Consider the following 54,487-nt stretch of genomic DNA (forward strand, 5'->3'; position numbering starts at 1 on the left):
AACAACGCCGGAATCGTCGGTGCGGCGATGATCGCCGTCAACGGCGGGCAGGCGAAGGTCAAGCGCGTTCGGTCCGAAAAGATGTGATGAGGACAGGCCACCGATACGCCGGGTTCTGTCGACGAGTCGGTCACCCTTCTCGCCTGACGGCCATCTATCTGGGACCGATGTTGCCACCGGCCTCAAGCAATCCACCCGACAGCTCGGCGAGCCGCCTCGAACGCTGTCTGTCTGATCTTGCTCCGGATGGGGTTTACCCAGCAGCGTCGGTCACCCGACACTCTGGTGGTCTCTTACACCACCGTTTCACCCTTACCCAGTCGGAACTGGGCGGTCTGCTTTCTGTTGCACTGGCCCGCGGGTTGCCCCGGGTGGGTGTTACCCACCATCCCTGCTCTGGGGAGCCCGGACGTTCCTCAGCCCTCTGACGAGAGCCGCGGCCGTCTGGTGACCTGTCCTCAAGCAACCCAGTCTAGCGTCTTCGACGGACTCCGTCGCACAGCGTCTCTCCCACCTCCCCCGGGTCGAGGCGAACGTGACGAAGCTCATCCGATACCGCCTGCGATCGTGTCCGCTGGTGCTCCTACGATGGAAGGGTGAAGATCCTCCTGCCGCCCTCCGAGGGCAAGACGCCGGCCGCCTCCGGACCGACTCTCGACCTCGACGGTCTCTCGGCTCCGGACCTCACCAGCAAGCGCAAGCGCGTGCTCTCCGCGCTGCAGAAGACGTCGAAGAGCCGGGATGCACTCGAGCGCCTCGGCGTCGGCAGATCCCTGGCCGCAGATGTCGAACGCAATACGGTTCTCGACTCGATCCCGTGTGCCCCGGCCCTGCTCACCTACTCTGGTGTCCTCTATGAGGCGATGGGCTCGGACGAGTTGGTGGCCGCGGCCGAGGACGACGAGACCCTGCGTGAACGTCTGCGCCACGTCCAGGTCTTCTCCGCCCTCTTCGGCCGGGTTCACGGCCTCGATGTCATCCCGGCCTACCGGCTGGCGATGAAGACCGAGCTGGGAACGCTGGGTCGGCTGACCTCGTACTGGAAGCCGATCCTTGCGAAGTCCTGTGCCCTCGAACCCGACGAGGTGGCCCTCGACTGCCGTTCGAGCGATTATCGGGCCGCGTGGCCCGGGCCCCATGACCGGGTCGTGCTCATGGGGGCGGTGACCGACAGCGACGGCAGACGTCGTGTCGTCTCCCACTGGGCGAAGTTCTATCGCGGGCAGTTCGCCGGCCGTCTCCTCGCCGACGAGCGCCCGCTGCCGCAGACGATCGAGGAGCTGGTGGCCCGTGCCGAAGAGTTCTACGAGGTCGAGTTCACTGCGCACACTGCGTCGAAGCCCGCGGCTCTGACAATCGTTCTGCGTGACTGAATCGCTCTGAGCGTGCAGCCCCGGGGCCGTGTGCAATGGCGCGGCAGCGGTCAGCTGCGCCGCAGCAGCACCGCTTCGCACTCCTCGCATGCGTAGGTTTCGTTCACATCGGCGCCGAGCATCGCGTTCCACGCGGCTCCACCGATCTCCTGCCCGCAGGCCTGACAGTTCGGCCCCGTGAGCAGTGCGGCTCCGGGGCCGCCCTGGCGCACATTCGCCTCGAAGGCCGTCACCACCTGCTGCGGAAGCTCACGTCGAGGCTGTTCGGATTCCGCTTCATTGACTGTGAGAAGTTCGCTCAGCTCGGCCTGCCGATTCTTGACGGCCGTCTGCACTTCGCGTCCGGCCGCCGTGACCTCGGCAAGCCTGTCATCGATGGCGGCGAGTCCCGCCTCGGCGGCTTCGAGCCGTTCCATCTCCTCGAGTTCGGACTCCTCGAGTTCGCCCACGCGCTGTTCATGCCCGGCGATCTCGTCCTGCAGATTCACCAGGTCCCGGCTGGTCAGTCCTGTGCCGTCGTTGAGTTCGACGCTCTTCTTCTCGATCTTCGCCCGCTGGGCCTCGATGAGCGCATTCGTCTCGGCGATCGCAGCACGGTGGGTTTCGACGACTTCGTTCGCTTGGGCCCGCTCATCGCCGAGTTCCTTGTGCTTGCGCACGAGCTCCTGCAGTTCCCCGGCTCGTTTCGGGTTCTCATGTTCGTAGCGCAGGGCGCGGCCCTGGGCAGTGAGTTCGATGAGGGTCGTCAGCGCGGCGCGCTGAGCATCGGTGATGAGCATCAAGTGTCTCCTCGTCAGTAGCGTTCGACCCAGGGGTCGGTGTTGACGGCCGAATGCTGCAGGGAGACGGTGAAGCCACGGGCGGCGAACTCCGCTTCGAGTGCTTCGGCCGCGGCGTTGAGCCAGACGGTCTCGGACGCCCAGTGGGAGACGTCGATGATTTCGAGTCCGCCTTCGCGCCGGTTTGAGGTGTCGAGCGCTTCGGTTGCCGGGTGGTGGCGCAGGTCAGCGGTGACGTAGACCTCGGCGCCATGGGCGCGAACCTCGTCGAAGAGGGAATCTCCGGCACCCCCGCAGACGGCGACTCGAGTCACTGTCGCAGCGGGATCTCCGGCGATGCGCACTCCTGTGGTGGTGCGCGGAAGCTGCGCTGCCAGACGTCTGGCAAGCTCTCTCACCGGGGTCGGCTGAGGCAGGTCACCGACACGTCCGATGCCCGTAGCAGGAAGCTCAGGCTCGGCGGAGGCGGCGATCCCAGCGGTGTGCGGTGTCAGGGGTTCGGCGTCGGTGATGCCGAGCAGAGAGATGAGGACATCGGAGACACCGCCGCGAGCGGAATCGGCATTCGTGTGCGCATTGAACAGTGCGATGTCGTTGCTGATGAGCGTGTGCACGGCCCCGCCCTTGAGCGTGGCGGCGTTCACAGATTTCACCGGTTTGAGCATGAGCGGGTGGTGGTTGAACACGAGATCGGCTCCGAGCACCACAGCCTCGGCGATGACCGCGTCCATCGGGTCGAGCGCCAGGAGGATCGAACGCACCTCGGAGTCGGGATCCCCGACCGCCAGGCCCACCGAATCCCAGGACTCGGCCAGGGCCGGCGGCCACAGCGCATCGAAGACGTCGACGCAGTCACTCACCTTCGGATGTCTCATGGCTCCACACTATTACATTCCCCGAGCGGGAACCTTCCGAGCTGGGGGCCCGGCAATGAGATCAACTTCACACATCGTCGAATTCGCCCATATATTGGAACCATGTCAGTTTCAGATACCGCAGCCGCCTCTCCGACCTCCAGCAACACTTCGACGATCTCCGATCTCATCCGTCGCAGCGCCGGCCGCTTCTCCGCGGCCACGGCGATCGAATTCTCGGATCGGAGGTGGACATACGCTCAGCTCGACGAAGCTGTCACGGCCGTCGCCCGGGAGCTTGTGCGCCTGGGCGTGACGAAGGGCGACCGAGTGGCCGCCTATGGCAAGAACTCGGATCTCTACGTCTTCCTCTACCTCGCCTGTGCCCGCAAGGGTGCCATCCACGTGCCGGTGAACTATCAGCTGAAGAACGACGAGCTCGACTACATCCTCGACAACGCCGGAGCGAAGATCGTCTTCGCCGACGGCGACCTGCTCGACACCGTCACGGCCACTCCGACGGGTGGGAGCGCTCAGGTCATCGACTTCTCGACTCTCGTGCCTGTCGCCACCGCAGGTGACATCGCCCCGGTCGGCGCAGGTGAGTTCTCGGTCACCGATGCCGATGTCGCACAGCTGCTCTACACCTCCGGCACCACCTCGGCGCCGAAGGGAGCAGTCATGACACACCGCGCACTGATCCACGAATACCTCTCGGCGCTGCTGTCGCTCGACTTCACCGCGGATGATCGCTGCGTCCATGCGCTCCCGCTCTACCACTCCGCGCAGATGCACGTCTTCCTCATCCCGCTGCTGTCCGTCGGCGCCCACAACATCATCGTCCCCGCACCGGTTCCCGATGAGCTGCTGGCGATCTTCGAAGAACGCGAGATCAGCACATTCTTTGCCGCGCCCACGGTCTGGGTGGCACTGGCGAACAGTCCCGAGCTCGAGACCCGCAATCTCGACAGCCTCCGCAAGGCCTACTACGGCGCCTCGATCATGCCCGGACCAATCCTCGACCGACTCCGGGCACGCTTGCCTGAACTCGGGTTCTACAACTGCTTCGGGCAGTCCGAGCTCGGCCCCCTGTGCACGGTGCTGCGCCCGGAGGAGCACGACGATCATCCGGGCTCCGCCGGACGCCCCGTCATGTTCGTCGAGACCCGCGTCGTCGACTCGGCCGGCAACAACGTCGCCCCGGGCACTGAAGGCGAGGTCCTCTACCGCTCACCGCAGCTGTGCGAAGGCTATTGGAATCGTCCCGACGCCACCGCCGAGGCATTCGACGATGGCTGGTTCCACTCCGGCGACCTCGTCAAGGTCGATGAGGAGGGCTTCATCGAAGTCGTCGACCGTGTCAAGGACGTCATCAACACCGGCGGAGTCCTTGTCGCCAGCCGGCAGGTCGAAGACGCGATCTTCGAGCTGGCTCCGGTCGCCGAGGTGGCAGTGGTCGGCGTCGCCGATGAGAAGTGGATCGAAGCGATCACGGCCTTCGTCGTCCTCAGATCGGGACAGCCGGAACTGAGCGCTGACGAGGTCATCGCCCACGTCAAGAACCGTCTGGCGGGCTTCAAGGTGCCCAAACGAGTGGAATTCGTGGCCGAACTTCCGAAGAACTCTGCCGGCAAGATCCTCAAGCGCAGCCTGCGCGACGTCTGAGGACGTCTGCCGGTCGAGCCCACACGGCTCCGATTCGACGCAGACGGATTCGGCCTCGGAAAAGAGGGACGATCCTCAGACGTTCGCACCCTGAGCCGTGCCGGCCCCGCGCCTGCGGATGACTGGATCGCTGCGATCGGCACCCGCGGCGATGTCCGTGCCTGCATCGCCCTGCTGGTCCGCGGTGTCGTCCTGGCCGAGGACCGTGAAGCCGTTGTCACGGATCATCGCGAGGTCGTCGGCGGCGGCCTGCCCCTCGGCGGTGAGATAGTCGCCGAGGAAGATCGAGTTCGCCAGGTGCAGTGCCATCGGCTGGAGAGATTTGAGGTGGATCTCGCGCCCGCCGGCGAGACGGATCTCGCGATCGGGGCAGACGAAGCGTGCCGTTGCGACGATCTTCATGCACTGTGTCGGGGTGAGGTTCCATTGGCCTTCGAGCGGGGTGCCGTCGAAAGGCACGAGGAAGTTGATCGGAATGGAATCGGAATCGAGGTTCTTCAACGCGAAGAGAGCTTCGATGATCTGTTCGTCGCTCTCGCCGAGGCCGACGATGAGTCCGCTGCACGGCGAGAGTCCGGCGGATTTGGCGAGCTCGACGGTGTTCGTCCGGTCTTCGTAGGTGTGGGTCTTGACGATGTTGTCGTGGAAGGACTCGGCTGTGTTGATGTTGTGGTTGTAGGCATCGGCACCGGCATCTCTCAGTGCCTCGGCCTGCCCTTCGCGAAGGATGCCCAGACACGCGCAGACCTCGACGTCGGGGTTCTCGCCCTTGAGCCGTTCGACGATCTCGCCGACGCGGCCGACATCGCGGCGGCTGGGCCCGCGACCGCTGGCGACGAGACAGACACGTGCGGCTCCCCCGCCGATTCCCATGTTCGCCTGGTCCATCGCCTCCTCGGTGCTCAGCCACGAGTATTTGAGGATCTCGGCCGTCGATCCCAGCGACTGCGAGCAGTACGCGCAGGACTCCGGGCACATCCCCGATTTGAGATTGACGAGGTAGTTGAGCTTGATCGTCATCGCGAAGTACCGGCGGCGCAGCCGGGATCCGGCGGATACGAGTTCGAGGAGGTCTGCATCGGGCGTGGCCAGGAGGGCGAGTGCTTCAGACTCGGTGATCTGTCCTCCGTCCAGAATGGAATCGGCAAGTCGGTGGGGAGTCATGGTCATCATCGAATGGTCCTTTGCCTGACTGGAAGAAATCCTGGTTTGAAATCTGCCCAGGTCAACAGTCCTGAACAGTGTTCAATACGATAGCAGAGATGCCCTTCCTGCCACGTCTCCGGCCACTCACCCCCGGCGCCCGGACACCCCAATTGTCAGTGAGCGCATAGAATTCTTCCGGCGGCTGAGGCCACCTCCCGGACTCGGCGATGAATACGGAACAAGGAGCGCAATGACGGACTCGGAGCAGACGGGCACTCGGCAGCAGCCCGGAAGACAGCGCGGTTGGCGGCTGCACGGCGACGGGCGGACCATCCGCCCGGGAGAGCGTGTGCTGCCCGAAGAGCGTCTGAGCTGGCCGCGGACGATCAGCGTCGGTGCCCAGCATGTCGTCGCGATGTTCGGTGCGACGTTCCTCGTCCCGCTGCTCACCGGCTTCCCGCCGTCGACGACTCTGTTCTTCACCGCGATCGGCACCCTGCTCTTCCTGCTCATCACCAAGGGGATGATGCCGTCCTACCTCGGGTCCTCGTTCGGCCTGCTGGCACCGATCGGTGCGGTCACCGGGTTCTCGGCGACCGCCGGCGAGGACCTCGAACCGCACGCCATGGCCTTGGCGCAGGGAGGAATCATCTCTGTGGGAGTCACCTTGGCGCTCGTCGGGCTCGTCGTCCATTTCGTCGGGGTGCGGTGGATCGAACTGACGATGCCACCTGTCGTGACCGGTGCCATCGTCGCCCTCATCGGGCTCAACCTCGCACCGGCCGCGTGGGATTGGGTGCAGGAGGCACCTCTGACAGCAGTCATCACCATCGTGGCCATTCTGCTGGTCACCGTGGCGTTCCGGGGCATGTTCGGGCGACTGTCGATCCTCATCGGGGTGCTCATCGGCTACGCGGCGGCGTGGCTGCAGGGCGAGATCGACTTCACGACCGTCGACCAGGCCGACTGGGTCGGACTGCCCGCGTTCCATGCTCCGGCATTCGATCTCGGATACCTCGGCCTCTTCCTGCCCGTCGTCCTCGTTCTCATCGCCGAGAACATCGGGCACGTGAAGTCGGTGGCGGCCATGACGGGACGAGATCTGGACAAGCTGACGGGACGCACACTCTTCGCCGACGGATTCTCCACGATCCTCGCCGGCTCCGGAGGCGGTTCGGGAACGACGACCTATGCGGAGAATATCGGCGTCATGGCCGCTACTCGCATCTTCTCCACCGCGGCCTACCTGTGCGCTGCGGTCATCGCACTCATCCTCAGCCTGCTGCCGAAATTCGGCGAGATCATCGCCACCATTCCCCCGGGCGTCCTCGGCGGTGCGGCAACCGTCCTCTACGGGATGATCGGCATGCTCGGTGTGCGGATCTGGGTGGAGAACAGGGTCGACTTCGCCAATCCGATCAATCTCAACACCGCCGCGGTGTCCCTCATCGTCGCGATTGCGAATTTCACCTGGACTCCCGGCGGTCTCCAGTTCGAAGGAATCGCACTGGGCTCCGCCTCGGCGATCATCGTCTACCAGGTGATGAAGGCGATCGCCCGGTGGCGCGGAACGGATCCCGATGCCCTCGTCGAGACCTTCGCCGAGGCCGAACCGAGCGCGCAACCATCAGCGGACTCGGACCCAAGCTCGGGGGACGGTTCGTCAGCGGGCTCGGATCCGAGTTCGGGAGCTGCTCCATCGTCGGGCGTGGAGGCGAGCGATGAGCGGGAGTAGAGGCCCTCGAGCCGCTTTTCGTGCACTCCGCCATCAGGTTTCGTACCAGCCATCGGTTCGCAACCCGATGGCTGGTACGAAAAGTGATGATCACCACTTCCGGCTGCCGGAGACGACCTGCGGCACTGTGTCGAGCTGGAGATGCAGAAAGTGCCGCAACCTCGCCTGAGCGATGCTGCGGCACTTTCCCGTGGTCGGGATAGCGGGATTCGAACCCACGACCTCCTCGTCCCGAACGAGGCGCGCTACCAAGCTGCGCTATATCCCGTGACCAGGAACTACTATAGCGAGGGGAACGCGATCTGAAAAATCGGGACGAGCCCCAGACGAAGAATGAAAGGTATGTCTCATTGGCACTGACCGCCGAAAGCATCACGCACACCGCTTTGGACATCCTTTCGCGCTACGGTCTCGGCGACCTGTCCATGCGCCGACTGGCCCGTGAACTCGGGGTTCAGCCCTCTGCTCTCTACTGGCACGTCAAGGACAAACAGTCTCTTCTCGTCCTCATCTCGAAGAGCCTCAAAGCCGAGGTCGATGCCCGTTGCCCTGTCACGGCCGACCCTCTGGCCGCGGCACTGTCCATGCGCGAGATCCTGCTGAAGTATCGCGACGGTGCCGAGATCGTCCTGCTCGGCTATTCGATCGCCGCCGAGGATGTCGCTCCGCAGGCGCTCAACGCCCAGCGGCTGGGACCCGACGTCTCCCAAGGGGTCCTGACCCTGACTCTGGGTGCAGTGGCCGTCGAACAGAGTCGCGCACTGTTCGATATCGACCCTGCCGACGTGGCAGAGAATTTCGCGGCGAATGTCGCTCAGATCCTTCAAGGTTCGCCACCACGTCCCTGAATGCCGATCCTGCTGCCGAGACGACCGCGCCCCTGATGAGCCGCGGTTGCGATTCGTCGGAGCCCCACGGGTGTGGCATACTGATCAGGCGTTCTCGGAGTCTCCGATGACGCAGTGGGGCCTATAGCTCAGTTGGCTAGAGCATCTCGTTTACACCGAGAGGGTCGGGGGTTCGAGTCCCTCTGGGCCCACCCAAGGCACAAGGCTCGAACCCTTGCCCAACGAATCGTTGGCAAGGATTCGGGCCTTCTTGCTGTCCTGTGCCCAGTTGAGGGCGTTGCCGTTGATCTTGGGGTCCAGCAGCATCTCGTACGGGCGCTGGTACTCGACGCGGAGTTCGTCGTCTTCCTCGACGTAGACCTTGGTGAAGAAGGCCTGGTTGCACAGGCGACGGTTGGTGTCGTCGCAGCGGGCGTAGATGTCGGCGCAGTTGGCCAGCAGGTTGAGCGCGTCTTCGAGGTGGGCGCGGGCGTCGGCGTACTCGCCGTGGTGGGCGTCGATACGGCGGGTCACCTGGTCGAGCTCTCCGAGGATGCGGTCCTGCTCCCGTTTGAGCAGAGCGAGCGGGATCGCGTCGGCGTAGTGCGCTTGGAGGAGTCGTTCCTGCTCGCCTTGCAGCCGGTCGCGATTCGCGGTGAGCTGGCCCAGTTCGTCGGTCTCCTCGGCCATGAGCCGGTCGAACTCGTGGTGCAGCATCCCGCCGAGCGCTTCGCGGTGCGCGGGCGTGATCTGAACGCGCTCGTAGTACCGCTCGATCATCTGCTCGACGTCCTCGATGAGGATCGCGCCGCGGGTGCAGTTGGTGCGCTTGGAGTGCCGGCCGGAGCAGACGAAGTAGGGGTAGACGTTGCCGTGACGGTTCTTCGCGTTCGAGACCATCAGCCGTGACCCGCAGGCACCGCAGAACACGGTGCCTTTCAGGTAGTGGTCGTGGAGCTGGGTGGCTTCGGCGGCAGACTTGTGCGCGGTGAGCACCGACTGCACTTGGTACCAGACCTCGGGCGGTACGAGTGGTTCGTGGCTGCCGGCGTAGCGGGTGCCGCGGTAGATCACGTCGCCCTTGTAGTAGGGGTTGATCAGCATCCGGTGCACCGAGGACACCGCGAGGGGCTTGCCGGGCCGCTTCGGTGTGGGCACGCTGGTCAGCCCGCGGGAGGTGAGCTCGTCGTGGAGCTGGCTGACGGTCCAGTTGCCGGAGGCATAGGCCTTGAACGCCCACTGGATCATCGGGGCACGTTCGGGGTCGAGTTCGACGGTGCGCGCTTCGCGACCGAGCTCGTCGGTGGTGCGGATGTTGAGGTACCCGATGGGGGCCTTGCCGACGGTGCCGCCGCCGATGGCTTTCTGGGTCATGCCTTTGGTGACCTCGGTGGCGAGGTTGCGGGAGTAGAACTCCGCGATGGAGGACATGATGCCGTGCAGCAGCATCCCCGAGGGCGTCTGATCGATGTTCTCGGTGGCGGAGACGAGCATGACCCCGGCCTGTTGGAGGGCCAGGTGGATCGCGACGTCATCGCTGCGGTTGCGGGCGAGCCGGTCGACCTTGTGGACGATGCAGTAGGCGACCTTGTTGGCTTTGACGTACTGGATCATCCGCATCAGGTCGGGCCGGTCGGCGGACTTCGCGGACGCTCCGGCGTCGATGAACTCCTCGACGATGACCGCTCCGAGCTGTTCGGCCTTGCGGTTGTTCGCCTCCCGCTGGGCGGGGATGGAGAACCCCTCGTCGGTTCCTCCGCGTTCGGCCTGTTCGCGGGTGGATACGCGCAGGTAGGACACGGCCAGGGCACCGTCGGCGGGTGGGTCAACGAGGCTGCGCACCGGGTCGGTGCGCGGGGATGTGGCGTTCATGGGGTCCTTCTCTCACGATGGATCGGACCTCGCGCCCAGACGGATTGGGGCCGTCTGGCGGGTGCTGATCGTGAGAGGAACCCCGCTGCGGGGGTTCTAGGACTCGGCCGACAGGTCGACCACGTAACGCTTGCCCCGCCCGATCCGGGGTGGGGGTTTGGGACCACAGCACGCCACGCTGCACGCGAGGCTTGCCAGACTCATTCTACCGTTTCGCCGCTGGCCGGTCGATGGCCGTCGGCGCCGGGTGCGGCCACGGCGGCGTCGCGGTAGGTGTCGGGCGGTTCGGCGGCGCGCCGGTCGATGCGGGACTGTCCGGTTTCCTGCATGGTCAGTCGGATCAGCACTTCGCAGAGCTTGTGCAGGTCGGGGGCGTCGCGGTGAACGGGGCGCACTGAGAACGACCGGTCCTCGTAACGGCGCCGGTTGGTCTTCTTCACATAGCTGCCCATCAGTCGAGCACCTCCCCGGTGGCGGGGTCGGCGCCGGCGAAGAACGCGTCCTCGGCGGCACGGCGCTCGGCGACCTGTGCGGCGACGTAGTCCACGAAGTCGCGATCGCGGTCGGCGACGAACACGTCCTCGACCGGGTCGGCGGGGTCTTCGCCAGGCCAGGTGGTCTGCCGGGTGGGCCGGTCGCGATCCAGACGGGTGCCGGAGGCGGCGACCCATTCGCGCAGCCGCTGGCGGGCGTCGGCGAAGTCGCGGTGCCACCCGAACGGTGCGGACCCGTCTTGTTCGGGGTGGTAGGCGCACAGCCAGTGCACATGCAGGCTGGAGAGTTCCCAGACCAGTTCGTCGTGGCGGTGCCAGAACGGCGGGATCACCGATGCGGGCAGCCCGTATGTGCGGCGCAGCGTCTCGACCCACCGATTGAGTTCGTACCACTCCTCTTCGAGCGCGTCGGCGCTCAGCAGGTACCAGTTCACCGGATGCGGCGGGCCAGCATCCTGCTCATCCTCGTTCTCGGTGTCGTAGTCGTCGTCGCTCAGGTCGATGTCGTCGGGAAAGTCCTCGGGCTGGGGCTCGTCGGGACCGGGTGCGGCGGGAGTCTGATCAGTCATGGTGGTCCTCCTGCCTCACATGCCCATCGCCGGCGCGGAACGGGCCTGCTGAGGTTCGGCGGGCTCGAATCCGGGCGCTTGACGCTCAGTGGTCGGACGCTCTGCCGCGGTGCGGCGAGGGGTGCGGTCGACCTCGTAGCGGGTGCGGGCGGTGTCGTGCCCGATCCGCTTGGCGATGAACTCCTCTTCCCCGGCGACCATCGCTCCGTCGCGCTCGTACTCCGGTGTGCGGGTGTAGCCCTCGGCGATGAACTTGTCACCCTTGGCGAACCGCTCGTGCGCGCGCTGCGCCGACCGGCCGAACATCACCATGTTGTGGTACGTCGTCTCCAACTGCGTGAACGACCCATCGGCCTCGCGACGGTAGTGCTCCTGCCCGAACCGGGCATAGAACCGGGAGTCACCCTTGGCGGTCTGACTCAGCTGCGGATCGGAGGCGATGAACCCCGAGGCCGAGGTCTGGGTATGCATGGACATGACTGGCTCCTGTGCTCAGGCAGCCCCTACTCGTTGGTGGCCGCTGTGGCAGGCAGGTGCACCCCAGCCGCCCTGGGCTACCGAGAACCAGCGGGGCGTTGGAGCAGGTTCTCGATCTCGCCGCGATCCGCCTTCAGCTGGGTCCCGTCGGCGCGGGCGGGCCAGGGCTGGAGGTCGGTGACGATGGGCGGGGCGGCACGCAGCAAGGTGACGGCGGTGCCGAACGGGAGGGTCCGCAGCCGGTCGGGCGGGAAGATCGCCACCCGCCGCACCGAGCGTTGATTGCTCCTGGTGCCGTGGTCACCGAGCGTGATCGCATCGGTGTATTCATCCCGTTCGCCGATCAGGGTGGACAGATCTTGGAGGTCCTTGCTGTTGGAGGCGCCGCCGAGGATGATCTTCACGATCGAGGCGTCCCAGATCGCGTTCGCCTGGTTCTCCGACCACTTGTCACGGGCCTGGGCGAGGGATTGCAGGACCGGCAGGCAGGTGATGCCGGTGCCGCCACCTTCGGCCATCAGCACCGGCAGCGACGGCAGGGGCGCGAGGTTGGCGATCTCATCGAGCGCGAGCAGCACCGGCGGATCGAGCCGGGCTCCCGGCGAGCGGGCGGCGATCCGGCGGGCAGTCTCCACGAGGTCTTCGACCAGGGCCGCCACCAACGCCGCCGATGCCCCAGCCCCTGCGCCGGTGGCCAGCAGGAACAGGGTGCCCTTGTCCCGGACGAACGCTTCGGGGTCGAAGTCCTCACCGGGGCCGGGGCTGACGGCATCGAGCACCCGCGGGTCAGCCAGGGCGCCGAGCGCGAGCGAGACGCCCTGCCAGATCGAATCCCTGGTGCGGGGGTCGGCGTCGATCATGGATTCCAGCGAGTCCGCCCACCCGGTCGCCGCGCCCGGGTTGTTGGTGAGGATCGCGACTGCCTCCGCCGCCGCCGCAGGGTCGAGCGTCCACCGGAACAGCTCTTCCGGGGAACGGTGGTCAAGGGCTGCGGCGTGCAGCAGGGCCTGGAGCGCGGTCCTTGTTTTGCCTTCCCAGAACCCGCCGGACTCGACCCCGCCCGCGGACAATCCGGTGGCCGAGGCGAGGCCGGTGGAGCGGATCATCGCGGTCAGCGGATCGGCGCAACCGCGGATGGGTGACCAGCGCATCCCCGCCGGCACCCCCTCGGCCAGGCGTTGCGGGTCGAACACCGCGACCGGGCCGACGCGTTTCCGCGCCCGCAGGCAGGCGGTGAGGTTGTCGGGTCGGGTGCTGGTCGCGATGACCGCTCCGGGGGCGTCGAGGATCGCCGGGATGACCACGTGCAGACCCTTGCCGGAGCGAGGCGGTCCGATGAGCAGGATCGAGTCCTCTACCGATGCCCAGACCTCCCGGCCCCGACTCGTGCCGATTCGGTACCCCACGTCCGCCGGCACCGGCTTCTCTACCGAGGGGCGCAGATTCCCGGCGCGCTTCAGCAGCGCCGACGGCGAGGCCGTAGTCGCCACTTCGTGGCGGGTCGCGATTCCGGCGGTGGTGTGCGGGTCGGTGGCGACCTTGCGGGAATGCCGTCGCAACCGCCCCCACACCCAGCAGCCCCCGGCGACGAGCGCGGCGAGCATCACCGCCGCGACAGCCCAGTAGGCGAACGGATGGAGCCCGGCCGCGTCGAGCGCGGCGGCGGGGTCGCCGGGACGGAACAGCACGCCCACCCCGGCGGCGGGACCGGCCTCGGGCTGGGTGGTGCCGGTGAGGAATGCGGCGACGCTGCCGGCGGCGCGCAGGATCAGTGCGAGGCCGAACAGTCCGACCAACCCGATCATGGCCGCGTTGGTCAGCTCGTCGCCGAAGCTGCCGGTCTGCCGTCCCTGCGGTGCGGTGCTCACCGCAGGCTCCGGGTCACGACGGTGCCGGAGGTGCGCCCGAGGAGCATCACCTCACCCGCACCAGTGACCTGCGCTGGGTCGAGCAGGGCGCGGGCGGTGCCGTCTCCGGTGGCGTCGGTGTGGGAGACGATCAGGCAGCAGGCCACGTCCTCACCGGGCACGAACCCGTCGCCGGTAACCTCGACCAGCGCCGGCGGGGCCGGCTTCTCCTTTCTCCGCTTCGGCGCCGACTCGGGGGCGACGGGCCTGCGAGGCGGCCTGGCGGGCAGGAGTTCGGTGAAGCTGGTGCCGTCGGCCTCGTGCACCTCGACCCGCACGGGCACCGCACGGTCGTCGCTGGCGTGGTCGATGATCTGCGGGAATGACGCCCGCGACCACGACCCCTCTGTTGGCGGGTGCGGGGTGCCGTCGATGGTCACGCTCATCGACCCATCGGCATGGATGTCGAGGATCACGGTGCGCACCTGCACCGGCACAGGCTCAGACAGGGGCGAGATGGTGTGTCGTCTCATGCCGCCCAGGTGCACCCGATACCCCCGGACGTGCCCCCGGGTTTCGCCGTGGCTGACGAACGTTCGACCTCAGTGACGAACCGTCAGAAATCCTGAATATGCGAACTTCTAGACGTTTATCTCCATGCACTCAAGTTCCTCTTGACGCCCTGGCCGTCTGAGCGGCGTGCTTTGGCCCAGGAGGTGACGACCGGCGCGAGGAAGTACCTGCCGGCAGCCCGCGATTACTTCGCCGCGTCGCTGTGGCGGCGGATGGGGCTGCGGATCAACAAGTCGGTGATGCTCGACATCCGGGACGGGCGACCCGATCTGGGCGAGTTCGGCAAGCTGCATGTGCGCTTCGGGAAAGGTTCGAGCCGCGACTGGTGCCAGCGATCAACGGCGCCGACCAGCTCATCGACTGGTGGCTGGCCGACGTCCGGCACCAGTTTGGCGACGACTGGCAGAACCCCGACGCGCCGCTGATGCCGTCTGAGCGGTTCGATGACGAACTCGGCCGGTGCGGGCGGATTGGTCACAACTCGCTGCGACGGGCGCTGAGGAGCCAGACCGAACGATGCCTGCCTGCGTGGGCGGACCGGCTGACGACGCATGTGCTGCGGCACTACTGCGCTACGTCGCCGTATGGGGCCGGGATGGACTTGAAAGCGCTCCAAGAGCTGCTGGGTCATCAGTGGCTGGCGGCGACATCGGGCTATGTCCATGTGTGCCACAAGCATGCGAAGTCCCGTGGCGCAACGCGAATCAGCGGGTCGAGGCCCGCCTTACAGGGGAAGGGTGAGAAGCCCGTGAAGTGGAACTTGCGGATGAGAGCCGCCGAACGGGGCATCTTGCCGGTCCTACTGGTTGAGTGCTGCGTCTAGCGCGTTGGGCAGGTCCTCGGGGCTGGTGAGTTCGAGCTGTTCCCCGTCGAGGAAGAAGGTTGGGGTGCCCGAGACGTTCAGTGCGCGACCGGCGTTGAAGTCTTCTTCGACGCGTTCCTGCGTGGCTGGGTCCGCGACCGCTTGGTCGTAGGCGGTCATGTCGAGGCCGAGGGTTTCGGCGTAGCCTCGGAACCGTTCCGCTTCGGAGGTTTGCCCTTCGCCCCACTCGGCCTGCGTTTCGAACATCATCCGGTACATGCCCTCGAACTGGTCCTGCTGGGCGGCGGCCTCGACTGCGATGGCAGCGTTCATCGAGTTGAAGTGCCCCTGGAGGGGGAAGTAGCGCACGACGTAGTTGATCTGCCCGTCGTACTGCTCGCGGATCTGTTCCATGTACGGGTAGAACGCGCCGCACGCCTCGCACTCGAAGTCCAGGAACTCCACCAGCGTCGGCGCATCCGCTCCGACCTCGTCGAGGTAGTGCGCGTTCTCCGAGAGCGTGCGCGCCGCCCCTGCACCTTCGGGCAATGCGACCGGCTCGGGCCGGTTCACGACCACAATGACGATCGCGACGGCGACCAGTGCGATGACCACCGCGATCGAGATGAGCATCGCCTTCATCGACGTGCTCAGTCGTCGCCACCAGGACGTGGACGGGGCAGCGGGCGCGGGCAGAGTCATTCGGGGCTCCTTGTGGCGGGGTGGGATGGACGGGAGGCGGGCACTACTGCGGCTGTGCCGAGCGGGCACGGATCGCGCTGGCAAGTTGCGCTCGACTCGGGTATCCAGCGACGCCGGTCTCGGTGCGATAGATGCGGCAGGCGAGAGTGCCGGTCGGCACGGTCCCCGGGACCACATCGACACCGTCGATGAGCACGGTCGGCGAGCCGGCGAACGCGGTCGCCGCGGCATCCGCGGGTGACGTCACGCGGCGCTCGATGACCGGGACCGCCGCAAACCCGAGAGACGCCAGGGCGGCTTCGGCCTCATCGATGGCGATCCGCGAGTTCGGGCAGTCATCGATGCTCAACACTTCAATACGCACAGCGTTCCTTTCACCCGGATTCACCTCTTCCACTATACGTCACCACTTGCTGACCAGTCACCGAGGGATGTATGGTCAGCGCATGCTGACTCTTGCTTCTCGTGTGGACGTGATGAACCGTCTCGGGCGGGCGATGGCCGACCCCACTCGCTCTCGTATCCTGCTGTCGCTGCTGACCGGACCGGGGTATCCGGCGAAACTCGCCCGGGAGCTGGAGCTGTCCCGTACGAATGTGTCGAACCATCTGGCGTGTCTGCGCGGGTGCGGGATCGTGGTCGCCGAGCCCGAGGGGCGACAGACCAGGTATGAGATCGCGGACCCGCATCTCGCGGCGGCGTTGACCGCGCTGGTGGATGTGACGCTCGCAGTCGACGAGCAGGTCCCGTGCCTCGACCCCGCCTGTTCGGTGCCCGGCTGCTGCGACACCGCCGCCATCGGCGTGGAGGGTGCCTCGTGAGCGACGACTGCTGCGCCCACGACGCCGCGCCTGCCGCATCTATCGGGGAGGAGGCAGACGAGCCGTCGCGGGCGTGGTGGCAAGACCCGGGCATCCTGATCCCGATCTTCTCCGGTGTCGCGTTCCTCACCGGCCTGATCCTGGAATGGACGGGACAGGACACCGCGGCGCTGGTCGTGTTCTGGGCGGGTCTGCTCCTGGGCGCGTACACCTTCGTGCCCGGCGCGATCCGCGGCCTGGTGATGCGGCGGAAGGTCGGGATCGCGCTGCTGATGACGATCAGCGCGATCGGCGCGATCATCCTCGGCTACGTGGAAGAAGCCGCCGCGCTCGCATTCCTGTACTCGATCGCCGAAGCCCTGGAAGACAAGGCGATGGATCGTGCCCGCAGCGGCCTGCGCGCCCTGCTGAAACTTGTACCCGACACGGCGACCATCCGCCGCGACGATGCGACGGTGGAGATCCCAGCGACCGAGCTGACCGCCGGGATGATCCTCGTCGTCAAACCGGGTGAACGGGTCGCGACCGACGGCATCGTGCAGACGGGCCGGTCGAGCCTGGACACCTCCGCGATCACCGGCGAGTCGATCCCTGTCGAAGTCGCCCCCGGCGACGCGGTGCCTGCTGGGGCGATCAACACCGCCGGCGCGCTCGAAGTGCGCACCACGGCAGGCGGGGCGGATAACTCGCTGACCACGATCGTCGAACTCGTCGAGCAAGCTCAAGCCGAGAAAGGCGAACGGGCACGCCTGGCCGATCGCATCGCGAAACCCCTCGTGCCTGGTGTCATCATCCTCGCCGTCCTCGTCGGCGTCCTCGGCTCCCTCCTGGGCGACCCGGAGACATGGATCACCCGCGCCCTCGTGGTCCTGGTCGCGGCGAGCCCGTGCGCGCTGGCGATCGCGGTGCCCGTCACCGTGGTCTCCGCGATCGGCGCGGCGAGCCGGTTCGGTGTCGTCATCAAGAGCGGTGCCGCGTTCGAACGCCTCGGCACGATCCGCCACCTCGCCGTCGACAAGACCGGCACCCTCACCCGCAACCAACCCACCGTCACCGCCGTCGTCACCACCCCAGACGCAGATGCGAGCGAGGACGAGGTGCTCGGGCTGGCCGCGGCGATCGAGCAGCACTCCACCCACCCCCTCGCGACCGCGATCACCACAGCCGCATCCCAGATCCCGGCTGCGACCGATGTGATCGAGGAAGCCGGACACGGCATCTCCGGCATCATCAACGGCCACCGGATCACGGTCGGCAGCCCTCGCTGGATCGCCGCCGGTCCACTCGCCGCCGACGTGGAGGCGATGGAGGCCGCTGGGCAGACCTGTGTCCTCGTCACCCGCGACGACACGCTCATCGGCGCGATCGGGGTGCGCGACGAACTCCGCCCCGAAGTCCCCGACGTCATCCAGGCCCTGACCGGGCAGCAGGTGGCGGTGTCGATGCTCACCGGCGATAACACCCGCACCGCCGATGCTCTCGCCGCCCAGGCCGGGATCACCGACGTGCACGCCGAACTTCGCCCCGAGGACAAAGCCCGCCTCGTCGCAGCATTCGCTGCGGAACGGCCGACGGCAATGATCGGCGACGGCATCAACGACGCCCCGGCCCTCGCCGGTGCGACCGTCGGGATCGCGATGGGAGCCACCGGCTCCGATGCGGCGATCGAGTCCGCCGACGTCGCGTTCACCGGTCACGACCTGCGCCTCATCCCGCAAGCCCTGCATCACGCCAAGCGCGGACGGGCGATCATCAACCAGAACATCGTCCTGTCCCTCTTGATCATCATCGTGCTGCTCCCGCTCGCGATCACCGGCACGCTCGGTCTCGCCGCGGTCGTCCTGGTCCACGAAGTCGCCGAGGTCATCGTGATCGGCAACGGTCTCCGCGCCGCTCGCACACGCCGCACCACACTCCCCGGTCAAGCGACCGCCCGGGAACCAGTCAGCGCGACTGCCACCCGGTAACTCCCCGGAACGAGACGAGCGTGCCCGCGCTCCAACACGCATCGGGTCTGGGTGCCGGCCCTCGCCCGGCATCGAGCGATCCGGTTCCGCGAACCCGAACCACGAGATAGCCTGAACGGGCATCAAGTACTCAAGTTCCCGCGAAAACCTTCAATATTCTGACGAACTTTTAAGCTTTTCAGCCCATGCGGGCGGTGGTGTCGAACAAGTCGTACTCGTCCGGGTGGAGCTGATGCTGGACCACGAAGGAGCGGTCCTTGATTCGCCACAGCCCCTGCCCGGTACCGAGGGTCGGCAGGAGTTCGCGTTCGGTGCCGGTTAGCCCGAGCGTCTTGGCGGTGCTGCCGAGCTGGTCGGATTCTTGCCGGTAGATGATCCGCGATTCTGCGTTCGCCAGCAGACTGTTCGCGAGCGAGCGCATCGCAGACCCTTGGTCCCCGACGTTCTCCAGGTCGGTCAGTTTGTGGAAGATGAGCATGTTGCTGATGCCGTAGGCGCGGGCGAGCCGCCAGTGCGCATCCATCCGTTTGAGCAGCGCCGGCTCCGACATCAGCCGCCAGGCCTCGTCGTAGATGACCCAGCGCTGCCCGCCGTTGGGGTCGAGCAGCGCCGACTCCATCCACGCGCTGGAGCAGGTCATCAGCACCGACACCAGGGTGGCGTTCTCGGTCACCCTGGACAGGTCCAACGACACCATCGGCAACGTCGGATCGAACTGTTCCGTCGACGGCCCGTCGAACAGGCCGGACAGATCACCGGCGACGAGGCGGCGCAGCGCGTGCCCGACCATCCGCCCGTCCTCGGCGAGCCGCCCGTCAGGATCATCCGAGGGGCTGAGGAGGTGGTCGACGATCATCGGCAGGATCGGCACCTCGTTCTCCCGCACCGTCTGTGCCAGCGCCGCATCGATCGCGGTGTGCTCCAACGGCGACATCGGCCGGGTCAGCACCGTCTCCGTCAGCGCCCCGATCAGGTCACGACGCCGCGACGCCACCGTGCTCGCCCATTCGGCGTCGCTCAGCCCACTCGGCCGGTATCCCTCATCGAGGGGGTTCAGGCGGGTGTGGAGGCCGTGGCCGAGCTGGATCGCCCGGCCCCCGACCGCCCGCGCGATCTCCGTATGCTCCCCCTTCGGGTCACCCGGCACGTAGACCCGGCGTCCGAACGGCAGCGACCGCGTGTACAGCGACTTCGCCAGCGACGACTTGCCACTACCGACGATCCCCGCCAGTACGACATTCGGTGCGGTGATGATCCCGGCCTGATACAGCACCCACGGGTCGTACACGAACGACGCCCCGGAGTAGAGGTCTTGCCCGACGAACACCCCCTGGGAGCCGAGGCCCCCTTCGGCGAGGAACGGGTACTGCGCCGCCAGCGTCGCCGAGGTGTCCTGATGGCGCGGTAGCCGGAACCGGCCCGGCGACCGCAGCGCCGCCGGCCCAGGCTCACCGGCGGCGGGCAGGTACTGGGTGGCTCTGCGCTCGGCACGCTCCGCGGCGGCTTTCGCTTTCGCGGCGGCGATTTCCTGTCGGCGCTGTTCGGCCTGCAGCCGGGCGGCCGCGTGGCGGCGCTGTGCGCGCAGCCGGCGCCGCTCCGCGGCCGGGGCGATGAGCACCGCGGTGTGCAGGCGTTCCTTCTCCCTCACAGTCCCCGCCCCCGCCCACGATCGGCACCGGAACGGGGAGCGGGAGGGGCGAACCACGAGCGATCCGGCCCGGATGCTCTCGCCCGCTGGGCCTGTTCCCGTCGGGAGCGGCGGGTCGGCCGCTTGTGCGGCGCCGGCTCAGCCGCCTCGGTTGCGGCAGGCACCGGCGCCGTTATCGCGAACCGATCCGGGGCCGCGGCCACCCTTGCGGCCCGTGCCGCGCGGGTCAGCCCGGTAGCGACCGCATCCAGAGCGGTGCCGGCCTGGTGGAGGTCATCGGCGGCAGCGAGAGCAGCAGGATCGCCGCGTCCCGCCTGTGCGGCGGTGAGCTGGTCGAGCACCTGCCGCATCGCCGTCGCCACCTCGCGCAGGTCGGCGATCACCGGGCCGGTGGCGGGCAGGTCCTCGGCCGCGGCGAGTGCGCGCAGATTCCGGGCGGCCTCGGCGGCGTAAGCGGCGGGATAGTAGGAGATCGTGGGCATGAGCAGCCTCCCAAGAAGCAGCGGCGGACAGGGATGTGGCTCAGGTGCACCCGCCCCGCCCCGGGGGCACGCAGTGGTGCCGCCGCCCGATGCCCGGGGCGGCGGCACCAACCATGCGCAAGACTCCCGGGGGTCAGAGGCCGAGTCCGCGGTCGCGGCGGACGGCCGCGACACCGGGATGGGTGAACCAGGACCCGTCGGTCGCCGAGGCCGCCGCGCTGCGCTCGGACACCTTCCCGGTCTCCTTCCGCCCGCGGGCTGCGCTGCTTCCGGAGGCACGCGCTGACCGCGCCGACCCACGCCCCGCTGCGGCGCTGGCCCCGCCTGCCGCGGTCGCGGCCCCTGCCGCACCACCCGCGCTCGGGATAGTCGGAGCGGTCGGTGCCTCGGGTGCGGGTGTGTCAAGGCGGTCTTCGGGCGGGATCGGGTGCTGACGGTAGAGGCCGACATGCCCGAGGTCGTGGTTGTAGGTCAGCACATAGTCGCTGTTGCTGGCCTGCCTGTCCGCGGCCCCAACGGGCACGGTGTCGTAGACGTAGCCGTTCTCCATCGCCGCCGCGGTCGTCTCCTCGCCGAAGTCCCAGCTGGCGAGGTACTCGATGGCGGCCTCGGGGCCGTCGCGGTCGATCAGCCACAGCACCGTGTCGGCCTCGCCGCCTTGAACGAAGACGATATTGACCCACCGCGACTCCCGCGACTCGGCCCCTGCCGCGTCTGGTTGGACGGTCTCTGCTTCCACGGCATTGGTGGTGGGTGCGGGGTGCCAGGCGATCCGTCCGGCAGCCTGCATGGCGGCGTTGAGCTGATCCTCGACGGCATCGAGGGAGGCAGCCGCGCTGGCGAGCTGATCGGCCGTCACCTGGGCATCGCGGATGCCGGCGGCCGGGTCGCCGGCCTCATCGAGGGCGCGGCCCTCGTGACGGCGATGCCGCTGCGCGAGCTGCTCGATGGATTGCTGCATGGAACGCACCCCGGCGAGCAGGTCGCCGATCACCCCGTAGGCATCCTCGGGATGCTCGAAGTGGCGGCTGGCATGCGCCAGGCCCCGCAGGGCCTGCGAGGCCTCTTCGGCGTCGGCGACGGGATCGTAGAACGTGGGCATGAGCGTCCTCCCCAGACGATGGATGGATGATCGGTTGCTCCCCAGGTACGCGCTCTGCCGTCCGCACCCGGAGAGAGCAGCTGTCAGATGTGGCGGGCCAGAGGCAGGGCGGCGGCGGTGAACGCCTGCGCTTGCTGCCCGACCAGGCGGCGGGTTTCGCAGGAGGCTTGGATCGCGGCCTGCTCGATCGCCGAGACCGCCGCGTCCAGCTCCTCGCTGCTCGGTGCCGAGACGGCGATCAGCCCGGTCACGCGCAGCACCCCGTGCCCGGCAGTCAGGTCGGCCTCCTGCTGGAGCACGTCCTCGTACTCGGCGGTCTGGGCGGCGTCCTCGATCTGCCCGATCCGCCGCCGCTGCGCCGCGTCAGAGATGTGCTCGACTTTCTTCTTGCGAATGTCGCGGGCGGCCTGGTCGGTGCGCAGCGGCGTGTAGAGCAGCGACAACGCCCGCCCGATCCCGGAGGAGAGCACCATGGGGGCGAGGAACCCCGGATACACCATCGACCGCGGCCACTCCGATATCCATAGGACCGTGTGGTGGGCGGAGTCGGTGCGAAGGTTCGTCCATGTCTCGGTCACCGCGACTGGCCCCGCCGTCGCCAGCGACTGCCCGAGCTCCCCGTGACGCTCCAAGGTCGCCGCGACCGCCGGGTCGTACGCCGAGCGGAGGATCACGGCGACCTGCCCCGGGGTCAGCCATCCGGTCGAGGTGAGGTCGGCGGCACGCAGCGCCGCGGTGAGAGTGCTCATCTCTTGCCGTAGTACCGCGGCGGCCCCGCGCAGGCTGTCGCCGGCGGTCCGGATCTGGCGGGCGGCAGCCTTCATGTCCAGGCTGAGGCTGATGGTGGTGGCGTGGCGTTCGCCGGCAGGGCCGGCGCGGTCGATGAGTTCTTGGTAGGTGGTCGACGCCCAGGAGTCGTCCTGGGTGCCGTGGGCGGCCCACCATTCCGCCAGGCCCGTGCCGGAGTCCGGCAGGGTGCGCTCCAGCACCTGGAGGGTCGCGATCCGCCCGGAGCGGCACACGGTCGCGAGCACCCGCCCCCAGGAGGTGACTCGGCGGTGCTGTTCGGCAGGGTCGAGGAGCACGAACGCGGGATGCCGGATCTCACACACCACCGTCAGCGTGCCCTGGTGGGGGTCGTGGATCATGCCGGCCCCGGTCTCGGGGTCGATGTGCTCACGCAGGCGTGCCATGTCGCCGGGCAGGGCGAGGGTGCCGGCGGGGCGGGGTGCGACGATCCGCCGCCGGTAGAGCAGTTGTCCGCCGGTGGTGCGCCAGAGCCACCAGCCGGCCACGGGTATCCATTCCACGGCCGGGCGGCCTGCGATGGGCATCCAGGTCAGCACCGCCGAGAGCGCCCAGACCGGGGCGGTGTAGGCGATGAGCATCCCGCCGCCGGCGTAGAACGCGCCCACCAGTGCGAGCACCCCGATGCCGAGGGTCACGAGCTGGGAGGCGGACAGGCCGAGCAGGATGCCGCGGCGGGTCAGCCGGGAGAACTTCACCGGCACCAGCTCGGTCCCCGGGCCGGTGTTCTCGGCGTGGTGTTTCGTGCTCACGGTCTCACTCCTTTCCGCCCGCCGGCGGCCTCGTGCCGCCGTCGCTGGCCGAGGGCTTCGGCCCGGATGGGGCGTTCGGCTGGGGATTGCGATGTGGCGGTGCCTGCGATGCCGGCCCACCGCTGCCATTGCTGGTGGTGTTGGCGCTGTTCTGGTTCGCGCCATCGGCGGCGGTCTCGGCCTGCCCGCCGACCTGCCTACCGGCCTCCGGGCCTGCGGTGGCGGCCTTCTTCGCGACCTGCGCGCCGATGACCACGGCCGCGGCCGGACCCGCAGCAGCCCCCGCGCCCGCCGCACCTCCGCTGCCCGCGCCAGCCCCGGCACCAGCGCCTCCGCCGGGCGGGGGCGGTGGCGGGTTCCCACCACCTCCGCCACCTCCTCCGCCGCCAGGGGGTGGTGGCGGATTCCCACCGCCTCCGCCACCGCCGCCTCCGCCACTTCCTCCGCCGCCTCCGTCGTCGAGGACTTTCTTCGGGCCGTCGCCCTGCGGTTTGGTCGGGACCGGGACGGGGCGGTTCATCGCGTTCTTGGCCTCTTGTTCGGCGCCCATGGTGTTGTAGAGGTCGAAGCCGAGGAACGCGATGACGCGGTAGACCATGTACGGGGCGAACGCGGCGATGGCGAGCATGACGATCCCGGTGATCGGCTCGGTGATCGCCGTCAGATCGGCCTCGATCGGGGTCGCCATCTGCGTGATCGCGATCAGGAACACCACCACCAGCACCAACTTGCTGATGATCAGGGCGAGGACGAACGCCGCCCATTTCCCGATCCAGGAGCGGCTGGCATCCCATGCCGCCCCGGCGAACGCCAAGGGTGCGAGGACGATCGCGATCAGCAGCAGCGCCTTGCGGATCAACAGGCTGAACCAGACGATCGCAACGGCGGCGACCATCAGGCCACCGAGGAAGATCGTCACGATTGCGCCGACACCGGGCGCGGCGACGTTGATGCCGACCAGTCCGGCCGAGAGCAGGATGATCTTGTCGCCCATCGTCTCGGTGGTCTCGCCGGCGGCCTGGATGATCCCGATGGTGAGCTGGTCGGTGATCTCCAACGCCAGCGCCGTCAGGGTGAGCACCACAAAGCTGCCGAGCACCGCTTTCCCGGCGCCGAGCGCGGCACGGGACAAGGCGGTGGGGTCACGGCGGATCAGGCCGAGGATGAGCTGGAAGCAGAAGAAGATCAGCACGATGAACACGCCGATCCCGAACAGCAGGTTGTAGACGGAGACGTAGCCGTCTTGGGTGACATCGACCAGCGTCGTGGTGTCGAACACCGCCCACATCGCTTCCAGCAGCCAGCCGGCCGCTCCGCCGACGGCTTGGGCGAACCAGTCGAACGGAGCCGAGATCAGCGACGCGGCCGCTTCACCTGCGGAGTCGCAGACGTTGGAGATGACGGGCAGATCGCACAGCGCCATCACACACCTCCCTCACGGGTTACGGGATGGATGGCGGTCAGACGGCTTGGCCGACGTCCCAGAAGAAATTGATCAAGGTGACGCTGGCGCCGCAGATCACCGCGGCACCGCAGGAGATGAGGACGCCGATCTTGCCGCGGCCGGAGAGGTGCGGGTTGCTGCTGTTGGAGCCGAAACCCCACACGATCGCCGAGACGATCAGGGCGAGCACGGACAGGATGAGGCCTACGGTCATCACGGCGCCGACGATGTCGCGGAGTTGCTCGATGCCCGGAAGACCGGACGAGTTGGGGTCGATGTCGATCACGGCTAAACTCCTCTGGAAGAGAACGGATACGGTTCTGCCACCAGGTGCACCACCACCCGCCAGCGCACGAGAAAGGGCCCGCCCCGGGCCGAACAGCCAGGACGGGCGCAACGCGTGCGGGGTGGGGTCAGAGTTGTTGGCCGATGCCGATGAGCCAGTTCATCCAGGCCACCCCGGAGCCTGCGAGGATCGCCGCACCGAGGGCGACGAGCACACCGGTGCGGGCCTTGCCGGCCGCGTGGTAGTTGCCCGTCGAGGACGCGATCGCCCAGATGATGCCGGAGACGATGAGCATCAGCACCGCGATCACCAGCACGAACATCAACAGCGCGCCGATCACGCTCTCCAGGTCACCGATCCCGCCCAGTCCCTCGAAATCCGGGAACACCTCCATCACGCACCCCCGACCGAATCGGCGACGGTCACATGCGAGTGATCGAAATGTCCGCCGGTAATGGAGCCGGGGTCGTGCATGCCGCCGCCGTCGTAATCACGCCACCCCTCGTCGTCGCGGGAGAGCGACCAGATCTTCCCATCCCAGATGAGGTACTCCACCCCGAGGACTTCGGCGTGGGTCTTCATCCAGTTCGTGACCTCCCACCCCTGCTCGCGCTGCGCCGGGGTGGGCATCTGCCCGATGGCATTGCCGAATGCGATGTCGCAGGCCCGCCCGAGCGGATGTTCCGAGACCGAGCCGGGGCGAGGTGAGTAGCAGGCCCAGGTCGTCTCCGGGAACGCCGCGGAGGTCTGCTGATACAGGTGCAGGGTGCGGCGGGTGATCTGCCCATCGGTGGTCGGGTCGTCCACCAGCTCGTCCGGGTTGTCGCCGGTGAACGGGTCCGGCTCCCCACCCGGCCCGCTGCCGGTCTCGGGGTCGCAGTCGCCGCCGGGTGGGCCGGTCTCGGCTTCGGGCAGATCGGCGGCATCGTGCTGATTGAGCCAGGCGGCAGGGTCGATGTACTCCCCATCGGTGCCACCGTCACGGACCTCGAAATGCAGATGCGGGCCGGTCGACATGCCGGAGCTGCCGACATCGGCGATGTGCTGCCCCGCGGTCACCGTGTCTCCGGCGGCCACGTGAATGCCGTCCTCCCAGGAGTGCGCATACGCGGTCGCCACCGTGGCCCCGCCGATGGTGTGCTCGATGACGACCAGACCACCGTATCCGCCGGAGAACTCCGCCACCGTGACGGTGCCGTCGGCGGCGGCGAGGATCGGCGTGCCATCGGCGGCGGAGAAATCCGATCCGGTGTGGAAGGACTCTTCCCCAGTGATCGGGTGGACGCGCGGCCCGAACGGCGACGTTGCCGTCCAAGTGCCCTCCGGCAGCGGGAACACCACTCGCGATGACTCCGCCAAGGCCGGGGCGATCGTCGGGCTGCCGTCTGTGCTACCTGCTGCGGTCGTGCCGGTGGTCGGGCCGATCAGGGCGTCGAGGATCGCGACGGCGACCGGGCTGTAGTTCTCATACCGCTCCGGGTGGGCCGAGACTTCGACAGCTTGGGCGGCCTCGCCTTTGCCCATCTGCTCCCAGCCGGGAATGTCCAACAGTCCGCGCGGCGATCCGCCGTTGGGTCCGTCGGGTCCGCCGAAGAACGCCTCGGCCTGGTAGGTGGTGTCCATGAGTTCGGCGACGGTGCCCCACCCCGACTGCGAACGCATCTGAAACAGCCCCAGCGAGTCGTTGTCGCTGCCGTCGCCGTCGTTCGGGTAGTCCGCGGATTCCGGGTAGGCGCTGGTGTTGGCGAGCTGGCGCAGCGTCGATTCGGTCAGGGCCGCCATCAGCGCGATCTGGAGCCCGTCGCGGTTCACGCCGTCGATGCCGGAGCCGGTCTCGATGATCGTGGCCGCGTGGGTGAGCTGCGTCTTGTTCAGCGTGAACTGTTCGCCGTCGCGGGTCTGCACGGCGAGCTCGTCGGGGACCTCGCCGACGGTGAAGCTCCCGCCGGAGACCGTGCAGGCCGCGGTGAGGGCGGGGTTCATCAGCAGCCCGATCCCCACCATGGACAGCAACGGCGCTGCCAGCACCAGGGCGAGCAGGCCGATGGCGAGCTTCTTCAACACCACAACACCTCCTGATCTCTCTCGTGGCCAAGTCAGCGCAGCGGGTTGTCGAGCTCGGACAGACGCAGCAAGTGGCAGGTGTCGTAGGCGGGCTTGCAGATCACGAACACGGTGAACGCCACCTCGTGCGCGCTCGTGACGGGTTCGTCGTTCCAGAACCCTGCGCGGTGGCGGATGCCTTCGATCGTGATCGCCGTCGTGCCCGGCGTGAGTTGCCCCGGCCGCGCCTGCTCCTCGGCCTGTGCCCAGGCGTCCGGCACGAACGTGTCGGTGATCTCCAGGTGCTGGGTGGTGGCGTACGGGCGCAACTCGACCCACGCCTGGCGAGTGGGCAGGTAGGCGGCGATATCCGATGCGAGGCCTGCTTGCTCGGTGCCGGTGGGATCGGCGACCTCCATCAACACCGCCGTGTAGTCCAGCGGCATGAACCCGGCCCCGGTATCCCACGCGAACACCGAGGTCGCCACGTTGCGGGCGAAGGTCTCCGGGTCACTGCTGGGGACCACCGGCGCGATCCGGTCCGGGAGCGCCGGTCCGTCCTCCGACGGAGCGGACGGTGCCGGACGGTCGTCGTCGTTGTCGTTGGGTGGTCCGGTGCGGGGGCCTTGGATCAGTCCGTAGATCCCGACCCCGGCGAGGATCAGGACGGTCAGGCCCGCGGCGAGCAGGACGATCAGGCGCTTGCGGGGAGGGGTGTCGGCAGAAGTCTTCATGCCGCCCAGGTGCACGAGCCCCGCCCCACACGGCGGGTCCGGGCTCGCGACTCGTGGTTACAGCGCGCGCAGGTGCCGCCGCGCCGTCCCCGTATCGCCGTCGGCCGCGGTCTGCGCGGTCATCTCGCCGCCGGCATCATCACCATGGCCGGGGTGATCGCCGGTCTCGGCGGGGTCGATGCTGAGGAGGGGGCGCAGGTGATCGGCGAACGCTACGGTGCCCTCGACGACGGTCAGGAAGATGGTGGCCTGTTCGCCGGTGAGCTCAGTTGCGAGCTCGGCGGGGTCGTAGTGGGTCCACCAGTCGGTCAGCGAGGTCCAGGTCTGCACGAATGCCGCCACCGGCCACCGACCCGGCACCTGCGCCGGCGCGGACTCGGCGGTCGTGTCCTTGCGCTTCTTGGTATGGCCCGGGCCGGTGACGCGGGCGACGGCTTCCTCGGCCAGCGCGTGCAGTTCGGCCTGCCGGGCCTGCTCGGCCTCTGCGGCCGCGGCGCGTACGCGCTGGTAGGCCGGGTCGACCGGTCCACCCGCCTCGATTCCCGCCAGCTCCGTCGCGGCCAGCACACGCAAAGACTCCGGGGTGCCGGGGTCGTCGGCGACCCGTTGGACCTGGTTGATCTTCTCCAACGTCGTGTGCGAAGCGCCGCCGGGGATCATCGCCGCGGCTTGCTCGCGGGTCTTGCCGACCGGCCCCAGCGACGGGGGTGCAAATTTTGCACCCCCGTCGCTTCCGGGTTGATTCTCGCTGGAGAACCGGGTCGCGGCATCACGTCGTTCGGCGTCCTCGGCCATGAGCTGTTTGAGTTCGCGGTAGAGGGCGGCGGCTTCGAGCTGGGTGAGCGGCTTGCGGTGGACGTTCTCGTCCTGTTCGGCCAGCAGGTGCCCGAGTCGATCCGAGACACCCCGGCGGACCCAGACGCTGACCGTGCGCCAGCGCAACAGTCTGATCGCTGCGAGTCGGCGCCGCCCGCACACCAGCACCCCGTCGGTGGTGACGGTGATCGGCTGCAACAGGCCGTGCTGGCGGATCGACTTGGCCAGCGCCTCGATATCGCCCAGATCGGTGCGGTGGCGGGTGCCGACCTGGATCGAATCGACCGTGCGCTCCAATTCGATCCCCATCGCCACTCACCTCCTTCCGATCCGCGTGTTGTCTGCCTACTTGCGGCCCCGGTCGGGAGCGGCCAGGCACACGGTGAGCACGAGGTCGTCATCGCGCAGCAGCACGGGGAGGGTCTCGCCGATCACCAGCCGCAGCAGCACGCCCCGCCCGGCGCTGGTCGCCGCCAGGCTCGGGTGTGGGTTGCCGAGCAGCGCTTTCAGCAGGGCCGTCCAGGACCGGGCGGGCAGATCGAGCAGCGCACGGGCGTACTGGTCACGGCGCAGGTTCTCGTAGGCGGTATGCCGCGCCTCGGCCTTGGCCAACGCGCCGCAGATGTGCTCCACGGACGCCCGCGCGGTCGCCGGCTCCCAGCCGAGCATCGTCACGAGCGCGATCGCGTCCTCCAGTGCCGAGGACGCCGACATCGACGCCTGCGCCCCGCCACCGCCGCCGCTTCCGTTGCCGGCGTCACCGCCTGCGGGGTCGGGTTCGGGGTCGGTGACCTGGAACGCCGGGTGATACTCCGACAGCGGTGTCTCACGGTCGGAGATGCGCTCGGCGTCGTGGAACGCGGAGATGTGCGGACGGCGGGCCTGGTGGGTCGAGCACAGCAACCCTTGGGCGCGTTCCTCGGCGATGCAGGTGATCCGCACCGCGTGGGTGACCACGCCCCACGGATCGTGTGCCTCGCGAGCCGAGCGGGTGCGCATCACATCGAACGCCGCGCTGGCCGCCTCCCACGGGTCCAGCCCGTGCTTGCGCGCCAGCGCGGCGTACTTCTCCGCGGCGAAGCGCATCAGTTCGGCGGCGACCGGATCAGCCGCCCACGCTCGCTCGCCGGCCTCGTGCAGCCGCCTCAGCAGGGCGCGCAGCCCGGCGCTGGTCGTGTAGTCCTCGTGCGGGACGTTCGTGGCGTTGGTTGTGGTCATGGTTTCGGCTCCTCCTGGCGAGCAGGTGCACGCAGCCACTCCTGTGCCTGGAGCGCGGCGTTCGGTGTCGTCGTTGACGATGGTCATGGCCGGTCACCTCAGCTCATCCCGACCGGGCCACGCCCGGCACCCTCGCGGCTCTTGCCGCGTCCGAACGCCGACAGCGGTGGCAGCTCCCGCGCCCGCTCACCCAGTCGCTCCGCCCCGCGGGCGAGCGGGTCATGCGCCTTCTGTGCCAGGTGGGTCTCGAAGTCGATGGCCCGGCGGGAGGCGATCCCGCTGCCGCGGGCCAGCAGGTCCGACGAGCGCACCCAGTCGACCCCGCGGGCCCGCCGCTTCGGGTCAGCGCCCTCGGCGTTCGGGTTCTTGCGGTCGACGTCGGCGGCCTGGATCGCCTCCGGTGCGCCCGTCACCTCCACCGGTTCAGGACGTGCCGTCTTCGGCGTCTCGTGCCGGGCAGCGTGGTCGTGTTCATGCTCGTTGGGGTTCATGCTCGGGCTCCTTCTCCTTGTCTTCTTTCATCTCGGTCTCTGATTCGCTGCTGGGGGTGCGGGGGAACCAGCGGCCCACCGTCGAGGCGTGCACCCCGAGTTCGCGGGCGATCGCCTTGTTCGACCAGCCCGCTTCCCGCAGCGCCACGGCCCGCTCACGCCGACCCGGCACGCCAGCCGACTCCGGCTCGGGTAGTGCGGGCTCGGTGAGATCGGAGCCGGGCGACGGCTTTGGCGTGGGCTCGCCCTGGGGCTTGCTCTGGGGCTCCGGCCGTGATGTCGGAAACGGTGCGCCGGACGGTAGTGCCGGCGGTGGTGCCTCCGGGTCGCCGGCGGCAGCCGACTCAGGGTGCTCGGGCAGCTCGGGCAGCTCGGGCGGCGAAGCCTGAGCGTCGTCCTTCTCCCTGCCCGTGCTCACGGTGCCGGTCAGCGCCGGTCCAGTAACGCGAGGCTCAACGACGGGAGGCTCAGTGGCGGGAGATTCGATGGTCGTCTTGGTGGAGCGGGTGAGGACGACGGTCAGGTGCGTGGACGCCAGCAGCACCAACGGCGGCACCGCGGCGACGATCGCGGCCAGCAGGGCCGGCACCGACGCGGTCGCGGCGACGATCGCGTGGGCGGCGTTCGCGGTCACCGACATTCCCGCGCCGGCGATCAGCAGCGCCCACGGGTACCAGGCCGAGCGGTGCCCGTCGAGGGCGACGACCGCGACGGTGGCGACCACGATCAGCCCGTCCACCAGCAGCGGCCAGATCCACGCCTGCCGGGCGTCGATGCCCGAGCGCACCGCGAGATCGGCCAACGCGACAAAGCTCAGCCAGAACGCGCCACCGCCGATCAGCACCGTGCCCGACGCCGCGGCGACCACCGCCCACCGGCGCCCCGACCCGGCCGTCATGACAACCCCCGGGTCGGTTCCGCCCGCACAGCAGGACGCGCGAGCCCGAACGGCGACCCGGCACCCCGCTCGGCCCCAGAGGCAGCAGGGGTGGTGGTGGTGGTGGTGGCGACGGCGCGGTAGGCGGAGTGGACGGTCGTCGTGATCTCGCGTTCGGCCAGCCCGGCCTGCGAGGCCGCGGCGCACAGTACCTCGAACGCGTCGTCTCTGGGCATGCCGTTCTCGGCGAGCTTGCACGCGGCCCAGAAGAGCCCGGCGTTGCGCTCGCCCTCCTGCCGACGCGCCACCCACGATGCCAGCCGGCCCACCATCGCCTCCGAGCTCGCGACCGGCCCCTCCCAACGGGGCCGAGGCGGCGGCTTCGGATCGAGGAAGTCGCGCAGCCGGCCCGCGTCCAGCGGCCGGCCGTCGGGCGGCGCGAACCTGGTGGGGCGATAGAGCACGCTGTCGCCGCCGATGAGGCGGCGGGAGGGCGGGACGATGATGTAGCCGCGGTCCCCGCGGAAGTCGATCCCCGCACGCCCGGCCTGCCACGACGTCTGCTCACCGTCCCCAGCCGGGTAATAGATGTGCAGGCCGCCGGTCGGTGAGCGCACCAGCGCCTCCCACCCGTTCACCAGCCCCGCCCGGCGCGCGCGGCGAAAAGCCGCGTAGCCGTTGACTCCGTGCACATCGACGTCCACGACCACCACACCGGAGGCGGCACCGGTGGGCATCCCGATGTTCGCGGCCGGGAACCGCGACCACCACACCTGCACCTGGGTCAGGTCGGTGGTCGCGTCTTGGAACCCGCGCCGGGTGATCGGCTGCTTACCGTTCGGCGCGCACGGAAACACCGGCACCCCCGCCCTCGCGAACGCCGCCGCGGCATCCGGCAGCGGCCAGGACGCATCCATCCGCCGCACCGCGTCGGTGAACCCGCTCCGGCGGCTCATCACAGCCCCCGCCCCTCAGTACCCACCCGCTCACGGGCGCGCTCGGGCTCCTGGAACGGCTTGACCCGCCGACCCGGCGTCTCACGCTCGGAGGGCTTGCGCTCCGGCGTCTTCCGGGTCGGACCATCACGGTCAATGCCCGGCGGGGTGCCGTCGGACACCTGGGCAGTGTCGAGCTGGTCGAGAACCCCGGCGGCGGTCTTCCGCACCCGCTCGCCGGTGGCTTTGACGACCTCGACGGGTTCCTTCCCGTCGACGTTCGCCGCCCACCCGGCCACGTACGGGATCGTGTACCCAGTGGTGTCCATTCCGTGGGCGGCGCCGATCATGAGCGCGACGGACTCGGCTTCGACCTCGCCGATCCCGCGATGCAGACGTGCGTCTTCCTGGTCGGGATCGTGCATCAGCACATGTGCGAGCTCGTGGGCGAGGGTTTTGACCTGGGCGGCGGTGTCCATGTTCTCCCGCACCGCGACCGTCTTGGTGTCGAAGTTCGTGAGTCCGTTGGCCCCGTGGATCATGCCCTCGTGCGGCACCGACATCACGGTGAACCCGGTCGCCCGCACCTGCTGCGCGAGGCCGTCCCAGAGCCCGTCGGGTGCTTCACCCTCCAACAAGGTCGGCGACGGTGCCTCCGAGATCGGATCGCCGCCGGTCTGGGAGACATCCCAGACGTAGGCGGGGCGCACGCCGACCATCCGCGAGCGCACCACCTCGCCCGGCTTCGGCTTCTCACCCCGATTCAAGCGATACCAGGACGCCGGATCTGAGGGGTTCGCGGACGCGAACCTCCCCGTGACGGGTGCGAGGATCTGATACCCGGACTGGCCCTTCGCGACCTGCCGACCCAGCTGCTGCCACTGCTTGTACCCGGCGACATAGGTCGGGAACGGCTCGGGAACCTGTCCCTGCTCGAACGCCGCCTGATGCTGTTCCCAGATCAGCAGAACATTGTTGAACGAGCGAGACCGGAACCGGGCTGCGAAACGCAACGCGTCAGCCCAGTCCTCGCCCGTGACGAGCTGCTCGACCGCACCGGTCAGCTTCTCGTGGAGCTCATCGAGCTTCTCGTCCCGCTTCTGACGGGCCTCTTCCCTCGTCGCCATTGTTCGGCCTCCTCCCGGTAGACCAGCCACCAGGGGGTGATGGCGGCTGGTCTTGCACCTGCGAGGTGAGCCAGGTGTATCCGGAGAGTCGAGACGGTCAGCGAACGAATAGAGCGGTAAGTTGGCCGTCAGGAACGCGGAGGCACCTGACGCTTGGACAGTCCGGCCTACCAGCACCGACAGTGCCGTGGCATCGACCGCCTGGCATGGGGTCGTTTAGGTGGGCACCGACGTCCCGTTCGTGGGCACCCCACCGCTCGTGGAGCGCATCGCCCGATACCGGCTTGGGGTGATCCCGACGCACTCCCGGAACGCCGCCGACGCACGGTTCCGGGAGCGCCACCCGACCCGCCGCCCGGCCTGCTCAATCGTCAGTTCCGTCTCGCGCAGCAAGCGGGCCATCTCCTCGACCCGCAGCATCGTCAGATACGTCAACGGCGTCTTCCCGTACGCATCCACGAACACCCGCGAGAGCTGCTTCGAGGACAGATGCACCATCGCTGCCAGCTCCGACAGCTCCCAACCCCGAGCGATGTCACTGTGCAGAGCATCGCGAACCTGCCTGGCTTCGGCCCGCAGCGGCCTGAAACGGCGATCCCTGGGCAAGGTAGGTCGGACCCGTGCACGCTGGTGCGGCGAAGTCCGGTACGGAGTGATGCGAATGAATGGAGCCACCTGGTCGATAACCGCGTGCCACAACGCCTGCATCCGATGGAACCGCTCCCGGTAGGCGCCATCGACGCTGAGCGCGACGAGTTCATCCAACCAGGGCATCAACATTCCCGAGCGGCCCTCACCGAGGTGGAGCACCTGCGCCGGTTCGGTGTAGTTCGTATCGGCGAAACCTTGCGCGTCGAGGCGGTCGCGGAGCACGTCGGCGTGCTGCCAGAACAGCTGATCGAGCAGGAAGTCAGTGTCGGCGTAGATCGTGGTGACCGTGACGTGTCCTTCCGGTTCCGACCCGCAGAGCACATTGGCCCCGAGCAGCACTACGTCACCGGGGCTGACTGGTCGTTCCCCGAACTCGCTGAACAGGATCGCCGACCCCGACCGGATCACGATGAGCTTCACGCAGTCGTAGGCGACGGGACCCATCGGGCGATGGATCGTACGTGTCCGAGCGATCAAGGGGTCGTAAGGCGTCATGTCGGCCCCCAGCGCTTTCGTGATGCCGGGAACGGAAACAGGTCGACGTTATCGGCGACTGTTACGCGTCGTCGTCGATGCGGTGATGACCCATTTCACGGCGTCGCAGCAGCGACTTACCGAGACGCTAATCTGTCCTGTGTCGAGTGTGGATCGCAGCGCGCGGCCGATGATGCCCATGACGTTCCTCCTCAGGATTTGACGAGTCTGGCAATGGCGTCGGAGGCTTCCTTGAGCTTTACCTCGACCTCGGCGCCGTCGTGCTGGATGGCTCCGGCGACGCAGTGTTTGAGGTGGTCATCGAGCAGGCCGAGAGCGACGTTCTCCAGTGCTGAGGTGATCGCGCTGATCTGGGTGAGAATGTCGATGCAGTACGCATCCTCGTTGACCATTCGGTGGATGCCGCGGGCCTGGCCTTCGATGCGTTTGAGCCTCGCGAGGTAGCGATCCTTCTCGGTGATGTAACCGTGAGTGACCTGAGCGGCTGTGTCAGTCAAGATGTCCATGTCAGGTGTCCTCCTAACGGATGGGCGGATAGATGACCGCTCACGCGGAGTGGTCAAGGATTCTGGACGTGCTGGCTTGCGGGGTGAGGTCGAGTCGGCGCAGCAGTTGAGCGTTGAGGGCGACGACGACAGTGGAGACGGACATGAGGATCGCGCCGATGCTCATCGGCAGCACGAACCCGATCGGTGCGAGGACGCCCGCGGCCAGCGGGACGGAGATGAGGTTGTAGCCGGCCGCCCACCACAGGTTTTGCTTCATCTTCCGGAAGGTCGCTCGGGAGAGCTCGATGACGGAGAGCACGGAGCGTGGATCGGAGGAGGCGAGGATGACGCCGGCCGATCCGATCGCCACGTCGGTGCCCGCGCCGATGGCGATGCCGACGTCGGCTTGGGCGAGCGCGGGGGCATCGTTGACGCCGTCGCCGACCATCGCGACTTTTCTGCCCTCGTTTTGGAGTTCGGCGACCTTGGCGGCCTTGTCTTCCGGGCGGACCCCGGCGAAGACGCGGTCGATGCCGAGATCCTTCGCGACGGTGTCGGCGACGGCCTGGGCGTCGCCGGTGATCATCACGACCTGCACCCCGGCAGCGTGTAGTGCATCGACGGCCTCTCGGGACTCGGGCCTGATCTCGTCGGCCAGCCGCAGAGCGCCGATGACCTCGCCGTCGGAGATCACGTGCAGGATGATCGCGCCCTCATTGCGCCAGGTGTCGGCGATGGGGAGTTCGTCTTGCTGGTGCTGGTCGAGCAGGTAGGGGCCACCGACCTCGATGACGGTTCCGCCGACGGTGGCTTTGACGCCGACTGCCGGGGAGGAGGAGAAGTCCGAGGCTGCGGGCACGTCGAGTTCTCGGGTGCGGGCGGCTGTGACGATGGCGCGAGCGAGCGGGTGTTCACTGTCGGCCTCGGCTGCGGCAGCCAGCGCCAGCACCTCGTCTTCGGTTCGGTCGCCTGCGGGGTCGATGGCGGTGACGGTGGGCTCGCCCTTGGTCAGGGTGCCGGTCTTGTCGAACAGCACCGCGTCCACGGTGCGCATGGACTCCAACGCGAGGCGGTCCTTGATGAGCACCCCGCCGCGGGCGGCGCGCTCGGTCGCGATCGACACCACCAGCGGGATCGCGAGTCCGAGCGCGTGGGGGCAGGCGATGACGAGCACGGTGATCGTGCGGACCACGGCAGTGTCCGGCAATCCGACCAGTGACCAGATGACAGCGGTGATCACCGCTGCTCCCAGGGCGAACCAGAACAGCCACGCGGCCGCGGTGTCGGCGATCCGTTGCGCGCGGGAGGACGATGCTTGGGCATCGGTGACGAGCTTCTGAATACCGGCAAGGGCGGTGTCATCGCCAGTGGCGGTGACCTCGACGCGCAGCCCGGAATCGGTGGCGACGGTGCCGGCGACCACCCGGTCACCGGTCTCCCGGCGCACGGTCTTGGATTCGCCGGTGACCATCGACTCGTCCATCGACGCCGACCCGTCGACGATCCGCCCATCGGCGGGCACCGAGGAACCGGGCCGGACGATCACCACGTCGCCGACAGTGAGATCGGCGGGGGCGACCTTGACCACGTCGTCGCCGTCGATCTTCTCGGCCTCGTCGGGCAGCAGCGCGGCCAAGGAATCCAGCGCCGAGGTGGTCTGCGCGAGGGAGCGCATCTCGATCCAGTGACCCAGCAGCATGATGACCACCAGCAGCGCCAGTTCCCACCAGAAGTTCAGTTCGTGGTCGAGGATGTGCAGGCTCGCGCCCCAGGAGGCGAGGAACGCGACGGTGATCGCCAGGGCGATGAGGAGCATCATGCCGGGCTTGCGAGAGCGGATCTCGCTCAGCCCGCCGGTGAGGAACGGCCAGCCGCCCCAGAAGTAGATGACGGTGCCGAGGATCGGTGAGATCCACCAGACCCATTCCGCTTCGGGCAGGTGGTAGCCGATGAGGTGGGCGAACATGTCGTTGAACGCCACGACCGGGACCGCGAGGACGAGCATGATCCAGAACAGGCGGCGGAACTGCCCGACGTGGTCTCCGTGCCCGGCATGCCCATGCTCGTGCCCGCCGTGGTCGGCATGGCCCGCGTGGGCATCATGATCGTCGTGGGGGTCAGGAGCCTCGCCATGACCCGGGTGGTGATCGTGGTGGCCGGCGTGCGTGTCCGGCTCGTCGTGGTGCGCGTGCTGAGCGCCCACGTGCCCAGCGTGCTGGTGCGATTGTGTCGAGGGATCGTTGCTCATGGGTCTCGTCTCTTTCATTCATCGCCTCTGTCCCCAGGTTGGCGACCGGGGCGAAGGTTCCGCGCTCCCGTGCGCGCCTGCTCGATGGGAGCGCGGAACCAGATGCCGTTAGGCGGCGTTCGCGTAGCGGTCGGGATCGGCGTCGAACAGGGGGCCGCAGGCGGCGCAGCAGAACCAGTACCGCTGGCCCTGGTAGTCGCGGTAGAGGCCGGCTTCCTCCGCCTGCGCCTTGACGACCGGGGTGCCGGCCATCACCTTGCATTCGGTCATCTCATCGGCCGGGGTGTGTGCGATGGCCTCCGCACTGGGCGTGTGGCCGCAGCAGCTCCCGCCGCTGGAGGAGGTGTCGGTCAGGTTCAGGTTCTCGTGTGCAGTCATCGTGTTTCCTTTCGTGTTGTGTCGATGACGGATGGGTCAGGCGTTCACCGGCTCGCGGGCCGGTGCCGGTCCGGCGGGTGCCGGAGCGCTGGTGTCGTCCGCGCGGGCCTTGAACGTGCGTAGCCGCAGGCTGTTGGAGACGACGAACACGCTGGACAGGGCCATGGCCGCGCCGGCGAGCATCGGGTTGAGGAGTCCGAAGGCGGCGAGTGGGATCGCGGCGGTGTTGTAGGCGAAGGCCCAGAACAGGTTCGTTTTGATCGTCCGCAAAGTGCGCCGGGCGAGCCGGATCGCGTCGGCTGCGGCGCGCAGGTCGCCGCGCACGAGGGTGATGTCGGCGGCCTCGATCGCCACGTCGGTGCCGGTGCCCATGGCCAGGCCGAGGTCGGCCTGTGCGAGGGCGGGGGCGTCGTTGACGCCGTCGCCGACCATCGCCACGACCTTGCCCTCGCCCTGGAGACGGGCGACGACGTCGACCTTGTCCTTGGGCATGACCTCGGCGATCACTTGGTCGATACCGACCTCGGCGGCGACCTGCTCGGCAACGGCCTGGTTGTCACCGGTCAGTAGCACCGGGGTTAGGCCTAGCTCCTTGAACTGGGCGATGGCCTGCGCGCTGGTGGGCTTGATCTGATCGGAGACGACCAGGACGCCACGCGCCTGTCCGTCCCAGCCGACTGCGATGGCGGTCTTGCCCTCGGCCTCGGCCGTCTGCTTCGCGGTCCGGAGGTGCGCATCGAGGTGGATCGACCAGTCCGCCAGCAGTGATTCGCGTCCGGCGACGACGGCGTGGCCGTCGATGATTCCCTGCACGCCCTTGCCCTCGATGTTCTCGAACGACTCGGGGGCGGGCAGGTCTCCGACCTCGGAGGTGGCTCCGGCGGCGATGGCCTGGGCGATGGGGTGCTCGGAGTAGTCCTCCAGCCCGCCCGCGATGCGCAGCAGCTCGGTCCGATCCACGCCGCCTGCGGTGATGACGTCGGTGAGGGTCATCTTTCCGGTGGTGACGGTGCCGGTCTTGTCCAGCACGATCGTGTCGACCTTGCGGGTCGATTCCAGGGTCTCGGGGCCCTTGATGAGCACGCCCATCTGCGCACCCCGTCCGGTGCCGACCAGCAGCGCGGTGGGCGTCGCGAGGCCGAGGGCACACGGGCATGCGATGATGAGTACCGCGACCGCCGCGGTGAACCCCGCCGAGAGTGGGAACCCGGCCCCGATCCAGGCACCGAGGGCCGCGACGGCGACGGCGATTGCGATGGGCACGAAGACGCCGGAGACCCGGTCGGCGAGGCGTTGGATCTCGGCCTTGCCCGACTGCGCGTCTTCGACCATCTTGGCCATCTGGGCCAGCTGGGTGTCCGAGCCGACGCGGGTGGCCTTCACGACCAGGCGGCCGCCAGCGTTGACGGTTGCGCCGGTGACGTTGTCGCCCTCGGAGACCTCGACGGGCACGGATTCGCCGGTGAGCATGGAGGCGTCGATCGCGGAGTTGCCGGAAGTGATCGTGCCATCGGTAGCGATCTTCTCGCCGGGCCGGACGACGAACTCATCACCCACGGTCAGCTCGTCGATGGAGACTCGTTCTTCCTGCCCGTTCCGGAGCACGGAGACTTCCTTCGCGCCAAGCTCCAGCAGTGCGCGCAGGGCTGCGCCGGCGCGGCGTTTGGAGCGCTTCTCGAAGTAGCGGCCGAGCAGGATGAAGGTGATCACCCCGGCGGCGACTTCGAGATAGATGTGCCCGAGCCCGTCGGAGCGCGAGATGGTGAGCTCGAACGGATGGACCACTCCGCGATCGCCCGCGGTGCCGAAGAACAGGGCGACGATCGACCAGATCATCGCCGCCGTGGTGCCGACCGAGATGAGCGTGTCCATTGTCGCTGCCCCGTGACGGAGGTTCATCCACGCGGCCTTGTGGAACGGCCAGCCTGCCCACACCACCACGGGGGCAGCCAGCGCCAGGGAGGCGAAGCCCCAGTAGTCGAACTGCAAGGCGGGGATCATCGCCATCGCGATGACCGGAACCGCCAGCACCGCGGAGCCGATGAGTCGCTGTCGCAGCGTGCGCAGCTCGGCGTCCTCGGCGGATTCGCCCTCGTCGCCCTCTGCCGAGGCCGAGCCCTTGGGCGGCTTCGGGAGGGCGGCGGTGTAGCCGGTCTTCTCGACCTCGGCGATCAGCGCGGCCGCGTCGAGGTCGGTGCCGGTGACGCTGGCCTTCTCGGTCGCGTAATTCACCGACGCGGTGACGCCGTCGAGCTTGTTGAGCTTCTTCTCGATTCGGTTCGCGCACGAGGCGCAGGTCATGCCGCCGATCTGCAACTCGATCCCCGCCGCGCTGCTGGCGTTGCCGGTGGTCTGGTCAGTGGCCATGGTCTGCTCCTTCCTCATGCTTATCGCCGGTGTCCGGCTCGGTATCGGAGTGCTCGCCGCCGGAGTGGCCGCCGTTATCACCCGCGCCGGTGGTGTCGATCACCAGAGGCGCGGTGTGAACCTGTCCGTCGATCTGGAAGTCCAGGTACAGCAGGTATCGGCCCTCGGTCGGTGCGGTGGCCTCGAACACGATCTCCGGGCCGGAGGTCTCGCCGGCCTGTGGTGCATCGCCGTGCGGGTGGACGTGCAGGTAGGCGAGGTCGCCGTCGCGCAGGGCGACGAGGTGGCCGAAGGCGCCCAGGTAAGGCTCCAGTGTGGTGACCGGCTCGCCGTCACGGGTGATGGTCATGGTCAGCTCCGATGTGGAGCCGGCGACGAGGTCACCTTCGACACTGACGTCGAAACCGTTCACGCTGGTTGTCGCAGCGGGTTCGGCCGGTACGGGATCGTAGTCGCCCGCCACCTGCACCGAGGTCGAGAGCGTGATACCCTCCCCGGTCTCGGCGGGCACGAAGTCCGCGAAGACGCGATACGACCCGGCGGCTTCCCACTGCCAGGGGATGGACCAGGTGCCGTCATCGTTCATCTGCGGGTGGACGTGGCGGAAATGCTGCCCGTCGGCGCGGACGGCGATCAGGTGCAGCTCCTTCTCGTGCTCCAGCTCGAAGTCGGTGACCGGGTTCCCGTCCGGGCCGGTGACCGTCAGCAACAGCTCGCCTTCGGTGCCGGTAGCAGTCGGTGCGCTCACCGCGGTGAGCTGGTAGCCGTCCTGTGCGAGGCCCAGGCCCAGCGACGATGCGCCGGCGTTATGTCCTTCATGCTCGTCGCCGTTCATGGCGTCTCCTTCCTCATGGTGCGTGTTGTCTGCGGTGTCTTCTGCCCAGCTCTGCACGGTTTCCTCGGGGATGACCGCGTTCGCCGTGAATCCAGCCACGGCGAACACGGCCACGAGGACCAGCCCGTACAGGCTCAGCCGTGCAGGCGCCTTCATCTCAGCTCCTCACCGCGGCATAGCCGGCCTCGTCGACGGCCGCGATCACCGCGGCGTCGTCCACGGACTGTTCGGCGGTGACTGCCAGGCGGCCCGTCTGGGCGCTGACGTCGATGCCGGTCACGCCGGGGATCTCGGAGACCTCGGCGCGGATCGCGGTCTCGCAGTGCCCGCAGCTCATCCCGGTCACCTGGTACTCGGTCTTCGTGCTCATGATCCACACTCCTTCACTCGTGTATGACTTCATCAACGCAATACCCCACGGGGGTATTCCTAGTTGCTGTGGACTTCTTCGGTGGGCTGCTGCGCTTCGCCGGTCGGGCGGATGTGGCGCAGGCGGGTCGCGGCGATGATCGCTGCCACTCCAGCGATGACAGCCGAGACGACCGCGGCCATGTTCAGTCCGCCCGCGAAGGCTGCCTGTGCGGCACTCACCAGCTGCTCGCCCAGTGCGCCGGGCAGCTCCGCGGCCGCCGCGAGCGCGCCGTCGATGCTGTCCGAGGCGGCGGCAGTCGCCTCCGGGGAGAGTCCTTCGGGCAGGTTGCCGTCGATGTGGCTGCGGTAGGTGGCGAGGCCGACGCTGCCGATGACGGCGACACCGAGCGAGATGCCCAGGTCGTTGGCGGTGGTCGCGAGCCCCGAGGCCCCACCGGTCTTCTCCGGTGGCACCGAGCTCACTACGAGGTCGGTCGTCAGTGCCATCGATGGCGCGACGCCGGGGTAGGTGATGACGAAGCTCGCGATCACCAGCGCGAGGCCGGTTCCGGCGTCGAGCTGGGTGAACAGGATGTAGCCGACGACCTGTGTGAGCAGGCCGATCGCGATCACGTTCCCCGGACGGAACTTTCGTGCGAGCACCGGGGAGAGCGTGGAGACGACGATTAGCACTGCGGCGGCGGGCAGGATCGCCAGCCCGGCCTGAAGTGGCGAGAGGCCCTGCACGTGCTGGAGGTACTGGGTGAACAGCGAGTACACGCCGCCCAGTGCTGCCGCCGAGAGCAGGAACACGGCGAGCGCACCGGAGACGGTGCGGTTGGCGAACAGGCGCACATCCAACAGCGGCTTCTCGGCTCGCAGCTGCCGGATCACGAACCACAGCCCGATCAACGCGCCGACCGCGAGCAGGCCGATCGAGGGCAATGCGGGCTCCTGGGCGGCAAAGCGCTTGATGCCGTAGATGATCGCGAGCAGGCCACCGACCAGCAACAGGGCGCTGAACAGGTCGATCTTTGCCGACGGGTCACGGTGCTCGGGCACCAGCAGTGGCGCACCGATCGCGACGATCGCCATGATCGGCACCGCCACCAGGAAGGTGGCTTGCCAGCCGAAGCTCTCCAGGAGCAGGCCGCTGAGCAGCGGGCCGAGGGCCACGCCGGCGGAGATGCCGCCGGCCCAGACGCCAATCGCGACTCCGCGCTGCTTCGCATCGGCAAAGAGCACGAAGATCAGGCCGATCGTCGCCGGCACCATCATCGCCGCGGCCAGTCCGAGAACGGCTCGCCAGACGATCATCAGCTCGGGGATCGTGGTCAGGGAGGCGGCGATGGAGACCGCGGCGAACAGGATCGCGCCGATCACCATCAGTAGGCGCTTGCCCACCCGGTCGCCGAGCACGCCCATCGCGACCAGGAACCCGGCCATGACGAAGCCGTAGATGTCGAGGATCCACAGCAGCTGGGTGCTCGTCGGGTTCAGGTCCGCGGCGAGGTTCGGGGCGGCCAGGAACAGGATCGTCAGCATCATGAACAGCAGGGTCGAAGGGATCACCAGGATCGCCAGGCCCCACCACTGCTTCGCCCCTGCCTTGGGGGCAGGAGTGCTCGTGTCGCTCATGTCGCACCCCCTGTGATCGCGTGTGTCGTACTCATGGCCGTGTCGCTCCTCTCCTCAGTTCCGCCGCCAGTTGGGTGGCGGCACCGTAAGTCGGTCATCGGTGTACAGGTTGTAACGGCTACACTATCTCATACATTCCCGTACGAGTTGAGAGGTGGAGCATGCCGACGAAGAAAGCCCAGGCGACCGGCGGCGACCGGCGTGGCCCGGCGACAGCGAACCGGGCGGCCAACCAACGCGCCGACGCCCAGCGCAACCGGGCGAAGATGCTGGCCGCGACGGTCACGGCGATCCGCAAGAACCCCGACGCCTCGGTCGCCGACATCGCCGCCGAGGCCGGCGTGGGCCGAGTGACGCTGTACGGGCACTTCCACACCCGCGCCGAGCTCATCGAGGCCGCCCTGGTGGACAGCCTGGAACGCGGCGAAGAGGTACTGCGCGAAGTGCCCCTCGACGGCGATGCCCGCGAGGCGTTCGGACGGCTCGTCGCCTCCAGCTGGGTCCTGGTCGATCAATCCCGCGCACTTCTCGCCGCCGCGCAGAAAGAGCTCCCCGCCGCCCGCATCCGCGAGATGCACGAGAAAGCCGAGGCCCGCATGCGCGGCCTGCTGTTGCGCGGCCAGCGCGAAGGCACCTTCCGCGCCGACCTTCCGGTGTCCTGGCTACTGACCACCACGCACGTGGTGATGAACGGCGCCGCCGAGGAAGTGCGCACCGGCCGAATCGACCCCGATGATGCGCCCTGGTTCATCGACGCGATCCTGCTGCCGGCCTTCACCCAGACCCGCCCCGAGGAAGGAACGCGATGAAGGTCGGGATCATCGGCGCTGGCGCAGCGGGAACCTCCGCCGCGAAGACCCTGCAGGCCGCGGGGGCCGACATCGACGTCGATCTCTTTACCCGCAGTGGTGAACAGCCGTACAACCGAACGCTCGTGAACAAAGGCGCGGCCATCGGTCTGCTCGAACCCGACCAGATCGCCCTGCCAGCCACCGGCGTGGAGACGATCGCTGATACGGTGCGCGGCATCGATCCCCGGAGCCGGGACGTACACCTCGACTCTGGGCAGTCACGCACCTACGACGCGCTCATCATTGCCAGCGGCAGTCGGCCGCGGACCCTCGATGAGGCGATCCTCGGCCGAGACCAAGCTCTCAGTGCTGGGCGGCTCACCGCCCTGCACTCGATCGCGGATGCCGTCCGGGTCCGCGACCTGCTCGCGACTACGCACCCTGCCCGTGTGCTGATGCTCGGCGGAGGCCTCGTCGCATCGGAGACCGCCTCGCTCCTCACCGACGCCGGGCATGATGTCGCCCTGATCACCCGATCGCTGCTGCCGGGTGCCCGCGCCCTTGGAGAGGCGACCGCCAGAAGCCTGCTCAACCTGCATCTGCCTCAGCACGCTGCCTACCTCGGACGCACGCCGACCGCGATTCGAGGCCACGACGACCGCATCACCGTCGTCCTCGACGACGGCCCGCGAGCCGAAGGAGACCTGGCGATCGTCGCCCACGGCACCCTGCCCGCCGCCCCCGCTCCCTGGACCGGCCCTGACGGCATCCCCGTCGATGACCGCCTACGCTCTTTGCACGCCCCGCGCCAGCGCATCTACGCCGCCGGCGGCGTCGCCGTGCACCACTATCCTCGCCACGGCTCGTACCGAGTCGATCACTGGGACGACTCGGTAGCCCAGGGAGTCCATGCGGCCACGGCTCTGTTGCACGACCTCGGCCTGGGCGACGATCCCGGCATCTTTCTGCCGTCTTCGCCGTTCTCCGCGCGTGTCCACGGACACACCCTGATCGGAGCGGGGCATCCCGCTTTGGGGTCCAGCACGCGAATCGTCTCCACCGACCCCTTGCTCACGGCCCATTACCTCGGGGATACTCCCGTCGCACTCACGGGGATCGACGCCGCCGCTCTCGTCCGCGACTGGATACCTCGGCTGCACCAGCGGGCGCCGATTCGCTCCTGATCGACAGGCTGGATCGCCGGCGCCTCGGCGAGCACGACGCGCCGGCGAGCGGAACCATTCGTTCCGCCCGCCGCCTGCGCGCTTATGCGGTTCGTACGCAGGAGCACTGGGACGCTGCGAGGGTGCCTTCGGCGGCTTCGGTCTCCTCACGGAGCGCCAGGTCGCCCGTCACCGTTTCTGCGTCAGCACCAGCGACGATGGCCTTCGTTCTCTTCTCGCGGGGCCAGAGCATCTGCGCCGCGATGGCACCGGTGATGGCGAGAGCCGCAAGGATCGACCAAGCGAGAGTGAATCCGGACGCTGTGCCGACCCATCCGGCAATCGGGTAGGTGACGAGCCAGGCTAGGTGAGACAGCGAGAACTGTGCTGCGAAGGCCGCCGGGAGCTCGCGCTTCGCGACCGAACCTCGAATGACGCGTCCGGTGGGAGTGACGATCAAGGCCATGCCGCCTCCGATGGCGACCCAGATGGGTGCCGTGATCGTCCAGGAGATGGCCTGGGCGGCGGTCATCACTACGGCAGCCAACACGCCGGCAAGCAGCACGAAGGCACCGGTCATCATGACGACCCGCTCGGCGATCCGGTCGAGCAAGCGCGGCAGGAACAGTGCCACCAACAGCGTGCCGCCGCCGGAGGCTGCGAGCATCCACGCGACGTCCGCTTGCGTGCCGCCGAGCTGGTCTCGAACGTAGTTGACGGTGTTGACGACGACGATCGACCCGGCTGCGGCGACCACCAGATTCAGGGCAATCACGCCGCGCAGGCGCGGAGTCAAGAAGAAGACCTTCATGCCCGAGGTGACCCGGTTCCAGGCGCCCGCCTGCCCACTCGGGGCAGCGTTAGGGATACGAGTGGAGAGCACCAGGATGGCGGAGAGCACGAAGCCCACCGAGGTGCCCACGAACAGCCAGTTGAACGTCATGAACGTAAGGGCCACCGCAGCCAGAACCGGGCTGAGCAGGCTCTCCATCGTGTAAGCCACCTGCGACGCGGACAGCGCCCGAGTGTAGTCAGACTCCTCGGGCACGATATCGGGGATGACCGCCTGGAATGTCGGCGTGAAGGCCGCGGAAGCCGCCTGCAAGATACCAATGAGGACGTAGATCTGCCAGATCTCCGTGACGAACGGCAACGCGAGCACCACCATCGCGCGCACCACGTCGAGCAGGGTCAGGAACCTGCGTCTCGGGAGGCGGTCGGCATAGGCTGCCGCCAGCGGAGCGATCAGGACGTACATGACCATCTTGATCGTCAGCGCCGTCGCGAGAACGGCCCCCGCGCTGGGGCCGGCGAGCTCGTAGGCCAGCAGGCCGAGAGCAACGGTCGCCAGCCCCGTACCGAACAGAGCGATAATCTGTGCACTGAACAGGTGGCGGAAGTCGCGGATCGCGAACAAGCGCATTGATTTCTCCTGACCTTCTCGAACTCTTCCCCACCTCCAACAACATACCCCCCTGGGGTATTCCTGTCGGACGGAACCTGGCGGAACAGGGTCCGTTCAGCGCGCATACAGAGGCGGCCGGCCTCGGTCGCACCGACCACTCCGGCCGCCGACAGCGGCACGGTGAGCCCGTAAACTGAGGTGCATGGCGTCCGCAACGGCAACGCGATCCGGGAAGAGCCTCCGGGCCTTCTTCCGGTGTGTGCTGCTCGGAGGGTTGCTGGTCGCTGCGGTCATCGTCGGGCTGCTGGCCATGCACACGCTGAACCTGCACGGCACCTCGGCCGCCCACGCGCCCGCTATAACGGTCTCCGCCACCGGCACTGAGGGCGCTCATCACAGCGCGGGCGGCGTGCACGAGTCCGGTGGCTTGGCAGGTGACCTCGGTAGTGCATGCACGGATTGCGGGAGCGGTGACCATCTGGGCATGGCGATGGCGTGCGTGCTCGCGCTCCTGCTCATCCTGTTGATCCTGGTGCCGCCTCGGCTGCTGCGCGGATGGATGCGCGCCCTGCCTCGGTCCTCCCTCGTGGCCCGCTTCATCGACAGGATGCTGTCCAGGGCGCCGTCGTTGCACGTTCTCTGCATCAGTCGCACGTGATTGGGCGGTAGACCCGGCGCGCACCAGCGCCGACGGTTCCCTCACTCACGCACGTGGTGCCCGCCCGGGTGCCGCGTCACCGAAGCGACTGTTGATTGGAGAACACTCATGAAGTTTCGTACCGCGGCGACTGCCGCGATCGCCCTTTCCGCGGCCCTTGTGCTGGCCGGCTGCTCGGCGGGGAGCGACGATGACTCGATGCCGGGCATGGACCACGGCTCGTCCGAGCAGGCAGCCGACGTCAACGATGCGGACGTGATGTTCGCCTCGATGATGATCGTCCACCACGAGCAGGCCATCGAGATGAGCGACATCGTCCTCGCCAAGGACGGCGTCCACCCCGAAGTGGTCGAGTTGGCTGAGGAGATCAAGGCTGCCCAAGGTCCTGAGATCGAACAGCTCCAGGGCTGGCTGGAGGACTGGGGCGTCGACCCCGAGGAGCACCAGATGGACGGGATGGACCATGGCGACGGGATGATGACCGAGGACGACCTGGCCGCCCTCGAATCGGCCGACGGGACCGCGGCGTCGCGCCTGTTCCTGGAGCAGATGATCGTCCATCACGAGGGAGCGGTCGAGATGGCCCAGACGCAGGTCGATGACGGCAGCAACCCCGATGCCGTCGAACTCGCGCAGACAATCATCGACGCACAGACCACCGAGATCCAGGAGATGCAAGACCTCCTCGCCACCCTCTGATCAGCCATCAGGGTCGGTGCCGAGCCAGCACCCCGGCACCGACCCGCGCAACATTCTTTGAAGGATTACGCCATGACTCACCCCGCCACGTCGCGACGGAGGAAACTCATCACCGTCGCCTGTGCAACGCTCATCTCGGCCCTCGTTCTCTCCGGATGCGCCGCCTCGTCCTCGCCTGAACCCGCGTCGCCCACGACCGGCGGCCAATCAGTCGACAGCGACTTCCTGGCGGCTCATGATCTGGCGGGTCTCGACGCCGCGCAGGTCATCGAACGCCTCGACACGATGCCCGTCGCTGACCGCCCCGCCGGCCTGATCGCATCCGTCAAGCCGGATGCGCTCGTCCTCACCGACGATCAAGAGCGCGAGACACAGCTGCCGATGCCCGATGACGAGGTGTACATCTCGGTCGCTCCTTACCGGGAGCAGACCCACGACTGCTATTTCCACAGCCTGACCACCTGCCTCGGTGAGCTCGCAAACGCCGAGGTGCAGGTCACGCTCACCAGCGATGACGGTGAGGTGCTCGTCAACGAGACGCGGCAGACCTACGACAACGGCTTCATCGGCATCTGGATGCCCCGCGGCATCGAAGCGACCCTCACGATCGATCACAAGGGTCAGACGGGAACCACGACCATCTCCACGATGAACGACGACGACCCGACCTGCATCACCACCCTGCAACTGACCTGATCAACACGCCAGGAGCATGCCGGTTCGGTGGAGAACGTGGTGCGGTTGCTCAGCACCCGCAGGGATACGATGGCGGCCGCGCGAGCACCGAGCTCGTGATTCTGGCAGTACGGCTCATCACCGTGACGGCCCAGCATCATGACATAGCGTCCATCGCGAGGAATGCTTGGAGCGGGAGGACACCGTTGCCGAGAGCGGTGTTCTGCTGATTCTCTGTCAGCTCGTGAGCGGGATCGGTGACCCAGCCGGCGGGCAAGCCCATGAGCCATTCCACGAACTCCGGCGCAGCGCGAGGCCCGCGGTCTTCGTTCAGAATCGCAGGGGCGGGGGCATCTCGTCCGGTGATGTACTCCCATCGGGCGATGGCGTCGGAGTATCGCCCCCAGCGATGAAGATGCCCTCGACCAGGGCGAACAGGGTCTCCGGCTCGTTCCACCTGGCCGGCGAGCCAGCCGGCCCGTGCAGAGCGAGCTCGATGATCTGATGACTCAGGGCGATCGTTCCCCGGCGCGCCCTCACCTGATCCAGCGTCTCCCCGCCGCGTGAGGAGTCCGACGCCAGCGGCGTCCGGAAGAGCGCCTTCGGGGTGGGCTGTGATGAAGATGCGGAACCGGTGATGCGGTGCACCGACCAGTGATGCCGGTAGGCCAATCCATTGCGCATGGAGCCGGAGGTCGGCCAGATCGCCCAGTACCGCGCCGTGCGCCCGAAGAGGTCGCGTTGGCTCGTCTCCCAGCAGCCTCGGGTCGGGTTCCAGACTGCGAACGGCGGTCGCTGTGTCGGGGGTTGCATCGCTGGGGTTGCGGTCGTCATCGGGTGGGCCTTTCGTCTCGGGTCGGGCTGCGGTTGCGGACAGCAGTCCCCGCACGTTCTCGATCACCACGAGCTCGGTTGCAGCGCCTCGATTGCGGTCGCCATGTACGACCAGAGCCCCGAGCGGGTGCCGGGTGCGAGCCCAGCGCCCTTGCCTACGGTTGAAACGTCTTGGCACGGGAAGCCGCCGCAAAGGATGTCCACCGGCGGCACCGTGGTCCAGTCGATGTTCGAGATGTCGCCGAGGTTCGGAGCATCAGGCCAGTGATGGGCGAACACGCGAGCAACAGGGGTGTTGATCTCGGAGAACCAGATCGTCTCACCGCCGGTGGCGTGCTCGACGGCGAGATCGAGACCCCAGTATCCAGAGAACAGCGAGCCGATCCGAGGACGGCGAACCGAGGAAGGGGCGATGTCGTGCATGAGGACTCCGGCAGGTCGGTGGAACCCTGGCACCAGACCCCGAGTGGAGCCCTACGCCAGGGAGAACACCTGCCAGGTGCACGACCCCACGACCAGCGGACTCATCAGCCATGGACTCTCGCTCGGCAGCAAGAACTCGCCGTTGTCCAGAGCCCCGAGAACGTCCCGCGCCGATGCCTCCATCCGCGCCCGATCCTGACCACCCTCTGAGCGATCACACCTCTTGCAGATCGAGGAACACACTTCGAGCGCACTCTAAGTTAGGATCAACAGCATGGCAGCCGACAACGAAGACGACACCCCGGTGCCGGCCGGGCTGACCGTCGCCGAGATGGCCCAAACCATCGGCATCACCGGCCACACACTGCGCTACTACGAACGCGCCGGTCTCATCGAACCGATCACCCGCACCACCGGCGGGCAGCGCCGCTACCAACCCGCCAACATCGATTGGGTCAGATTCCTCATCCGGCTCCGAGAGACCGGGATGCCCATCGCACAGATGCGCCACTTCGCCGCCCTTCGCACCCAGGGCGAGGCCACTATCGACGACCGGCTCACCCTGCTGGCCGAACACCGCCGGGACGTGCGACGACAGATCGCCCGGCTCCGCGAACACGAACAAGCCCTAGCTGCCACGATCACCGAGTACCGGCAGGCGATGACGGACGCTCAAGACGCCGATACTCGATAGAGCACCGGTCACATCACTCCGGGCGATGCGCTCGACGTTCTGTGCCGGCTTGCCGATGCTCGACGCTGGAGCTGCGTCAGCGCGAAACGGAGTGCAACCGGCTCTCGCGGACGTCGAGCTCGGCAGTTGCGGCGCAACCTCTCCGCACCAACGAGCCATAGCGACGCGGCCTTTGGATTGCGCGGCTCTTCCACCGCAACCTCATGCCGTATGCGTCGCTCTCACAATCCGGAGCTTCCGATACCGGCTCGGCGTGATCCCCGTGGCCTGAGTGAACGCCTCCGACGCCCGGTTGCGCGAGCGCCAGCCGACCTGACGGCCCGCCTGCTCGATCGTCAGGTCCGTCTCGCGCAAAAGTCGCGCCATCTCTTCGACCCTCAACATCGTCAAATACGCCAGCGGCGTCTTGCCATAGGTATCAGCGAAGACCCGCGTGAGCTGCTTTTCGGATAAATGCACCGATTCGGCCAGCTCGCTTAGCCGCCATGGCCGGTCGATCGCATTGGCGAGCGCTTCTCGAACTGCGACCGCTTCTGCACGTGTCGGGGCGAACCGGCGCACCCGCGGATGGGTTGGTGTTGTCCTGGCCCGTTGCGACACTGAAATACGGTGGTCCGTGACGCGGATGTGCGGGGCGATCCGGTCGATGACGGCGAACCAAAGCGCCTGCATCCGATGGAACCGCGCGCCCTCCCGATCGAGGCTCAGGGCGACCAGCTCATCCAGCCATGGCATCAACAACCCCGTATGATGCTCGCCGAGGCGGATGATCTGGGCGGGCTCGGCGAAAGCCTCTTTGACGAACCCCGGGGCGTCGAGCCGGTCGTGCATAATGCTCGCGTACTGCCAGAAAGCCTGATCGATCATATAGTCCGTATCGGCATAGATCGTCGTCACCGTGATGCGCCCTTCCAGTTCCGAGCCGCACAAGACGTGCGGCCCCAGCAAGATCACGTCGCCAGGACGGACGGGCTTCTGCCCGAACTCGCTGAACAAGATCGCGCTGCCATCCCTGACGACGATGAGCTTCACGCAGTCATAAGCGAGCGGCCCCACCGGGCGATGCACCGTCTGCGTGCGCGCCAGCAGCACTTGATAGTGGCTCAACGCATGCCGCGTCATCGCGGTTCACCCGGCTTGCCGATGGACAACGACGACGAATCGCCCGGTCGCGACACCTGCTATGAACTCGCCGAGCAACTCTCTGTTCATGCGCGACACGAGGGCTTCTTGATCGTCAGCGCACCGCTGAGGACTGCGCGGGCGAATCCAGAGCAGAGACGAATAGCGCCCCACGGAGCACGGCGCCCGTCGAGGCGCGCAAGCAGCTTCATGTAGGGCAGCAGAGATCCTGATTCACTCCTCGACGCGGAGATCGACAGCGCTCGCCTGCGCTCGGCAACTGCTGTATCGATGTCTATGTTTCGTTCCGTCTGTCGACGCCGAGGGTGGCGACGAGGTCTTCGTGGAGTTGGAACCAAACCCGGTGGCAGGAGTCCACGTCGGACTTGTCGATCCAGTCGGGTTCCCCGCTCATCCCTTTGTGTAACGCCGATTCGTACCGCGCCACATATCCGTCGAATCTTGCGAGAACAGCAGAAAGGCGGTCGGTCAAGGGGGCAAGTTGCCGGCCGAGCGTCGTGAGTTCTTCGAGGAGTCGCCCGTCCCATGCAAGATCGAGATGATCGTTGGGAGCGAACTGCTCGGCTTCGGTCGGCTTGATCTGCCAATCGGTGATGACTCGCAGTAACCGAGCGTTGAGTGGGAGGAAGTCGCGATAGGCGGCTGCCACCACGTCGTCGGGGTCGGCGCTCACGCGCTCTGCCGCGAGTTGGCGCTCGTTCTCCGTCTTGCCAGAGTCGGTGAGCGACCACCCATCGAGGTCGGCGAACGCGATGTGCTGCGCCCACCCCGCGTCCTTCGCTGCATTCAACTCCCGCAGCGCGTCAGCGTGACTCGTTCCTGCATGCTCGGCGACTGCTTCACTGTCGGCGAATCCTAGGAGACGCACGGCGTGCAACACCAGGAGTTCCGCCGGCGATTGATTGGTCATACTCGTTTGTCCTGCCTGGCGCTGAGGCGGTTGACGTACTGCTGGCAGGCCTGTGGGGAGCGGAATCCCATTGCCTCGGCGATCTGCGCCCATGTCAGCCCCTCGTTGCGAGCCGCGAAGAGCAGACCGACCTCCACGCTCTCGACCTCGGCGCGCGCGGCCGGGAGTAACGAGAGCGCTCCCAGGAGTTCATCCGGGGTCAGCTCGGATGAGCGCCATAGCGCGTACTGCGTCAGTTCGACCGCCGAGGGCGGAGTCGGTTCAAGTCGCCACGGCCGCGGCTCCAACTGGTCTGCGCCCTTGTCCAGAAGCATGCCTTGGGCGTGGCGCTCACGCTCGGCGTGCGCGTAGCTGGCACCGCCGGGTCGTTCGAGATCGTGCTTGCGTTCCATGCCACTCATCCTGCTACGATCAACACAATGTTGTCAACGCTTTGTTGATTGGTGGTCTGATGCTGACGAAGCTCTCTGACGCGACTCGGACGAACGCGGGTGGGAAGGCCGCGACGCTCGGCACGCTGCTGCGCGCGGGGATGCCAGTGCCCGACGGGTTCGTCGTGCCGAGCGGCATCCAACCTCTCGGAGCCGAGGTCGCGCGCTGGTTACGCGATGGCGTTGCCGGTGAACTGGAGCGACGGGGCGACCCTGTGGTGGCCGTGAGGTCGTCGGCACCGAACGAGGACAGCGCGGAGGCATCGGCCGCGGGGCAGTACGAGAGCATCGTCGGCGTGCGCGGCGCGGAAGGAGTGTGCCAGGCCGTCGCCGAGGTGAGAGCCTCGGCCCGCGCCACGCGAGTGGGCGACTACTGGGCTCGCTCCGGTGACAGGTCGCCGCAGGCGTCGGACATGCCGGTGCTCGTGCAGCCGGTCATCGAGGCCGATGTCTCAGGAGTCATGTTCACCCCTCAGCGCGACGACGAGCCGACGCGGATCGAAGCCTCCTGGGGGCTGGGGCTGGCCGTCGTGGGCGGAACAGTCACCCCTGACACCTACGAAGTCGCCCCCGACGGGAACATTCAGTTCTCAGTGGGAAGCAAGCAAACCCGCATCGACCTCGATCACGAGCATGGCGGGACCATGACCAGCACTGTCGCGCCCGACAGACGATCCGCTCGCACTCTGAATGACCCCACGATCGCAGCCCTGGCCAAACTGGGACGACGGATCGCACAACTCCTCGGCGGGCCGCAAGACATCGAATGGGCGGTCACAGACGGCACCATGTGGATTCTCCAAGCCCGCCCCATCACCGCCTCAGTCCCGTCCCGCAAGATTCCCGGCTCGCCCGATCCGGTTGGGGCTTTGAGCGGCACCCCTGGTTCCCGCGGAACCGTCACCGCGGCGGCACGGGTCGTGCGCGGCCCCTCTGACTTCCCGACCGTTCGCGCCGGTGACATCGTGGTCTGCCTATACACCGACCCCGCCTGGACGCCGCTGTTCACCATCGCGGCCGGGGTCGTCACTGAGACGGGCGGCGCGCTCTCGCACGCCGCGATCGTCGCCCGCGAGTACGGCATCCCTGCGGTGCTCGGTCTCGACGGCGCCACTACCCGCATCGAGAACGGCGCCCGCATCACGCTCGACGGCACAGCCGGAACCGTCACCGTCCTCTGACCAGAACTCCTACCTCGACTGAAAGGAGAGCGGGGCGTCCTCGGATGCTCCCCGACCCGCTCATGGCAACCAGATACCTCTACATCGCCCGTCACGGCGACGCCGACGCGTTCGGTAACCTCACCGACACCGGTCGCGAACAGGCACGCCTGCTCGGTCAGCGCCTTGCGCATCTTCCCGTCGACGCCGTGTGGCACTCACCTTTGCCGCGAGCTGCCGACAGCGCCCAGCAACTCAACATCTTCCTCACGGGCACCGCCCCCGTCAGCGAAGCACCCGAGTTGATCGACCACGTCCCCTACGTGCCGGCGCCGGAGGAGACTCCGCCGTCGTGGGTGCCGTTCTTCGACGGCTACGACGGTAACGAGGCCGAGGCTGGGCACGAGATCGCACAGAGCCTCACCGCCAGGTTCACCACCCCATCCGAGGGCGACAACGACGTGCACGAAGTGCTCATCACCCACGCCTACCCGATCGCGTGGCTCATTCGTCATGCACTGGACGCACCCGCGGTGCGGTGGCTCGGCCTCAGCAGCGCCAACGCCGCGTTGACCGTGATCGAGAACCGGCCCGCATTGCCGCCGAGCATCGTCATGTTCAACGACATGAGCCATCTTCGTCCCGAACTGCAATGGACGGGATTCCCCAAGATACTGCGGCCCTGAACGCGGCACGAAAGACAAGGAGATTCGAGTGAGCGACTATGTGATCGAGGCCGAGGGGCTGGTGAAACGGTACGGCAAGCACACCGCGCTGGACGGCGT

Annotated in this window: 59 protein-coding genes, 2 tRNA genes and 1 other RNA gene (2 of these 62 running past the window's edge); 19 read left to right on the forward strand and 43 right to left on the reverse strand. The window is 67.7% G+C overall.

Annotation, left to right across the window (positions count from 1 at the left end):
* Positions 1-87 carry the 3' portion of a polyphosphate--glucose phosphotransferase gene (ppgK, locus tag ACSE4D_RS17925; protein WP_135542382.1) on the forward strand. Its footprint begins 756 nt before the window's first position, so 87 of the gene's 843 nt are visible here — the last part of the coding sequence; the start codon falls outside the window, past its left edge; its stop codon occupies positions 85-87.
* Between the two features lies 1 nt (position 88).
* On the opposite strand, the gene rnpB is transcribed toward ppgK, so the two are convergent.
* Positions 89-456: RNase P RNA component class A (gene rnpB / locus ACSE4D_RS17930), an RNA gene on the reverse strand.
* A gap of 140 nt (positions 457-596) precedes the next feature.
* On the opposite strand from rnpB, the gene ACSE4D_RS17935 reads away from it, so the two are divergent.
* Positions 597-1,373, forward strand: coding sequence for a YaaA family protein (locus tag ACSE4D_RS17935; RefSeq protein WP_135542384.1), 777 nt, complete (start codon positions 597-599; stop codon positions 1,371-1,373).
* Between the two features lie 50 nt (positions 1,374-1,423).
* Here the strand turns inward: ACSE4D_RS17935 and ACSE4D_RS17940 are convergent, their stop codons facing one another.
* Together ACSE4D_RS17940 and ACSE4D_RS17945 are read right to left on the reverse strand one after the other, a co-directional pair.
* Positions 1,424-2,152 (reverse strand): CT398-like coiled coil hairpin domain-containing protein, encoded by a 729-nt coding sequence (locus tag ACSE4D_RS17940; RefSeq protein WP_135542386.1) that lies wholly within the window; start codon positions 2,150-2,152, stop codon positions 1,424-1,426.
* 14 nt (positions 2,153-2,166) lie between these two features.
* Positions 2,167-3,027, reverse strand: coding sequence for a Nif3-like dinuclear metal center hexameric protein (locus tag ACSE4D_RS17945; RefSeq protein ID WP_135542388.1), 861 nt, complete (start codon positions 3,025-3,027; stop codon positions 2,167-2,169).
* A 102-nt stretch (positions 3,028-3,129) separates the two neighbouring features.
* On the opposite strand from ACSE4D_RS17945, the gene ACSE4D_RS17950 reads away from it, so the two are divergent.
* Entirely contained in the window at positions 3,130-4,671 is a 1,542-nt protein-coding gene (locus tag ACSE4D_RS17950) for a fatty acyl-CoA synthetase (protein ID WP_135542390.1), read from the forward strand.
* A 75-nt stretch (positions 4,672-4,746) separates the two neighbouring features.
* Here the strand turns inward: ACSE4D_RS17950 and bioB are convergent, their stop codons facing one another.
* Entirely contained in the window at positions 4,747-5,841 is a 1,095-nt protein-coding gene (bioB, locus tag ACSE4D_RS17955) for a biotin synthase BioB (RefSeq protein WP_205683401.1), read from the reverse strand.
* Between the two features lie 226 nt (positions 5,842-6,067).
* Between bioB and ACSE4D_RS17960 the strand changes: the two genes are divergently transcribed.
* Positions 6,068-7,552 carry a uracil-xanthine permease family protein gene (locus ACSE4D_RS17960; protein WP_425120050.1) on the forward strand — a complete coding sequence of 495 codons (1,485 nt, stop codon included), beginning with the start codon at positions 6,068-6,070 and terminating at the stop codon, positions 7,550-7,552.
* A 191-nt stretch (positions 7,553-7,743) separates the two neighbouring features.
* Here ACSE4D_RS17960 and ACSE4D_RS17965 read toward each other — a convergent pair.
* Positions 7,744-7,820 (reverse strand) — tRNA-Pro (locus ACSE4D_RS17965).
* Positions 7,821-7,902: 82 nt separating this feature from the next.
* Here ACSE4D_RS17965 and ACSE4D_RS17970 point away from each other — a divergent pair.
* Together ACSE4D_RS17970 and ACSE4D_RS17975 are read left to right on the forward strand one after the other, a co-directional pair.
* Positions 7,903-8,400 (forward strand): TetR family transcriptional regulator, encoded by a 498-nt coding sequence (locus tag ACSE4D_RS17970; RefSeq protein ID WP_135542395.1) that lies wholly within the window; start codon positions 7,903-7,905, stop codon positions 8,398-8,400.
* 117 nt (positions 8,401-8,517) lie between these two features.
* Positions 8,518-8,591 (forward strand) — tRNA-Val (locus ACSE4D_RS17975).
* On the opposite strand, the gene ACSE4D_RS17980 is transcribed toward ACSE4D_RS17975, so the two are convergent.
* From ACSE4D_RS17980 to ACSE4D_RS18005, 6 genes are all read right to left on the reverse strand, one after another.
* Positions 8,551-10,251, reverse strand: coding sequence for a recombinase family protein (locus tag ACSE4D_RS17980; protein WP_436327144.1), 1,701 nt, complete (start codon positions 10,249-10,251; stop codon positions 8,551-8,553). The genes ACSE4D_RS17975 and ACSE4D_RS17980 overlap by 41 nt on opposite strands.
* Positions 10,252-10,451: 200 nt before the next feature.
* Positions 10,452-10,703, reverse strand: coding sequence for a hypothetical protein (locus ACSE4D_RS17985; protein WP_127363245.1), 252 nt, complete (start codon positions 10,701-10,703; stop codon positions 10,452-10,454).
* A complete protein-coding gene (locus ACSE4D_RS17990; RefSeq protein ID WP_436326338.1) occupies positions 10,703-11,314 on the reverse strand; it encodes a hypothetical protein in 612 nt (203 codons plus the stop codon). Before ACSE4D_RS17990 ends, ACSE4D_RS17985 begins: the two co-directional genes overlap by 1 nt.
* A gap of 15 nt (positions 11,315-11,329) precedes the next feature.
* Complete coding sequence (locus tag ACSE4D_RS17995) at positions 11,330-11,791, reverse strand: single-stranded DNA-binding protein (protein ID WP_436326339.1); 462 nt, start codon at positions 11,789-11,791, stop codon at positions 11,330-11,332.
* A 77-nt stretch (positions 11,792-11,868) separates the two neighbouring features.
* Complete coding sequence (locus ACSE4D_RS18000; protein WP_436327145.1) at positions 11,869-13,596, reverse strand: TraM recognition domain-containing protein; 1,728 nt, start codon at positions 13,594-13,596, stop codon at positions 11,869-11,871.
* A 59-nt stretch (positions 13,597-13,655) separates the two neighbouring features.
* Positions 13,656-14,171 carry a hypothetical protein gene (locus ACSE4D_RS18005; protein WP_436326340.1) on the reverse strand — a complete coding sequence of 172 codons (516 nt, stop codon included), beginning with the start codon at positions 14,169-14,171 and terminating at the stop codon, positions 13,656-13,658.
* A gap of 183 nt (positions 14,172-14,354) precedes the next feature.
* Between ACSE4D_RS18005 and ACSE4D_RS18010 the strand changes: the two genes are divergently transcribed.
* Both ACSE4D_RS18010 and ACSE4D_RS18015 read left to right on the forward strand, forming a co-directional pair.
* Positions 14,355-14,636: a hypothetical protein gene (locus ACSE4D_RS18010; protein ID WP_244223317.1), complete on the forward strand. Its 282-nt coding sequence runs from the start codon at positions 14,355-14,357 to the stop codon at positions 14,634-14,636.
* Positions 14,636-15,034, forward strand: a complete 399-nt coding sequence (locus ACSE4D_RS18015) for a tyrosine-type recombinase/integrase (RefSeq protein WP_244223311.1) — start codon at positions 14,636-14,638, stop codon at positions 15,032-15,034. The genes ACSE4D_RS18010 and ACSE4D_RS18015 overlap by 1 nt, the downstream gene beginning before the upstream one ends.
* Here the strand turns inward: ACSE4D_RS18015 and ACSE4D_RS18020 are convergent.
* Together ACSE4D_RS18020 and ACSE4D_RS18025 are read right to left on the reverse strand one after the other, a co-directional pair.
* Positions 15,011-15,715: a DsbA family protein gene (locus ACSE4D_RS18020; RefSeq protein ID WP_127363249.1), complete on the reverse strand. Its 705-nt coding sequence runs from the start codon at positions 15,713-15,715 to the stop codon at positions 15,011-15,013. The two genes, ACSE4D_RS18015 and ACSE4D_RS18020, sit on opposite strands and share 24 nt — an antisense overlap.
* A gap of 43 nt (positions 15,716-15,758) precedes the next feature.
* Entirely contained in the window at positions 15,759-16,079 is a 321-nt protein-coding gene (locus ACSE4D_RS18025; protein WP_436326341.1) for a thioredoxin family protein, read from the reverse strand.
* An 82-nt stretch (positions 16,080-16,161) separates the two neighbouring features.
* Between ACSE4D_RS18025 and cmtR the strand changes: the two genes are divergently transcribed.
* Entirely contained in the window at positions 16,162-16,536 is a 375-nt protein-coding gene (gene cmtR, locus ACSE4D_RS18030; RefSeq protein ID WP_127363251.1) for a Cd(II)/Pb(II)-sensing metalloregulatory transcriptional regulator CmtR, read from the forward strand.
* The gene (locus ACSE4D_RS18035) at positions 16,533-18,503 is read left to right on the forward strand and encodes a heavy metal translocating P-type ATPase (protein ID WP_127363252.1); all 1,971 of its coding nucleotides are present in this window, start codon (positions 16,533-16,535) and stop codon (positions 18,501-18,503) included. The genes cmtR and ACSE4D_RS18035 overlap by 4 nt, the downstream gene beginning before the upstream one ends.
* A 178-nt stretch (positions 18,504-18,681) precedes the next feature.
* On the opposite strand, the gene ACSE4D_RS18040 is transcribed toward ACSE4D_RS18035, so the two are convergent.
* The 23 genes from ACSE4D_RS18040 to ACSE4D_RS18150 all read right to left on the reverse strand — a co-directional run bounded on the left by ACSE4D_RS18040 (position 18,682) and on the right by ACSE4D_RS18150 (position 42,716).
* A complete protein-coding gene (locus ACSE4D_RS18040) occupies positions 18,682-20,151 on the reverse strand; it encodes an ATP-binding protein (RefSeq protein WP_127363253.1) in 1,470 nt (489 codons plus the stop codon).
* Positions 20,148-20,633, reverse strand: coding sequence for a hypothetical protein (locus tag ACSE4D_RS18045; RefSeq protein ID WP_127363254.1), 486 nt, complete (start codon positions 20,631-20,633; stop codon positions 20,148-20,150). Before ACSE4D_RS18045 ends, ACSE4D_RS18040 begins: the two co-directional genes overlap by 4 nt.
* Positions 20,634-20,766: 133 nt before the next feature.
* The gene (locus ACSE4D_RS18050) at positions 20,767-21,735 is read right to left on the reverse strand and encodes a hypothetical protein (protein ID WP_127363255.1); all 969 of its coding nucleotides are present in this window, start codon (positions 21,733-21,735) and stop codon (positions 20,767-20,769) included.
* Between the two features lie 83 nt (positions 21,736-21,818).
* On the reverse strand, positions 21,819-23,294 hold the full coding sequence (locus ACSE4D_RS18055; protein WP_127363256.1) for an SCO6880 family protein: 1,476 nt from the start codon (positions 23,292-23,294) through the stop codon (positions 21,819-21,821).
* Positions 23,295-23,298: 4 nt separating this feature from the next.
* Positions 23,299-24,717: a conjugal transfer protein TrbL gene (locus tag ACSE4D_RS18060; protein ID WP_436326342.1), complete on the reverse strand. Its 1,419-nt coding sequence runs from the start codon at positions 24,715-24,717 to the stop codon at positions 23,299-23,301.
* 37 nt (positions 24,718-24,754) lie between these two features.
* Positions 24,755-25,024 carry a DUF6112 family protein gene (locus ACSE4D_RS18065; protein WP_127363258.1) on the reverse strand — a complete coding sequence of 90 codons (270 nt, stop codon included), beginning with the start codon at positions 25,022-25,024 and terminating at the stop codon, positions 24,755-24,757.
* 127 nt (positions 25,025-25,151) lie between these two features.
* Complete coding sequence (locus tag ACSE4D_RS18070) at positions 25,152-25,418, reverse strand: DUF6112 family protein (protein ID WP_127363259.1); 267 nt, start codon at positions 25,416-25,418, stop codon at positions 25,152-25,154.
* Complete coding sequence (locus ACSE4D_RS18075; protein ID WP_127363260.1) at positions 25,418-27,088, reverse strand: M23 family metallopeptidase; 1,671 nt, start codon at positions 27,086-27,088, stop codon at positions 25,418-25,420. The genes ACSE4D_RS18070 and ACSE4D_RS18075 overlap by 1 nt, the downstream gene beginning before the upstream one ends.
* Before the next feature lie 32 nt (positions 27,089-27,120).
* Positions 27,121-27,801: a hypothetical protein gene (locus tag ACSE4D_RS18080; protein WP_127363261.1), complete on the reverse strand. Its 681-nt coding sequence runs from the start codon at positions 27,799-27,801 to the stop codon at positions 27,121-27,123.
* 57 nt (positions 27,802-27,858) lie between these two features.
* The gene (locus ACSE4D_RS18085; RefSeq protein ID WP_127363262.1) at positions 27,859-28,926 is read right to left on the reverse strand and encodes a ParB N-terminal domain-containing protein; all 1,068 of its coding nucleotides are present in this window, start codon (positions 28,924-28,926) and stop codon (positions 27,859-27,861) included.
* A gap of 36 nt (positions 28,927-28,962) precedes the next feature.
* On the reverse strand, positions 28,963-29,835 hold the full coding sequence (locus ACSE4D_RS18090; protein ID WP_127363263.1) for a hypothetical protein: 873 nt from the start codon (positions 29,833-29,835) through the stop codon (positions 28,963-28,965).
* 98 nt (positions 29,836-29,933) lie between these two features.
* The gene (locus ACSE4D_RS18095; protein ID WP_127363264.1) at positions 29,934-30,326 is read right to left on the reverse strand and encodes a hypothetical protein; all 393 of its coding nucleotides are present in this window, start codon (positions 30,324-30,326) and stop codon (positions 29,934-29,936) included.
* Complete coding sequence (locus tag ACSE4D_RS18100) at positions 30,307-31,224, reverse strand: DUF2637 domain-containing protein (RefSeq protein WP_127363265.1); 918 nt, start codon at positions 31,222-31,224, stop codon at positions 30,307-30,309. The genes ACSE4D_RS18095 and ACSE4D_RS18100 overlap by 20 nt, the downstream gene beginning before the upstream one ends.
* On the reverse strand, positions 31,221-32,159 hold the full coding sequence (locus tag ACSE4D_RS18105) for a bifunctional DNA primase/polymerase (protein WP_436326343.1): 939 nt from the start codon (positions 32,157-32,159) through the stop codon (positions 31,221-31,223). The genes ACSE4D_RS18100 and ACSE4D_RS18105 overlap by 4 nt, the downstream gene beginning before the upstream one ends.
* Entirely contained in the window at positions 32,159-33,265 is a 1,107-nt protein-coding gene (locus ACSE4D_RS18110; protein ID WP_127363267.1) for an ArdC-like ssDNA-binding domain-containing protein, read from the reverse strand. The genes ACSE4D_RS18105 and ACSE4D_RS18110 overlap by 1 nt, the downstream gene beginning before the upstream one ends.
* Positions 33,266-33,481: 216 nt before the next feature.
* The gene (locus ACSE4D_RS18115; protein WP_436326344.1) at positions 33,482-34,360 is read right to left on the reverse strand and encodes a helix-turn-helix domain-containing protein; all 879 of its coding nucleotides are present in this window, start codon (positions 34,358-34,360) and stop codon (positions 33,482-33,484) included.
* Positions 34,361-34,602: 242 nt separating this feature from the next.
* A complete protein-coding gene (locus tag ACSE4D_RS18120) occupies positions 34,603-34,917 on the reverse strand; it encodes a metal-sensitive transcriptional regulator (protein ID WP_127363269.1) in 315 nt (104 codons plus the stop codon).
* 40 nt (positions 34,918-34,957) lie between these two features.
* Complete coding sequence (locus ACSE4D_RS18125) at positions 34,958-37,147, reverse strand: heavy metal translocating P-type ATPase (RefSeq protein ID WP_127363270.1); 2,190 nt, start codon at positions 37,145-37,147, stop codon at positions 34,958-34,960.
* 108 nt (positions 37,148-37,255) lie between these two features.
* Positions 37,256-37,525 (reverse strand): YHS domain-containing protein, encoded by a 270-nt coding sequence (locus tag ACSE4D_RS18130; protein WP_127363271.1) that lies wholly within the window; start codon positions 37,523-37,525, stop codon positions 37,256-37,258.
* 36 nt (positions 37,526-37,561) lie between these two features.
* Entirely contained in the window at positions 37,562-39,892 is a 2,331-nt protein-coding gene (locus ACSE4D_RS18135; protein ID WP_127363272.1) for a heavy metal translocating P-type ATPase, read from the reverse strand.
* A complete protein-coding gene (locus ACSE4D_RS18140) occupies positions 39,882-40,883 on the reverse strand; it encodes a heavy-metal-associated domain-containing protein (protein WP_127363273.1) in 1,002 nt (333 codons plus the stop codon). The genes ACSE4D_RS18135 and ACSE4D_RS18140 overlap by 11 nt, the downstream gene beginning before the upstream one ends.
* Position 40,884: 1 nt before the next feature.
* On the reverse strand, positions 40,885-41,097 hold the full coding sequence (locus ACSE4D_RS18145) for a heavy-metal-associated domain-containing protein (RefSeq protein WP_127363274.1): 213 nt from the start codon (positions 41,095-41,097) through the stop codon (positions 40,885-40,887).
* A 59-nt stretch (positions 41,098-41,156) separates the two neighbouring features.
* The gene (locus tag ACSE4D_RS18150; protein WP_127363275.1) at positions 41,157-42,716 is read right to left on the reverse strand and encodes an MFS transporter; all 1,560 of its coding nucleotides are present in this window, start codon (positions 42,714-42,716) and stop codon (positions 41,157-41,159) included.
* 161 nt (positions 42,717-42,877) lie between these two features.
* Here ACSE4D_RS18150 and ACSE4D_RS18155 point away from each other — a divergent pair, with 161 nt between their 5' ends.
* Together ACSE4D_RS18155 and ACSE4D_RS18160 are read left to right on the forward strand one after the other, a co-directional pair.
* On the forward strand, positions 42,878-43,525 hold the full coding sequence (locus ACSE4D_RS18155) for a TetR/AcrR family transcriptional regulator (RefSeq protein ID WP_127363276.1): 648 nt from the start codon (positions 42,878-42,880) through the stop codon (positions 43,523-43,525).
* Complete coding sequence (locus ACSE4D_RS18160; protein ID WP_436326345.1) at positions 43,522-44,691, forward strand: FAD-dependent oxidoreductase; 1,170 nt, start codon at positions 43,522-43,524, stop codon at positions 44,689-44,691. The genes ACSE4D_RS18155 and ACSE4D_RS18160 overlap by 4 nt, the downstream gene beginning before the upstream one ends.
* Positions 44,692-44,773: 82 nt before the next feature.
* Here the strand turns inward: ACSE4D_RS18160 and ACSE4D_RS18165 are convergent, their stop codons facing one another.
* On the reverse strand, positions 44,774-46,093 hold the full coding sequence (locus tag ACSE4D_RS18165) for an MFS transporter (protein ID WP_127363278.1): 1,320 nt from the start codon (positions 46,091-46,093) through the stop codon (positions 44,774-44,776).
* Between the two features lie 184 nt (positions 46,094-46,277).
* On the opposite strand from ACSE4D_RS18165, the gene ACSE4D_RS18170 reads away from it, so the two are divergent.
* From ACSE4D_RS18170 to ACSE4D_RS18180, 3 genes are all read left to right on the forward strand, one after another.
* The gene (locus tag ACSE4D_RS18170) at positions 46,278-46,733 is read left to right on the forward strand and encodes a DUF6153 family protein (RefSeq protein WP_127363279.1); all 456 of its coding nucleotides are present in this window, start codon (positions 46,278-46,280) and stop codon (positions 46,731-46,733) included.
* Positions 46,734-46,841: 108 nt separating this feature from the next.
* Positions 46,842-47,432, forward strand: coding sequence for a DUF305 domain-containing protein (locus ACSE4D_RS18175; protein WP_127363280.1), 591 nt, complete (start codon positions 46,842-46,844; stop codon positions 47,430-47,432).
* Positions 47,433-47,504: 72 nt separating this feature from the next.
* Complete coding sequence (locus ACSE4D_RS18180; RefSeq protein ID WP_127363281.1) at positions 47,505-48,128, forward strand: CueP family metal-binding protein; 624 nt, start codon at positions 47,505-47,507, stop codon at positions 48,126-48,128.
* 136 nt (positions 48,129-48,264) lie between these two features.
* Here ACSE4D_RS18180 and ACSE4D_RS18185 read toward each other — a convergent pair whose 3' ends face one another.
* From ACSE4D_RS18185 to ACSE4D_RS18195, 3 genes are all read right to left on the reverse strand, one after another.
* A complete protein-coding gene (locus ACSE4D_RS18185; protein WP_279630449.1) occupies positions 48,265-48,390 on the reverse strand; it encodes a hypothetical protein in 126 nt (41 codons plus the stop codon).
* A gap of 47 nt (positions 48,391-48,437) precedes the next feature.
* The gene (locus ACSE4D_RS18190; RefSeq protein WP_244223215.1) at positions 48,438-48,941 is read right to left on the reverse strand and encodes a hypothetical protein; all 504 of its coding nucleotides are present in this window, start codon (positions 48,939-48,941) and stop codon (positions 48,438-48,440) included.
* Positions 48,942-49,004: 63 nt separating this feature from the next.
* Positions 49,005-49,364, reverse strand: coding sequence for a DNA cytosine methyltransferase (locus ACSE4D_RS18195; protein ID WP_244223216.1), 360 nt, complete (start codon positions 49,362-49,364; stop codon positions 49,005-49,007).
* A 274-nt stretch (positions 49,365-49,638) separates the two neighbouring features.
* Between ACSE4D_RS18195 and ACSE4D_RS18200 the strand changes: the two genes are divergently transcribed.
* Positions 49,639-50,058 (forward strand): MerR family transcriptional regulator, encoded by a 420-nt coding sequence (locus ACSE4D_RS18200; protein ID WP_436326346.1) that lies wholly within the window; start codon positions 49,639-49,641, stop codon positions 50,056-50,058.
* A 201-nt stretch (positions 50,059-50,259) separates the two neighbouring features.
* Here the strand turns inward: ACSE4D_RS18200 and ACSE4D_RS18205 are convergent, their stop codons facing one another.
* From ACSE4D_RS18205 to ACSE4D_RS18215, 3 genes are all read right to left on the reverse strand, one after another.
* A complete protein-coding gene (locus tag ACSE4D_RS18205; protein WP_436326347.1) occupies positions 50,260-51,180 on the reverse strand; it encodes a helix-turn-helix transcriptional regulator in 921 nt (306 codons plus the stop codon).
* Between the two features lie 295 nt (positions 51,181-51,475).
* Positions 51,476-52,111 (reverse strand): transcriptional regulator, encoded by a 636-nt coding sequence (locus ACSE4D_RS18210; protein WP_436326348.1) that lies wholly within the window; start codon positions 52,109-52,111, stop codon positions 51,476-51,478.
* A complete protein-coding gene (locus ACSE4D_RS18215) occupies positions 52,108-52,503 on the reverse strand; it encodes a DNA-binding protein (protein ID WP_436326349.1) in 396 nt (131 codons plus the stop codon). The genes ACSE4D_RS18210 and ACSE4D_RS18215 overlap by 4 nt, the downstream gene beginning before the upstream one ends.
* Before the next feature lie 59 nt (positions 52,504-52,562).
* On the opposite strand from ACSE4D_RS18215, the gene ACSE4D_RS18220 reads away from it, so the two are divergent.
* The 3 genes in view from ACSE4D_RS18220 to ACSE4D_RS18230 are tightly spaced (at most 44 nt apart) and all read left to right on the forward strand, a layout consistent with a single transcriptional unit that may run on beyond the window.
* Positions 52,563-53,723, forward strand: coding sequence for a PEP/pyruvate-binding domain-containing protein (locus ACSE4D_RS18220; protein WP_436326350.1), 1,161 nt, complete (start codon positions 52,563-52,565; stop codon positions 53,721-53,723).
* 44 nt (positions 53,724-53,767) lie between these two features.
* Positions 53,768-54,388, forward strand: coding sequence for a histidine phosphatase family protein (locus ACSE4D_RS18225; RefSeq protein ID WP_436326351.1), 621 nt, complete (start codon positions 53,768-53,770; stop codon positions 54,386-54,388).
* A gap of 28 nt (positions 54,389-54,416) precedes the next feature.
* Positions 54,417-54,487, forward strand: the 5' portion of a protein-coding gene (locus ACSE4D_RS18230; protein WP_436326352.1) for an ATP-binding cassette domain-containing protein. It continues 904 nt past the right edge of the window; 71 of the gene's 975 nt are visible here — the first part of the coding sequence; its start codon is at positions 54,417-54,419; its stop codon lies off the right edge, out of view.

The sequence above is a fragment of the Brevibacterium sp. FAM 27836 genome, from assembly GCF_051351055.1.
GTDB lineage: Bacteria > Actinomycetota > Actinomycetes > Actinomycetales > Brevibacteriaceae > Brevibacterium.

Bases quoted from the DNA above. Each gene is read 5' to 3' on its own strand.
- ACSE4D_RS17940 (WP_135542386.1), bottom strand. From the start codon at position 2,152: ATGCTCATCACCGATGCTCAGCGCGCCGCGCTGACGACCCTCATCGAA.
- ACSE4D_RS17945 (WP_135542388.1), bottom strand. From the start codon at position 3,027: ATGAGACATCCGAAGGTGAGTGACTGCGTCGACGTCTTCGATGCGCTG.
- ACSE4D_RS17950 (WP_135542390.1), top strand. From the start codon at position 3,130: ATGTCAGTTTCAGATACCGCAGCCGCCTCTCCGACCTCCAGCAACACT.
- bioB (WP_205683401.1), bottom strand. From the start codon at position 5,841: ATGACCATGACTCCCCACCGACTTGCCGATTCCATTCTGGACGGAGGA.
- ACSE4D_RS17960 (WP_425120050.1), top strand. From the start codon at position 6,068: ATGACGGACTCGGAGCAGACGGGCACTCGGCAGCAGCCCGGAAGACAG.
- ACSE4D_RS17980 (WP_436327144.1), bottom strand. From the start codon at position 10,251: ATGAACGCCACATCCCCGCGCACCGACCCGGTGCGCAGCCTCGTTGAC.
- ACSE4D_RS17985 (WP_127363245.1), bottom strand. From the start codon at position 10,703: ATGGGCAGCTATGTGAAGAAGACCAACCGGCGCCGTTACGAGGACCGG.
- ACSE4D_RS17990 (WP_436326338.1), bottom strand. From the start codon at position 11,314: ATGACTGATCAGACTCCCGCCGCACCCGGTCCCGACGAGCCCCAGCCC.
- ACSE4D_RS17995 (WP_436326339.1), bottom strand. From the start codon at position 11,791: ATGTCCATGCATACCCAGACCTCGGCCTCGGGGTTCATCGCCTCCGAT.
- ACSE4D_RS18000 (WP_436327145.1), bottom strand. From the start codon at position 13,596: ATGATCGGGTTGGTCGGACTGTTCGGCCTCGCACTGATCCTGCGCGCC.
- ACSE4D_RS18005 (WP_436326340.1), bottom strand. From the start codon at position 14,171: ATGAGACGACACACCATCTCGCCCCTGTCTGAGCCTGTGCCGGTGCAG.
- ACSE4D_RS18015 (WP_244223311.1), top strand. From the start codon at position 14,636: ATGCCGTCTGAGCGGTTCGATGACGAACTCGGCCGGTGCGGGCGGATT.
- ACSE4D_RS18020 (WP_127363249.1), bottom strand. From the start codon at position 15,715: ATGACTCTGCCCGCGCCCGCTGCCCCGTCCACGTCCTGGTGGCGACGA.
- cmtR (WP_127363251.1), top strand. From the start codon at position 16,162: ATGCTGACTCTTGCTTCTCGTGTGGACGTGATGAACCGTCTCGGGCGG.
- ACSE4D_RS18045 (WP_127363254.1), bottom strand. From the start codon at position 20,633: ATGCCCACGATCTCCTACTATCCCGCCGCTTACGCCGCCGAGGCCGCC.
- ACSE4D_RS18050 (WP_127363255.1), bottom strand. From the start codon at position 21,735: ATGCCCACGTTCTACGATCCCGTCGCCGACGCCGAAGAGGCCTCGCAG.
- ACSE4D_RS18060 (WP_436326342.1), bottom strand. From the start codon at position 24,717: ATGGCGCTGTGCGATCTGCCCGTCATCTCCAACGTCTGCGACTCCGCA.
- ACSE4D_RS18070 (WP_127363259.1), bottom strand. From the start codon at position 25,418: ATGGAGGTGTTCCCGGATTTCGAGGGACTGGGCGGGATCGGTGACCTG.
- ACSE4D_RS18080 (WP_127363261.1), bottom strand. From the start codon at position 27,801: ATGAAGACTTCTGCCGACACCCCTCCCCGCAAGCGCCTGATCGTCCTG.
- ACSE4D_RS18085 (WP_127363262.1), bottom strand. From the start codon at position 28,926: ATGGGGATCGAATTGGAGCGCACGGTCGATTCGATCCAGGTCGGCACC.
- ACSE4D_RS18090 (WP_127363263.1), bottom strand. From the start codon at position 29,835: ATGACCACAACCAACGCCACGAACGTCCCGCACGAGGACTACACGACC.
- ACSE4D_RS18095 (WP_127363264.1), bottom strand. From the start codon at position 30,326: ATGAACCCCAACGAGCATGAACACGACCACGCTGCCCGGCACGAGACG.
- ACSE4D_RS18100 (WP_127363265.1), bottom strand. From the start codon at position 31,224: ATGACGGCCGGGTCGGGGCGCCGGTGGGCGGTGGTCGCCGCGGCGTCG.
- ACSE4D_RS18105 (WP_436326343.1), bottom strand. From the start codon at position 32,159: ATGAGCCGCCGGAGCGGGTTCACCGACGCGGTGCGGCGGATGGATGCG.
- ACSE4D_RS18110 (WP_127363267.1), bottom strand. From the start codon at position 33,265: ATGGCGACGAGGGAAGAGGCCCGTCAGAAGCGGGACGAGAAGCTCGAT.
- ACSE4D_RS18115 (WP_436326344.1), bottom strand. From the start codon at position 34,360: ATGGGTCCCGTCGCCTACGACTGCGTGAAGCTCATCGTGATCCGGTCG.
- ACSE4D_RS18120 (WP_127363269.1), bottom strand. From the start codon at position 34,917: ATGGACATCTTGACTGACACAGCCGCTCAGGTCACTCACGGTTACATC.
- ACSE4D_RS18125 (WP_127363270.1), bottom strand. From the start codon at position 37,147: ATGAGCAACGATCCCTCGACACAATCGCACCAGCACGCTGGGCACGTG.
- ACSE4D_RS18130 (WP_127363271.1), bottom strand. From the start codon at position 37,525: ATGACTGCACACGAGAACCTGAACCTGACCGACACCTCCTCCAGCGGC.
- ACSE4D_RS18135 (WP_127363272.1), bottom strand. From the start codon at position 39,892: ATGGCCACTGACCAGACCACCGGCAACGCCAGCAGCGCGGCGGGGATC.
- ACSE4D_RS18140 (WP_127363273.1), bottom strand. From the start codon at position 40,883: ATGAAGGCGCCTGCACGGCTGAGCCTGTACGGGCTGGTCCTCGTGGCC.
- ACSE4D_RS18145 (WP_127363274.1), bottom strand. From the start codon at position 41,097: ATGAGCACGAAGACCGAGTACCAGGTGACCGGGATGAGCTGCGGGCAC.
- ACSE4D_RS18150 (WP_127363275.1), bottom strand. From the start codon at position 42,716: ATGAGCGACACGAGCACTCCTGCCCCCAAGGCAGGGGCGAAGCAGTGG.
- ACSE4D_RS18155 (WP_127363276.1), top strand. From the start codon at position 42,878: ATGCCGACGAAGAAAGCCCAGGCGACCGGCGGCGACCGGCGTGGCCCG.
- ACSE4D_RS18160 (WP_436326345.1), top strand. From the start codon at position 43,522: ATGAAGGTCGGGATCATCGGCGCTGGCGCAGCGGGAACCTCCGCCGCG.
- ACSE4D_RS18165 (WP_127363278.1), bottom strand. From the start codon at position 46,093: ATGCGCTTGTTCGCGATCCGCGACTTCCGCCACCTGTTCAGTGCACAG.
- ACSE4D_RS18170 (WP_127363279.1), top strand. From the start codon at position 46,278: ATGGCGTCCGCAACGGCAACGCGATCCGGGAAGAGCCTCCGGGCCTTC.
- ACSE4D_RS18175 (WP_127363280.1), top strand. From the start codon at position 46,842: ATGAAGTTTCGTACCGCGGCGACTGCCGCGATCGCCCTTTCCGCGGCC.
- ACSE4D_RS18180 (WP_127363281.1), top strand. From the start codon at position 47,505: ATGACTCACCCCGCCACGTCGCGACGGAGGAAACTCATCACCGTCGCC.
- ACSE4D_RS18185 (WP_279630449.1), bottom strand. From the start codon at position 48,390: ATGGGCTTGCCCGCCGGCTGGGTCACCGATCCCGCTCACGAGCTGACA.
- ACSE4D_RS18190 (WP_244223215.1), bottom strand. From the start codon at position 48,941: ATGACGACCGCAACCCCAGCGATGCAACCCCCGACACAGCGACCGCCG.
- ACSE4D_RS18195 (WP_244223216.1), bottom strand. From the start codon at position 49,364: ATGCACGACATCGCCCCTTCCTCGGTTCGCCGTCCTCGGATCGGCTCG.
- ACSE4D_RS18200 (WP_436326346.1), top strand. From the start codon at position 49,639: ATGGCAGCCGACAACGAAGACGACACCCCGGTGCCGGCCGGGCTGACC.
- ACSE4D_RS18205 (WP_436326347.1), bottom strand. From the start codon at position 51,180: ATGACGCGGCATGCGTTGAGCCACTATCAAGTGCTGCTGGCGCGCACG.
- ACSE4D_RS18210 (WP_436326348.1), bottom strand. From the start codon at position 52,111: ATGACCAATCAATCGCCGGCGGAACTCCTGGTGTTGCACGCCGTGCGT.
- ACSE4D_RS18215 (WP_436326349.1), bottom strand. From the start codon at position 52,503: ATGGAACGCAAGCACGATCTCGAACGACCCGGCGGTGCCAGCTACGCG.
- ACSE4D_RS18220 (WP_436326350.1), top strand. From the start codon at position 52,563: ATGCTGACGAAGCTCTCTGACGCGACTCGGACGAACGCGGGTGGGAAG.
- ACSE4D_RS18225 (WP_436326351.1), top strand. From the start codon at position 53,768: ATGCTCCCCGACCCGCTCATGGCAACCAGATACCTCTACATCGCCCGT.